We start from the raw sequence: 55910 nt of genomic DNA on the forward strand, positions 1-55910 counted from the left end.
TCCGCCAACTGTCTTCATAGGCCGAGACGGTCTTGTCGGCGCCGGTTGTGCTCATGTTGTTACTGCCCCTCTTCGGCGTCGCCCTATTCGGCGTCACCCTCTTTTACATCGCCCTCTTCGGCATCGATTGCCATCAGTACGGCGTCGCCATATTCCGATTGCCTTCGATCGATAGCTCTGAAACCGGCCTTTTCATAGGCACGGATCGCTCGTCCGTTGGATGGATCCGGGTCGATGATGACACGCGGCACCCCTTCCGCGAACAGCTGTTCCACGAACTGCCGGACAATCGCCGAGCCGTGGCCGCGTCCGATAAGCTCAGGCCTGCCGATCGACAGATCAATGCCGAGCGTACCGAACGGCTGGTCGCTGTAGGGATGGCCGTCCTCCAGATGCGGGTCGTAGCTCTGCATGTACCCGATCGGCTCGCCGTCGAGCTCGATGATCAGCGGCTCAACGGAAATGCTGTCGATGTGTTCGCGGATCTGGGCGATCTCCGTCTCGGGATCGTCCCACCACTCCGCGACATGCGGCTCGGCCAGCCATGCCGCGATCATTGGCAGGTCCGCCTCCGTCACAGGCCGAAAGTCATATCTATTTTCTTGTTTGGCCATGATCTTCTCCGAACCGAAGGTCAGCGAAGCAAAAACCGGTTTCCACTTTTCGGGATCATGGCCAGCGATCGGCTCAGCCGGCATCGAGGGTTTCGATGACAAAGTTGTTGTTGGTGTAGACGCAAATGTCGGATGCGATCTGCATCGCCTTGCGGGCGATTTCTTCGGCATCCTTGTCGGAGTCCATCAGCGCGCGCGCCGCGGCCAGCGCGTAGTTGCCGCCCGAACCGATCGCCATCACGCCATGTTCGGGTTCGAGCACGTCGCCGGTGCCGGTCAGCGCCAGTGAGACCGACTTGTCGGCAACCAGCATCATCGCTTCCAGCCGGCGCAGATAGCGGTCCGTGCGCCAGTCCTTGGCGAGTTCGACGCAGGCCCGCGTCAATTGCTCCGGATATTGTTCGAGCTTAGCCTCGAGCCGCTCCAGAAGCGTGAAGGCATCAGCGGTGGCGCCGGCGAAACCGGCAATGACATTGCCGCTTTTGCCAATGCGGCGCACCTTCTTGGCGTTGCCTTTCATGATCGTCTGGCCAAGGCTGACCTGGCCATCACCGGCGATCACCACCTTGCCGCCCCTGCGCACGGTCAAGATCGTCGTGGCGTGCATGGTCAGTTCATTCGACATATTCTGCTCCGATCAGCACCGGTCCCGAAAAGGCGATTGGCGCGTTACGAGTGACTTGATCGACCATATGTATGCATAGGTCCGATGATTGCCAACCGGCCATCCGCCAGGCTCGATATCCCTTGGCATGGCAACTGGCAATCGCCGGATCATGCTGCTAGAAGGCTCTCGTTTTCAAGCATGTGGACGCTTGGAACGCCTGAACTCTGGACAAGGATGAGGTCATGCCGCCCCGTTCCGCCAACGCCAGCCGCAAGACTGGGGAAACCGACATCTCCGTATCGGTCCAGGTCGACGGCTCGGGAAAATCCGATATTTCGACGGGCGTCGGCTTCTTCGACCACATGCTGGACCAACTGTCGCGCCATTCGCTGATCGACATGACGGTCAAGGCCAAGGGTGATCTGCACATAGACGACCACCACACGGTCGAGGACACCGGCATCGCGCTCGGCCAGGCGCTGGCCAAGGCGTTGGGCGAGCGGCGCGGCATCATGCGCTATGCCTCGGTCGATCTCGCCATGGACGAGACGCTGACGCGCGCGGCGATCGACGTCTCCGGCCGTCCTTTCCTTGTCTGGAACGTTGCGTTCTCGTCGCCGAAGATCGGCACGTTCGACACCGAACTGGTGCGCGAATTCTTCCAGGCCCTGGCGCAGAATGCCGGCATCACGCTGCATGTCACCAGCCACTACGGCGCCAACAATCACCACATCGCCGAGACCTGCTTCAAGGCGGTGGCGCGTGCGCTGCGCATCGCGCTTGAAAGCGACCCGCGCCAGCCGGACGCGGTTCCTTCCACCAAGGGATCTCTGAAGGGATAGGCGATGGCGATCTACGTCGTGATGGAACCGCCGGGCCGCGGCGAAAAGCCTGACACAACGGCCTTTGTCCGTGATGGGTTTTCCTGGCTCGGCTTCCTCGTGCCGCCGCTGTGGCTGCTCTGGCACCGGTTGTGGATCGAGGCAGCACTGGCGTTTGTCGCCATGGCTCTCCTTTCGATGCTTGCCGAAGGATTGAACCTTGGGCTCGCCGGCCCGCTGCTGTCGCTGCTTGTATCGCTCTACGTCGGTCTGGAAGGTCAGGCCTTGCGGATTGCCGCGTTGCGCCGTCGTGGCTGGCATGAATGGGGAGTTATCGCGGCCGACAGGATCGACGATGCCGATACGCGCTATGTGCTGGAAACCGAAACGCATTCGGATGAGCAAGCGCCCGCGCAACGCATCATCCCGGATCCAGCCCATGCCCGGCCAGCGCAGATGGGCATCGCGCTGGGGCTGAACCACGCTCCGGGAAGACCCTGATATGCGGGTCGCGATCATCGACTACGGCTCGGGCAACCTGCGCTCGGCCACCAAAGCCTTCGAGCGCGCCGCGCATGAAGCCGGTATAGCCGCCGCGATCGACCTGACCGCCGACGCCGAGCGTGTTAGGACCGCCGACCGCGTCGTCCTGCCCGGCGTCGGCGCCTATGCCGATTGCGCGGCCGGGCTGCGCGCTGTGGCCGGCATGTGGGAAGCGGTCGAGGAGGTCGCGACCGTCAAGGGGCGGCCGTTCCTCGGCATCTGCGTCGGCATGCAGCTGATGTCGGAGCGGGGCCTGGAAAAGACTGTTACAGAAGGTTTTGGCTGGGTCGCCGGCGACGTCAAGGAGATCACCCCGGCCGATTCGGCGCTAAAGATACCGCAGATCGGCTGGAACACGATCGAGCTCAAGCGCAAGCATCCGCTGTTTTCCGGCATTCCGACCGGCACCAAGGGATTGCACGCCTATTTCGTCCACTCCTATCATCTCGACGCCAGGAAAGCCGACGACGTGCTCGCGATTGCCGATTATGGCGGTCCGGTGACGGCCGCTGTTGTCAGCGACAATCTCGCCGGCACGCAGTTTCATCCCGAAAAGAGCCAGGCGCTTGGCCTGGCGCTGATCACCAATTTCCTGCGCTGGAGGCCCTAGGATAATGAGCAAGAAAGGCTACTGGATGGCGATGATCGATGTCCGCGATCCCGAGGGCTACAAGCAATATATCGAGGCGAACGCGGCGGCGTTTGCGAAATATGGTGCGAAGTTTCCCGTGCGTGCGGGGCGTTACGCGAACCCGGAAGGGGCGACAGGCAACCGCCACGTCCTGGTGGAGTTCGAGTCCTACGACAGGGCGATAGAATGCTACGAGTCGCCTGAATACCGGGAGGCATTGAAGTACAGGCTTGCCGCCTCGACCGGTCACTTCGTCATTGTTGAAGGCGCCTGAACGGTGATCCTGTTCCCGGCCATCGACCTCAAGGACGGCAAGTGCGTGCGCCTGAAGCACGGCGATATGGCGACCGCGACGATTTACAATGACGACCCGGCCGCCCAGGCCAGGGCTTTCGAGCAACAGGGCTTTGAATGGCTGCATGTCGTCGACCTCAACGGCGCCTTCAAGGGCCAGAGCGTCAACAGCGCGGCGGTCGGCGCCATCCTCAAAGCGACAAAAACCCCGGTGCAGCTCGGCGGCGGCATCCGCACCCTGGCGCAGGTCGAGGACTGGCTCGATCGCGGGCTGGCCCGCATCATTCTCGGCACGGTGGCGGTGCGCGATCCGGATCTGGTCAGGCAGGCCTGCAAGGCGTTCCCGGGCAGGATCGCCGTCGGCATCGACGCCAAGGGCGGCAAGGTAGCGGTCGAGGGCTGGGCCGAGGCCTCGAGCCTCGGCGTCATCGAACTGGCGAGGAAGTTCGAGGGCGCCGGCGTCGCCGCCATCATCTACACCGACATCGACCGCGACGGTGTGCTGACCGGCATAAACTGGGATGCCACCATCGATCTCGCCGAAGCGGTTTCGATCCCGGTCATAGCCTCCGGGGGGCTCGCCTCGATCGCCGACATCGTGCGCATGACCATGCCCGATGCGCAAAAACTCGAAGGCGCCATCTCCGGCCGCGCGCTATATGACGGGCGTATCGATCCGGCCGAGGCACTGGCCATCCTGGCGGCAGGATCGGAGAAGGCGAGGGCGCGATGAAACTCTCGATTATCCTCGCACCCTATGACAGCGGCCTTTACCACGCCGGCTTTGGCCAGGGCCCTGACGCCATCATTGCCGGCGGGCTTGTCGATGAACTTGCCTTGCGCGGCCATGATGTCATCGTCGAGGACATCGGCGAGGTCGGCGATGCCCAGAAGCGCGAAATCGCGACAGGTTTCGCGGTCTGTCGGGCAGTCGCCACCAAGGTCGACATGGCGCGCGACGATGAGCGTTTTCCCATCGTGCTCGCCGGAAATTGCCTGACCGCCGCCGGTGCGGTGGCTGGCGATACCGCGGATTCGATCATCTGGATCGATCAGCATGGCGATCTCAACACGCCCGAGACGTCCGCCTACGGCTTTCTCGACGGCATGGCGCTGGCGACGACGCTGGGGCTCTGCTGGCGCCCGATGACGTCAGCGATTCCCGGCTTCCAGGCGATCGACCCGTCGCGGTGCATGCTGGTCGATGCGCGCGACCTCGATCCCGATGAAAGGCGGCTTCTAGAGACGTTGCCGATTATTCGCGCCCAATGGACCGATGCACTCGGCAATGTCGGAAGGCTCAAGGCGGCCGGCGCGGCCCAAGTCCATTTGCATCTGGATCTGGATGTTCACGATCCGGATGTGCTGCAGGTGAACCGCTATGCACGGCCGGGAGGTCCAAATCCGGAGGAACTGCGGCAACTCTTTTGCGGGCTGGCCAAGTCGATCCCGATAGTCGGCGTCACCCTGTCTGCCTACGATCCTGCCTTTGACGCCAAGGGCGAGGTTCCGCCTGTCGTCGGGCAATTGCTTGGCGATTTTCTTGCCGCGCTTGGGAGGATCTGATGCTGAAAGCCCGTGTCATCCCCTGTCTCGACGTCAAGAACGGCCGCGTCGTCAAGGGCGTCAACTTCGTCGACCTGGTCGATGCCGGCGATCCGGTCGAGGCGGCCAAGGCCTATGACGCCGCCGGCGCTGACGAGCTCTGCTTCCTCGACATCACCGCCTCGTCCGAAAATCGCGAAACCATCTTCGACATCGTCGCCCGCACCGCCGAACAATGTTTTATGCCGCTGACCGTCGGCGGCGGCGTACGACAGGTCGCCGACATAAGAAAGCTGCTTTTGGCCGGCGCCGACAAGGTGTCGATCAACACGGCGGCGGTGAAGAATCCCGATTTCGTCGCCGAGGCGGCCGATAAGTTCGGCAATCAGTGCATCGTCGTCGCCATCGACGCCAAGAAAGTGTCGGCCGAAGGCGAGGCCGCCCGCTGGGAGATTTTCACCCATGGCGGCCGCGAGAAGACCGGCATCGACGCGGTCGAATTCGCTCAGCAGATGGTCGATCGCGGCGCCGGCGAGATCCTGCTGACGTCGATGGATCGCGATGGCACCAAGGCCGGCTACGACATCGCGCTCACCCGCGCGGTAGCCGACGCCGTGCGTGCGCCGGTCATCGCCTCCGGCGGCGTCGGCACGCTCGATCACATGGTCGAGGGCATTCGCGACGGCCATGCCGGCGCGGTGCTGGCGGCATCGATCTTCCATTTCGGCACCTACAGCATTGCCGAAGCCAAGGCGCATATGGCCCGCGCCGGCCTGCCGATGCGGCTGGACACCCTAGGTGATCGGCTCTAAAGCAAAGTGGGAGCCGGTTGTCGGGAAAGATCATGCTTAAACAAGCAGATAGATGGCGCTATGGTTGAGTTTTCGCTCTCCGAGCTGGAGACAATCATCAGGGAACGCGCGCATTCCGGCGATCCGGATTCGTGGACGGCAAAGCTGTTCGCGCGCGGCATCGACAAGGCGGCGCAGAAGCTCGGCGAAGAGGCGGTCGAAACGGTGATCGCGGCCGTTGGCGGTGACAGACAGGCTCTCGTTTCGGAAAGCGCCGATCTCATCTATCATTGGCTTGTCGTTCTGGGCGTCGCCGGCATTCCGCTTGCCGATGTCCTGACCGAACTCGAACGCCGCACCGGTCGTTCGGGCATCGCCGAAAAGGCGTCTCGGCAGGACCGGGGCTGATCGCTGCGGAGGGTAGGAAACTCGATGGACCAGCTCGCCCCCACCGAGAAATATTCGCCCTTTCGTTTTTTCTCAGCGGAGCAATGGTCGCAGTTCCGCGCCGACACGCCGATGACGCTCGGCGAGGACGAGGTCCGTCGCCTGCGTTCGCTCAACGACCCGGTCGACCTCGAAGAGGTCAAGCGCATCTATCTTTCGCTGTCGCGGCTTTTGTCGGCCCATGTCGAGGCGAGCCAGCTTCTGTTCAGGCAGCGCCAGGCCTTCTTCAACGCGATGGATGTCGTCAAAACGCCCTTCATCATCGGCATTGCCGGCTCTGTCGCGGTCGGCAAATCGACCACGGCTCGCGTGCTCAAGGAATTGCTGGCGCGCTGGCCGTCGAGCCCCAAGGTCGATCTGATCACCACTGACGGCTTCCTGCTTCCCAACGAAATCCTGCGCCGCAACAATCTGATGGAGCGCAAGGGCTTTCCCGACAGCTACGATGTCGGCGCATTGCTGCGTTTCCTGTCGGGCATCAAATCGGCGCAGCGCAATGTCCGCGCGCCTGTTTATTCGCACCTGACCTACGACGTCGTTCCCGGCGAGTTCCAGACTATCGACCGGCCGGATATATTGATCTTCGAAGGCATCAACGTGCTGCAGCCGGGCAAGCTGCCGAAGGACGGCAAGATCGTGCCTTTCCTGTCGGATTTCTTCGACTTCGCCATCTATATCGATGCCGAAGAGGAGCTGATCCATCAATGGTACATCGCCCGCTTCATGCGGCTGCGCGAGACCGCCTTCCGCAATCCGGACTCCTTCTTCCACCGCTATTCGCAACTTTCGCAGGCAGCGGCCCGCGCCATCGCCGAGGGCCTGTGGACCAACATCAATCTGAAGAATTTGCGCGAGAACATCCTGCCGACGCGAGCCCGCGCCGATCTCATCCTGCGCAAGGGCGCCAATCATCTGGTCGAGGAAGTGGCGCTCAGGAAGCTGTAACGAAGCGGTTAACGGCGCTTTAGGCAGTGCCCGCTATCGTTCGATTGCCAATTCCAGAGCATTTGTCGGGAGCAGCCGGTGATCAATATGCCTGCATTGCGCCGGCCTGACATTTCCGCCTGGCGCGGAACACTTGCTCCGCGCCGGCTTCTCAAATTCGCCTCGGTGGGGCTTGCGGCCACAGTGCTCTACGCGCTTTGTGCCAGCCTCTTCGCCAGTGCCGGGTCAACATACCTGCCGCCGGCCACAGCCTCCGTCGCCGCCTACGCGGTCGCGGCAATATTCTCCTATCTCGGCCATAAGTTCTTCACGTTCATGTCGGCCGGCTCGCATCAATTCGAAGCGCCGCGTTTCGCCGTGCTGACCGGTTTCGGTCTTGCCATCGCCTATCTCCTTCCGCTGCTCCTCGTCGGGCAGTTCGGCCTGCCGGTCGCAGTTCCGATACTGCTCACTTGCCTTCTCATTCCCGTGGTCAACTTTGTCGTTCTCGAACGCTGGATCTTTTCCGGCAGCGTCAGGCCTGGACCGTGACCCAGAGCGGGTGCCGGTTTTGCAAAAATCCGGTGCTTAAACAAAGAGATAGACGGCGATACGGCTCTAGCCGGGATAGGTCACCCGCCGCAGCGTCAGATTGATCCGCCCGCCATTCCTAAGCAGCGCCGAGGTCGACGGATAAATGCGGTCGACGCCGTGAAAACAGAGGCGGCCTTCGCCACCAAGCACGACGACGTCGCCGCTTTTCAGCCTGAACGATTTGGTGCCGCCTTCGCGCGTGCTCTGGCCGACCCTGAACAGGCAATCGTCGCCCAGGGAAACGGAAACGACCGGCGCGGAGAAATCGATCTCGTCGCGGTCTTGATGAAGGCCCATCTTCGCGTCGGGCGAATAGAAATTGACCAGGCAGGCCTCCGGCGGATGCGGATATGCTGACACGTCCCGCCACAGCTGCAGCAGTATGTCGGGGATCGGCGGCCAGGGCGTTCCGGTCACCGGGTGCGTCGGCTGGTAGCGATAGCCGAGCTCCTTGTCGGTGACCCAGCCGAGCGAGCCGCAATTGGTCATGCGCACACTCATCTCCTTGCCGGTGCGCGGCATCGCCGGCACGAACAGCGGCGCTTCCTGCACGACCTGCCTCACGTCCTCGACCAGCGCTTCCTGCACCGCGCGGGACAGATAGCCGGGCATGTGGCGGACGCCTTTGGGCAGGACGAGCATGGTCGCTTGATCCGTTGGTCTGGAAGAACCAGAATGCCACTGTCAAATGAAAACGGCGACCCGAAAGCCGCCATTGTCGATTGCTGTTGCCGATCTGGCCCGATCTGGTCAGGCCTGATCGAGATCCGGGATACGCAGGACCTGCCCCGGATAGATCTTGTCCGGGTGGGTCAGTATCGGCTTGTTGGCCTCGAAAATGATCGTGTTCTTCGCACCCTTGCCCTTGCCGTAGCTCTTTTCGGCGATCTTCCAGAGGTTGTCGCCTTTCTTGACCGTATAGAAGGTCGGTTCCTTGGCCGGGGCAGCGGGGGTGCCGGCCTCGGGTGCGGCGACCTGCAATTCGTCCGCCTGCACCTTGGACACGCCGAGCGTGTTGCCGACGGCGATGACGGCCTTTTCGAAGATCGACTGATCCTTGACCACGCCTTTCAGGACAGCCGTATCGCCTTTGACGTCGACTTCCACATTGTCGGTGCCGAGCGCGTGCGAATCGAGTTCTTTCTTCAGCGTATCGGCGGTCGGCTCCGGCTCATCGTCGCCGAAGCCGAGCTTCTTGCCGACGCCCTTGACGAAATCAAACATGCCCATCTGCGGTCTCCTTGCTGTGGCGATACCGAACTTGCCACCTACAACCTTGAATTGGAAGCCGCGCAATTGATGTCGCGCCTACCGATCGGTTCGAAAACCGGAATCGCTCGCACGATGGGTAGTTACAAAAATGTCAGAGCGCACTTATGACGCGCGTCGCTCTAATCGTCGTCCACCCGACCGCGCAGCTTCTTGATTGTGCCGCGTCCAGCCTTGGTCTTCAGCCGCCTTTCGACCGCGCCTTTCGACGGCCTCGTCTTTTTGCGCGGCGGTGGCGGCGGTTCGGCGGCCTTGGCGACCAGTTCCGCAAGCCGCGCCCGGGCGTCCGCCCGGTTCTGCTCTTGCGTGCGGAAGCTTCCGGCCTCGATGACGATGACGCCGTCCTTGGTGGCGCGCTGGCCAGCCAGCTTTATGGTTCGCGCGCGGACGCGCTCCGACAGGCCCGGCGCATTCGCCGCATCGAAGCGCAATTGCACCGCTGTCGCCACCTTGTTGACGTTCTGGCCGCCAGGGCCGGACGAGCGGATGAAGTCCTCGTGCAGGTCATCCGGATGGATCACCGCATCGTCGGCGATGATGATCTTGTCGTCGGCGTTCATGCTGCAGTCATGGCGCGGCGGACGAAAAAAGAAAAGGCCGTTCCCCGGGGTCGGGCCTTGAGGTGCAGATATCCAGCCGGCGATTATTCCGCGGCTTCGCGCATGCGTGGGGCGGCGCCGAGCACGATGGCGTCGACATGAGCTTCGAATTTTTCGAAATTGATGGCAAACATGCCGACCAGCCTCGCCGCCTGCAGGTCATAGGCTGAGGTATCGGCCCAGGTCGATCTCGGATCGAGAATGGCGCGGTCGACGCCCGCAACCGCCACCGGCACATCGAAACCAAAATTAGCGTCGGTGCGGAAATCGGCCCCTTTCAGCGAGCCGTCGAGCGCCGCGGCAAGCAGCGCCCGCGTCGCCTTGATCGGCATCCGCTTGCCGGTGCCATAGGCGCCGCCGGTCCAGCCGGTGTTGACCAGCCAGCAATCGACACCGTGATGGGCGATCAGCTCGCGCAGCAGATTGCCGTATTCCGACGGATGGCGCGGCATGAACGGTGCGCCGAAACAGGTCGAAAACGTCGCTTCGGGTTCGGTGACGCCCTTTTCTGTCCCAGCCACCTTGGCGGTATAGCCGGAGAGGAAATGATACATCGCCTGCGCCGGAGTCAGCCGGGCGATCGGCGGCATCACGCCGAATGCGTCGGCGGTCAGCATGATAATGTTTTTCGGGTGACCGGCGCGGCCTGTCTTGCTGGCGTTGGGGATGAAATTGAGCGGATAGGCGCAGCGCGTGTTTTCAGTGAGACTGCCGTCGTCGAAATCCGGCACGCGGCCCGCATCGAGCACCACGTTCTCCAGCACCGTGCCGAAGCGTTGGGTGGTGGCGAAGATCTCCGGCTCGGCTTCGGCCGAAAGCTTTATCGTCTTGGCATAGCAGCCGCCTTCGAAATTGAAGATGCCATGCGGACCCCAGCCGTGCTCGTCGTCGCCGACCAGCGTGCGCGACGGATCGGCCGACAGCGTCGTCTTGCCGGTTCCCGAGAGGCCGAAGAAGATCGCCGCATCTCCGCCGGTGCCTTCATTGGCCGAGCAATGCATCGGCATCACGCCCTTCGCCGGCAACAGATAGTTGAGTACGGTGAACACCGACTTCTTCATTTCGCCGGCATAGGAGGTGCCGCCGATCAGCACGATCATGCGAGAGAGATCGACGGCGATCACCGTTTCGGTGCGGGTGCCGTGGCGGACAGGATCGGCGCGGAACGACGGCAGGTCGATGATCGTCATGTTAGGCACGAAATGCTCGAGCTCGGCGGCTTCCGGGCGAATGAGCAGATTGCGGATGAACAAGGAGTGCCAGGCAAGCTCCGTGACGACCCTGGTCGTCAGCTTCAAGTCCTCGTCGGCGCCGCCGACCAGATCCTGCACGTAAAGATCCTTGTCCGCCGCATGGGCGCGAAAATCGGCGAGCAGCGTGTCGAACTGGGCTGGCGAAATCGCCTTGTTGTTGTCCCACCATACATGCGGCCCGGTGGTCTCGTCGCGCACGACGAATTTGTCCTTGGGCGAGCGGCCGGTGTGCTGCCCGGTCTCGGCGACGAGCGCGCCATGCGCCGTGAGCCGGGCCTCGCCGCGGCGGACCGCTTCCTCGTAAAGGACGGCCTCCCCGAAATTATAGCGCACCGCGCCTGTAGTCGTTAGGCCGATCCGATCGATCGCCCATGCGGGATTGCGTTTGCCGGCTTCCGACATGAGGGGTTCCTTCTTCGATTTGCAGCATCCTGGCCGGCGAATTTCCGGAGCCCCCACAAGGAGACTGTAACGGTGAGAACCAGAAAAGCCAAATGATATCAAATAATTAATCGATTTAAATATTTTGAAAGTTGTTTAAATCGTTTATATGTGCAAAAAGTCAGGTAGTTGCCCACAGGATTGGCGGTCTTTAACAGTCCAATCCATGTTGAGGTGAAATCGTGGCCGCCGGCATGCCGCTCGTGACAGCGGACGAAGCCTGTGCCACATTTTGTACCTAATTTGTCCTGCAAAAGCCCCTTCTCGACCAAAGAAGGGACAGCTCATGAGGGAGCCACTTGAAATGGCAACAATCGCGCTTGTCGACGACGACCGCAACATTCTGACGTCGGTGTCGATCGCCCTGGAATCGGAGGGATATCGCGTCGAAACCTACACGGATGGGGCGTCGGCGCTGGAAGGCCTGGCGGCGCGCCCGCCGAACCTCGCCATCCTCGACATCAAGATGCCGCGCATGGACGGCATGGAGCTTCTGCGCCGGATGCGCCAGAAATCCGACCTGCCGGTGATCTTCCTGACGTCCAAGGACGACGAGATCGATGAGCTTTTCGGCCTCAAGATGGGTGCCGACGACTTCATCCGTAAACCCTTCTCGCAGCGTCTTCTGGTCGAGCGGGTTCGCGCCGTGCTGCGCCGTGCCAGCGCCCGCGAGGCGTCGGCCAAGACGCCCAACCAGCAGGCCCGTTCGCTCGAGCGCGGCCAGCTTGTCATGGACCAGGAGCGTCACACCTGCACCTGGAAAGGCGAGCCGGTGACGCTTACCGTCACCGAATTCCTGATCCTGCATTCTCTGGCTCAGCGCCCCGGTGTGGTAAAAAGCCGTGATGCGCTGATGGATTCGGCCTATGATGAGCAGGTCTATGTCGATGACCGCACCATCGACAGTCACATCAAGCGGCTTCGCAAGAAGTTCAAGGCCGTCGATGATGACTTCGAGATGATCGAAACCCTTTACGGAGTCGGATATCGGTTCCGCGAAGCATGAATTGATGCATGTCGCCCAAAAGTGGTCCCGGTTTTGGGACAACGACATGCTCAAAACTTAATGCATGTCGCCCAAAAGTGGTCCCGGTTTTGGGACAACGACATGCTCAAAACTAAAAACTGAGCGGGGGCTGCTATTCGATGGCAGTGGACGTAGAGCGAGTGAGACGGACGGGCGCCCGGCGCCCGTCGCGGATTCTGCCGGCATTCCTGTCGAGAATCACGGTGCCGATGCGCCGCTTCCTCGGCCACCACATCTTTTCCAGCCTGACGCGACGCATTCTCTTCCTCAACCTCGCCGGCCTGGCCGTCCTGGTCACCGGCATTCTCTACCTCAACACGTTTCGCGACGGGCTGATCGATGCCCGCGTCGAAAGCCTGATGACCCAGGGCGAGATCATCGCTGGCGCGATCGCGGCATCGGCGACGGTCGAGACCGATTCGATCAGCATCGATCCGGAAAAGCTGCTGGAACTGCAGGCCGGCGAAAGCCTGGGGCCCGGCTCCGATCAGCTCGACAATCTGGATTTTCCGATCAATCCGGAGCGCGTCGCGCCGGTGCTCAGGCGGTTGATTTCGCCGACACGGACGCGCGCCCGCATCTATGACCGCGACGCCAATCTGCTGCTCGATTCCCGCCATCTCTATTCGCGCGGCCAGATCCTTCGCTACGATCTGCCGCCGACCGACAAGGAAGAGCCCGACCTTCTGGAACGTATCCAGAAATTCGTCTTCGACTTCTTCCGCAACACCGCGCTGCCGGTCTACCATGAACAGCCGGGCGGCAATGGCGCTGCATTTCCGGAGGTGGTCAAGGCGCTTACCGGCAGCCCGTCGACCATCGTGCGGATCTCCGAACAGGGCGAGCAGATTGTTTCGGTCGCCGTGCCGATCCAGCGCTTCCGCGCCGTCCTCGGCGTGCTGATGCTGTCGACGGAAGGCGGCGACATCGACAAGATCGTCGCGGCCGAGCGCAAGGCGATCCTGCGCGTCTTCGGCATCGCCGCCCTTGTCACCGCCATCCTGTCGATGCTGCTCGCCTCGACCATCGCCAACCCGCTGCGCCGGCTGTCGGCGGCGGCGGTCAGGGTGCGGCGCGGCGTCAAGAATCGCGAGGAAATCCCGGACTTCTCCGACCGGCAGGACGAGATCGGCAATCTGTCGATCGCCGTGCGCGACATGACCAATGCGCTCTACGCCCGCATCGAGGCGATCGAAAGTTTCGCGGCTGATGTCTCGCACGAATTGAAGAACCCGCTGACCTCGCTGCGCAGCGCGGTGGAGACCCTGCCGCTGGCCAAGAACGACACGTCGCGCGGCCGGCTGATGGAGATCATCCAGCACGACGTCAGGCGGCTGGACCGTCTCATCACCGACATTTCCGACGCCTCCCGTCTTGACGCCGAGCTCGCGCGGGAAGACGCAGGAACCGTGGATCTCAAGAAATTCATCACGGATCTGGTCGACGTTTCGCGCACGGCGACGCGCAACAAGAAGACGGTCGAGATCGAATTCAAGGTCGCCAAGCTGCCGCAGGGCGTCAAAGGCTACTTCGTCGCCGGTCATGATCTGAGGATCGGCCAGGTCATCACCAATCTGATCGAGAATGCCCGCTCCTTCGTTCCTGAAGAGCGCGGCCACATTGCCATATCTCTGGCGCGCGCCGGCAAGGTCAACATCATCACCGTCGACGACAATGGTCCCGGTATAAGGGCCGACAACATCGACCGCATCTTCGAACGCTTCTACACCGACCGGCCGGCCGGCGAGGCGTTCGGCCAGAATTCAGGCCTCGGCCTGTCGATCAGCAGGCAGATCGTCGAAGCCCATGGCGGCACGCTGACCGCCGAGAACATCCCGGGCACCAAACCCGGCGAGATCAAGGGCGCGCGCTTCGTCGTGACACTGCCGGCCGAAGGCTGACGCATGATCCAAAAAGTGGGTACCGGTTTTCGGAACAAGATCATGCGTAAACCAAAAAGCATGATCCCGAAAAAAAGTGGGGACCGGGTTTCGGACAAGATCATGCCTGATCCGACTGTGCAGGCTGAGAACATTCACGGCACGGCGATCCTGATCGGCGAGCGTGGTGTCCTTATCACGGGACCGTCCGGCTCGGGCAAGACGACGCTGGCTCTCGCCCTCATCGATCATTGTCGCCGGCATGGATTGTTTTCGCGGCTGATCGGTGACGACAGGCTCCTCGCCGCCGATCACGCGGGGCGGCTGGTCTGCCGGGTGCCCAGCCCCATCGCCGGCCTCGCCGAGGTGCCTGGATTCGGCCCGCGGCCATTGTTGTTCGAGCCCGGCGGCGTGATCGACCTTCGCGTCCGGCTGGTGCCAGCAAGCGAGGTGGCCCGCTTCCAGGAAGATGTCAGCGAGCCCATTGCGGGCTGTCCGGTGCCGCGCATTGATCTTGCCGAACGCAATGTTCCGGCGGCCTTGCCGGCCGTGATGGCGCGGCTGCTAATTGCGCCTTTCGTATAATCCAATTTCAAATTTTTGCTGCAATGCGTCAAAATGGCCTGCGCCGGTGCAATTTTGGGCTTGTCAACGCGCCTCGCGTCGACAAGATAGCGCTCCCGCCGCCTGCATGGCCGGCGAGCATGAAACGCCTATGAAGCGGCGATGACGGGAGCCACCAAAGAATGATCGGACTCGTGCTTGTAACGCACGGTCAACTGGCCGCCGAATTCCGCCATGCCGTGGAACATGTCGTCGGGCCACAAGACAGTTTCGAGACCGTGGCGATCGGCGCTGATGACGATATGGAGCAGCGCCGCAGCGACATCGTCGATGCCGTTGCCCGTGTCGACACCGGGGCAGGCGTCATCGTTTTGACCGATATGTTCGGCGGCACGCCCTCCAATCTCGCCATTTCGGTGATGGAATCCGGTCGTACCGAAGTCATTGCCGGCATGAACCTGCCGATGCTGATCAAGCTGTCCAGCATTCGCAAGGGCGACAATATGAGCGTAGCGCTGGACGAGGCGCAGGCGGCCGGGCGCAAATACATCAATGTCGCCAGCCAGCTGCTGAGCAGCAAATGAACGCGCTGTCGGCCAAGAAGGGTGACATCGTCCGGGAATTTCCAATCGTCAACCAGCGTGGCCTGCATGCCCGCGCCTCGGCGAAGTTCGTTCAGGTCGCCAGCGGCTTCGACGCCTCCGTCCAGGTCGAGAAGGACGGCGTCACGGTTGGCGGCACCTCGATCATGGGCCTCATGATGCTGGCGGCGAGCCCCGGCTTTTCGATCCGCGTCACCGCCAGCGGCCCGGAGGCCGAGCAGGTGATCGACGCACTGGAGCAACTGGTCGCCTCCCGCTTCGGCGAGGAGTCCTGACGCCCAGAGCACCGCGCGTCCTTTGGGCATGGTGCTTCCGAAAATCGATTCCGGTTTCGCGCCGGTGCGCCTCCGAAGACATGTACGGATAAAGATTTCTTTATATCCCATTGTCGTCCGACCGACGATCTGCTAGTCAGGCCGGCAACTCGCGCCCTTCGACACGCCTTCCGGCGCGGGCGCATCCCGAAGACAATTCACATCGGAGCACTGCCATGACGGGTAGCAATGACTGTGTGGTCGCCGACATCTCGCTTGCCGGCTGGGGCCGCAAGGAGATCGAGATCGCTGAGACCGAAATGCCGGGCCTGATGGCCTGCCGCGAAGAATTCGGCAAGGCGCAGCCGCTCAAGGGCGCGCGCATCACCGGTTCGCTGCACATGACCATCCAGACGGCGGTGCTGATCGAAACGCTGAAGGCGCTCGGCGCCGATATCCGGTGGGCCTCCTGCAACATCTTCTCGACCCAGGACCATGCGGCCGCGGCCATCGCCGAGGCCGGCATTCCGGTCTTCGCCGTCAAGGGCGAGACGCTCGAGGACTACTGGGTCTACACCGACAAGATCTTCCAGTGGGCCGATGGCGGCACCTCCAACATGATCCTCGACGATGGCGGCGACGCCACCATGTACATCCTGATCGGCGCGCGTGCCGAAGCCGGCGAGGATGTGCTCTCCAATCCGGGCAGCGAGGAGGAAGAAATCCTGTTTGCCCAGATCAAGAAGCGGATGGCGGCATCGCCCGGTTTCTTCACCAAGCAGAAGGAAGCGATCCGCGGCGTCACCGAAGAGACCACCACCGGCGTCAACCGGCTCTATCAGTTGCAGAAGAAGGGCCTGCTGCCGTTTCCGGCGATCAACGTCAACGATAGCGTGACCAAGTCGAAATTCGACAACAAATATGGCTGCAAGGAATCGCTGGTCGACGGCATTCGCCGCGGCACCGACACGATGATGGCCGGCAAGGTAGCGGTCGTCTGTGGCTATGGCGACGTCGGCAAAGGCTCTTCGGCATCGCTCAAGGGCGCCGGCGCCCGCGTCAAGGTCACCGAGGTCGATCCGATCTGCGCATTGCAGGCGGCGATGGACGGCTTCGAAGTCGTCACGCTCGAAGATGCCGCCCCGACCGCCGACATCATCATCACCACCACCGGCAACAAGGATGTCGTCACCATCGACCACATGCGGGCGATGAAGGACATGGTGATCGTCGGCAATATCGGCCACTTCGATAACGAGATCCAGGTGGCGTCGCTGCGCAACCTGAAGTGGACCAACATCAAGCCGCAGGTCGACATGATCACCTTCCCGGACGGCAAGCGGATGATCCTTTTGTCCGAAGGTCGCCTGCTCAATCTCGGCAACGCCACCGGCCACCCGAGCTTCGTCATGTCGGCGTCCTTCACCAACCAGGTGCTGGCCCAGATCGAGCTGTACACCAAGCCCGGCCAGTATCAGAACCAGGTCTATGTGCTGCCGAAGCATCTCGATGAAAAGGTCGCGCGCCTGCATCTCGACAAGCTCGGCGCCCGGCTTACCGAACTATCCGGCGAACAGGCCGCCTATATCGGCGTGACCACGCAGGGACCGTTCAAGCCGGAACACTACCGCTATTAACCACAGCGGAAATTACCACTAGATATTGATGCCGGGCGATTGACTTTTCGCCCGGCTTTATTTTTGCGCTGATTGATTCTTCACGCCGATTCGCGCAAGCGCTATGGTGCTGATTCGCGGGTCCGGGGACGAGGGCCGACACCCGCATCAGGGCGGTCTTGCATTCAGGCGGCGAAGAGGACCAGGACATGCCGGGGGATTACCCGCCTTGCGCGGGACAGGCCGTTTCCGGCGGCCGCAACGATTCGGTGACCATGGGTTCCGCTGCCAGAGGCGGAAGCCTCTTATGGCGCGCTGGCAGCCGCGTCGGAAAATTGCTTGCTTCTTCCGCGCTCGTCGGTCCGCTGCTTGGCCTTTCGGCACATGCTGGACCCGCTGCTGCGTCCAAAACCGGGCTGTCGGTCAGCACGGTCGAGGTCATGCAACTCGCGATGTTTGTCGGCGTCATGGGTGCCGCACTTGTCTCGGCCATTTTCCTGATCCGCGAACGGGCGCGCACCTCGGCGCAGAATGTCGAACTCAGAGCCCGCCTGGCCGACGTCAACGCTGCGCTGCAGCGCTCCGAGGCGCTGCTCAACCTGCGCGGCCAGCGTGTCGTCGTATGGGCCTCGGAAAACAAAAAGCCCGAGCTCGTCGGGACATTGCCCGTTGAAAGCGGCGCTCCGGAAGACCGTGCCGCCTTCCTCGCCTTCGGCCGTTGGCTGATGCCGCGCTCGGCGGCGGCGCTCGAAAATGCCGTGGCGGGGCTGCGGGAAAAGGCGAAGCCGTTCGATCTCGTCATCGAATCGCAGGCCGGTGCGCCGCTCGAAGTGCACGGGCGCAAGAGCGCAGCACACGTGGTCGTCCGCTTCGTCTCGCTTTCAGAAACGCAGCGAAGCGAGGCCAGGCTGAAAATCGAGAACCAGCGTCTCGCCGCCGACTATGACACCATGCTCGGCCTTCTCAACGCACTCAGCATGCCAGCATGGCTGCGCACGGCGAACGGGCGGCTGAAATGGGTCAACCGCGCCTATGCCAAGGCGGTCGAGGCGGAAAACGCCGAAGCTGCAGTTCGCGACGCGAAGGAATTCCTGGGTGGCCAGGCGCGCGAAGCAATCGCTGCGCAGCACAAGTCGCATCCCGTCTTCGAGCAGGCGCTTTCCACCGTGATCGAAGGCGACCGCCGCATGTTCGCCGTGACCGACTTCGCTGGCGCCGACGGCTCGGCGGGTCTTGCCTGCGACACCAGCGCCATCGAAACCATCCGTAACGAATATGAGCGGACCGTGCGGAGCCACGCCGACACGCTCGATCAGCTCAACACCGCCGTGGCGATTTTCGATACCGACGAAAAGCTGCGGTTTTTCAACCAGGCGTTCCAGAAACTATGGGGTCTCGACAGCGGCTTCCTGCACAGCGCTCCCGACAACGCCTTGTTGCTCGATCGGCTGCGCAGCGAAGGCAAGATCGCCGAGCAACCCGAATGGCGGCGCTGGAAGGAAAGCCTGCTTGGCGCCTATCGCGCGGTCGAGTCGCAGGAACATTGGTGGCATCTGCCGGACGGCAAGACCATCCGCGTCGTCGCCAATCCGCAACCCAAGGGCGGCGTGACCTGGGTATTCGAGAACCTGACCGAGAAGATGGACCTTGAAAGCCGCTATCAGACCGCGGTGCGGGTTCAGGGCGAGACGCTCGACAATCTTGCCGAAGGCGTGGCCGTGTTCGGCCCGGACGGCAGGCTCAGATTGTCGAACCCGGCATTCGCAGCACTTTGGGGGCTGGACGCTGACGCCGCCAAGCCCAACATTCACGTCTCCACGATCCGCGATCTGTGCGACCGGCGCGCCGCCGACAGCCCCTGGCGCGGGTTCGTTGCCGCCATCACCGGTTTCGACGACGAGCGCCGCGACCGCCACGGCCAGACCGAGCTGAACAACGGCACCGTGCTGCGCTACGCGATGATCCCGCTGCCAAACGGGCAGGTGATGATGACCTTCGTCGACGTCACCGACAGCGTCAATGTCGAGCGTGCGCTGAAGGACAAGAACGAGGCGCTGGAAAAATCCGACCAGCTCAAGAACGAGTTCGTGCAGCACGTCTCCTACGAATTGCGCTCGCCGCTGACCAACATCATTGGCTTCACCGAGCTTCTTTCGCTGCCGTCGACCGGGCCATTGAGCCAGAAGCAGCGCGAATATGTCGAGCATGTCGGCTCGTCTTCCGCGGTCCTGCTCACCATCGTCAATGACATCCTCGACCTGGCAACCGTGGATGCCGGGATCATGGAGCTCGACATCTCCGAAGTTCACGTCGACCGGACCATCGCCGCCGCCGCCGAACTAGTTGCCGACCGGCTGGAAGAGCATTCGATCAGGCTCAAGATCGACGCGGCCACCGCGCCAAAGACGTTCCACGGCGATGAAATCCGCATCCGCCAGATCCTCTACAATCTGCTGAGCAATGCCGCGAACTACGCTCCGGAGGCGAGCACCATCACGCTCGCCTGTCGCTCGCTTGCCGAAGGCGTGGAATTCTCCGTTCACGACGATGGTCCCGGCATGCCGCCCGACCTGCTCGATTCGGTGTTCCGGCGTTTCGAACCGCGCACCAATGGCGGCCGCCGGCGCGGCGCCGGCCTCGGTCTGTCGATCGTCAAGAGCTTTGTCGAGCTGCATGGCGGCAGCGTCCGCATTGAGACCGGCAAGGACAAGGGCACCACCGTCATTTGTGCCTTTCCGGATACACCGTCCGGCATCCGCGCGGCGGCCGAGTAGCGCGCTCGATGACAGGCGTGGTGCTGGAGCGTTTTCTCGCCGACGAGGCTGCGACCGCAAGGCTGGGCGAGGATCTGGCCATGTCGCTGCGCCCCGGCGACGTGCTGGCGCTCAAAGGCGATCTCGGCGCCGGCAAGTCGAGTTTGGCGCGGGCGCTGATCAGGGCAATGACCGACGATGCCGGTCTCGACGTGCCGAGCCCGACCTTCACGCTCGTCCAGAGCTATGAGGCGCGTGTTCCCGTCCATCATTTCGACCTCTATCGCCTGTCCTCGGCGTCCGAACTGGACGAACTGGGTTTCGACGAGGCGCTGGCGCAAGGCGCTGCCCTGGTCGAATGGCCGGAACGGGCAGAGGCCTATTTGCCAAAGACTTCGGTTCTGATCGAACTGGTCCATCAGGACGACGGACGCCTGGCGAGATTGTCGGGACAAGGCGCTGCCGTCGAGCGAGCGGCACGATCGCTGGCCATGCGCGAGTTTCTCGAAAGAGCTGGCTGGGGTGAAGCGCAAAGACGCTATTTTGTCGGCGACGCCTCGGCCCGCTCCTATGAGATCGTCTCGCTGGCCGGCCTGCCGCCGCGCGTGCTGATGAACTCGCCGCGGCTAGTGCTCGGGCCGCCGGTCCGCGACGGCAAGCCCTATGCGGTGATCGCCCGCACCGCGCAATCGGTCGCGGCCTTCGTCGCCGTCGATCGGGCATTGCGGGCCGGTGGCGTCAGCGCCCCGGAAATCCACGCGCAGGATCTGGACCAGGGCTTTCTTCTGCTGGAGCATCTTGGCTCGGATGGATTTCTCGGCCAGCATGGTCAGCCGGCGGCGGAGCGCTACGCGGCGGCTGCCGAACTGCTTGCCATGATGCACGGCAAGGCATGGCCCGATCGCATCGAGGCCGCGCCCGGTGTGTTTCACGACGTGCCGCCTTTCGACCGCGACGCCATGATGATCGAAGCCGAATTGCTGCTCGACTGGTATGTGCCGGCGATATCAGGCGCCCCGGCAAGCGATGCATTGCGCGCCGGCTATACAAAGGAATGGAATGCGGTTCTCGACCGGTTGGAGGGGCGCGAATACACGCTCATGCTGCGCGACTTTCATTCGCCCAACATCATCTGGCGCGGCGAGCGTACCGGTCACGATCGCCTCGGCATCGTCGATGTCCAGGACGCGCTGATCGGCCCGTCCGCCTACGATCTCGCCTCGCTGGCCATGGATGCGCGCGTCACGCTTTCGCCTGAGATCGAGCGGCGAACGCTCGACGCCTATATCGCCGCGCGCCATAAGGCTGGCGCCTTTAACGAAGACGAATTCGTCGAGACCTATGCGATCATGGCGGCGCAGCGCAATTCGAAGATTCTCGGCATTTTCGTCCGGCTCGAAAAGCGCGACGGCAAGCCCTATTATCTGAAACACCTGCCGCGCATTCGCGATTATCTCCGGCGGGCGCTGGCGCATCCCGGGCTGGCCAGCTTGCGGGATTTCTACACAGTCCATGGCTTGCTGGAGGAACGGCCGCTGTGACAACACGCCCCAAAACCGCAATGGTGCTTGCCGCCGGGCTGGGAAAGCGCATGCGGCCAATCACCGACACAATGCCGAAACCGCTGGTCAAGATATCAGGCAAGACATTGCTCGACTGGAGTCTGGACAGCCTGACTCGTGCCGGCGTCGACAAGGCCATGGTCAACGTCCATTATTTTCCCGAGCAGATCGTCGCCCACGTCGCCGCGCGCCGCGCGCCGCGCGTCGTCATTTCCGACGAAAGCGAAAGACTGCTCGATTCCGCCGGCGGTATCGTCCATGCTTTGCCGGAACTGGGAGGGGCTCCCTTTTACATCGTCAATGCCGACACCTTCTGGATCGATAGCGGCGTGCCCAACCTTGCCCGCCTCGCCCTTGCATGGGACGCGGCGAGAATGGATATTCTGCTGATGCTCGCGGACCCCCAGTCAGCAACCGGACACAGCGGCGGCACCGATTTCCTAATGGCGCCGGACGGCGCCTTGCGGCGTTCGAAAGGTGACCCGACAGGCCTGATCTATGCGGGCGCGGCGATCGTCCATCCCAGGCTTTTCAAGGATGCGCCGGCCGGCCCACACTCGCTCAACGCCTATTTCGATGCGGCCATCGCAGCCGGCCGCCTGTACGGCATGGTGATGCACGGCCATTGGATCACCGTCGGCACGCCCGACGCCATTCCGCTTGCGGAAGCGGCCGTTGCCACCGCTCTTGCTGAGTCGCCCGGCACTCTTACCGAGTTGACCAGCGCTCTCACCGAGTTGAAATGAGCGGCTCCCGCCGCGTTTTCTCGATCCCGCCCGGAGCGCCGTTTCTGCCGACGCTGGCCGAGGCCCTGCTGTCAGGGCGCCTCGTTTCCGGTTTCAGCTTCGACGGCGACCCGCTGGCGCTGGCCGACGCCACCATCTACGTGCCGACGCGCCGAGCCGCACGGGCGCTGCGCGGCGTATTCGTCGACCGTCTCGGCGGCCGCTCGGCGATTCTGCCGGTCATCCGCCCGCTCGGCGAGTTCGACGAGGACGAAGCTTCATTCGAGGCCGACGCGTCGGCCGCCATCGAGCTCGCACCGCCGATCGCCGCGATCGAGCGCCTGCTGCTGCTGGCGCCGCTGGTCCGCGCCTGGAAACGCCGCCTGCCGGCGCATGTCGCGGCACTTTTCGACGAAGAGATCGTCGTGCCGGCCTCCGCCGCCGACGCCATCTGGCTGGCGCGCGACCTGGCTCGGCTGATGGACGAGATCGAGACGGAAGGTACGGACTGGACCAAGCTCGCCGATCTGGTGACCGGCAACCTCGCCGGCTGGTGGCAAGTGACGCTCGATTTCCTGAGCATCGTCACCGAAAACTGGCCCAACCTCCTCGAGGAACGCAATCGCTCCAACCCGGCCGCGCATCGCAATGCGCTGATAAGGCTGGAAGCAGCACGGCTGAAGCGCAATCCGCCGGCCGGACCGGTGATCGCCGCCGGCTCCACCGGGTCTATTCCCGCCACCGCCGAACTGCTTGCGGTGATCGCCGGCCTGCCCAGCGGCGCGGTCGTGCTGCCCGGCCTCGACCTGATGCTGGATGAGCCGTCATTCCAGGCAATTGCGGCGCCCGGCGCGCGGCCGGCCTTGCTCGGCCATCCGCAATACGGCCTGGCAAAACTGATCGGCAAGATCGGCGTGCTGCGCGGCGATGTCGAGGAGATCGCCATTGCCAAAAGGCCGCTCACGCTGCGCGCCGCCCTTGTCGGCGAGGCGCTGCGGCCTGCCGAAACCACTGAGCTGTGGGCCGAGACGCGCGCCGGTTTCGCCGCCGGTGACATCATTGACGCCTTCGTCGACGTGACGCTTCTCGAAGCCGCCGGCGAACGCGACGAAGCCGTAGCGATCGCCGTCGCGCTCAAACGAGCCGTCGAACAGCCCGGCCAGCGCGCCGCACTCGTCACCGGCGACCGCGCCCTGGCGCGGCGCGTCTCAGTCGAGCTCTTGCGGTTTGGTGTCGTCGCCGACGATTCGGGTGGCACCCCGCTCATCAACACGCCTGCCGCTGGCCTGCTCAGGCTGGCGCTTCAGGCCGCGTTCCGGCCCGGCGATCCGGTCGCCCTGCTGTCGCTGCTCAAGCACCCGCTGCTTGGCCTCGGCCTGGAACGCGCAAGCGTCCGTCATGCGGCGGAGATCATCGAACTGGTGGCGCTGCGCGGCGGCACCGGCCGCCCCGACATTGCATCGCTGCCTGAGCTCTTCGAGATCCGTCTCATCAGCCTGGGCGATGCCCGCCCGCCGTTCTGGTTTTCCCGCCTGACTGTGCGAAACATCGAGGGCGCCCGCGAATTGCTCATCCGCCTTGCCGCCGCGCTGGCGCCGCTGATCGCCTTTCGCAGTCAAGCCGAAACCGATCTTGCCGAATTGACCCGGGCCAGTGTCGTCGCGCTCGAAAGTCTTGGCCGCACCGCGGATGGCAGCCTGAGCGAGCTCTATGCCGGCGACGCCGGTGAAAAGCTCGCCGAGCTCTTGCGCGGGCTGGTCGCTGCCTCGGCGTCGTTCTGCTTCGCGGCGGACGAATGGCCTGACGTGATGGAGGCGCTGATCGCGCCCGAAACCGTCAAGCCGGCACAAGGCACCGACAGGAACATCGCCATCTGGGGTGCGCTGGAAGCCCGGTTGCAGAACGTCGACACGCTGGTCATTGGCGGGCTCAACGAGGGCGTGTGGCCGCGCAAGCCGGAAAGCGACCGCTTCATGTCGCGGCTGATGAAGACCGGCATCGATCTCGAACCGCCCGAACGGCGCATCGGCTTGGCCGCCCATGATTTCCAGATGGCGATGGGCGCGAAGAAAGTGGTGCTGGCGCGCTCCGCCCGCTCGGGCGACGCGCCGGCGGTGCCGTCGCGCTGGCTGCAGCGCCTCCTGACCTTCATCGGCAAGGACCATGCGGCGGTGCTTCGCCGGCGTGGCGATGAATTCCTGTCCTGGGCCCGTGCGATCGATGCCGGCGAAAGAAGAGACTTCGCGCCGCGACCGCAGCCGAAGCCGCCGCTGACTGTGCGGCCTCAGCATTTCTCCGTCACCGAGATCGAGACGCTGCGGCGCGACCCTTACGCAGTCTATGCCAGGAGGATTCTTGGCCTGATGCCGCTCGATTCGGTCATCCGCGACCCGGGCGCCGCCGAGCGCGGCACGCTGTTTCACGCCATCCTGCATATTTTCTCGCGGACAGTGGCCGATCCGCTTGTGCCGGAGGCGCTGGACGGCCTCATCGCCGCCGGCCGCCAATGCTTTGCCGAGGCGGCCCTTCCTCCCGATGTCGAGGCGGTGTGGTGGCCACGCTTCGAAAAGCTCGCCGCCGGCATCATCAAATGGGAGCGCGGCCGCGCCTTCGCCGTGACACGGCGCCACGCCGAGGAGCGCGCCGAGAAAACCGGCGTCGGCCAGTCCGGCGTGACGCTGTCCGGCTATGCCGATCGCGTCGATCTCCTGGCTGGCGGCATGGCTGACATCCTGGACTACAAAACCGGCTCCTCGCCGTCCAAGGCGCAGGCCCATACGCTGCTTTCGCCGCAATTGGCGCTCGAGGGCGCGCTGCTCAGGCGCGGCGCCTTCAAAGGGCTTGGCGCGCGCGAGCCGTCGCAGCTGGCCTTCATCAGGCTGAAGCCGAACGGCGAGGTATTCGAGGAATCCATCCTCGAATACAACCGCAAGCCGCGAACCGCCGCCGATCTCGCCGAGGAGGCCTGGGCGCGGCTCGAAAAACTGCTGATCCATTATGCCGACCCGACGACCGGCTATTTGTCACGCGCGCTGCCGTTCCGCGAGGGCGAGACCGACGGCGATTACGACCATCTCGCCCGCGTGCTCGAATGGTCCGCCGGCGGCGACGCCGACGACGAAGGAGGGGAGGCATGAAGAAGGCCTATCCCATCCCGACCGACACCGCCGCCAGCCAGGCAAGCGCCTCCGACCCGAAAAATTCCGCCTGGGTGTCGGCCAATGCCGGATCGGGCAAGACCCATGTGCTGGCCCAGCGCGTCATCAGGCTCTTGCTGCGCGGCACCGATCCATCGAAGATCCTGTGCCTGACCTACACCCGCGCCGCCGCCGCCAATATGTCGAACCGGGTGTTTTCGACGCTGTCCGAATGGACGGCGCTTGGCGACGCCGAACTGGCAACTAAGATAGCGGCGCTGGACGGTCGCCAACCCGATCGCGAAACCATGCGCCGCGCCCGCCGGCTGTTCGCCGAGGCGCTGGAGACACCGGGCGGGCTGAAGATCCAGACCGTCCACGCTTTCTGCGAATCGGTGCTGCACCAGTTTCCGCTAGAGGCCAACATACCGGCCCATTTCGAAATGCTCGATCCGCAGATGGAGGCGTCGCTCTTCGCCGCCGCCCGCCGTGACATGATCTCGGGCACGGCCGCCGGCGATGCAGGACTGGCCGAGGCATTCGCCACCATTCTGGAGCGCGGCGGCGAACATGGGCTCGACGCGTTGCTGACCGAGATCGTGCGCAAGCGCGACGGCTTGCGCGCCTTCATCAGCGCGGCCGGCGGCGATGGTTTCCGGGCGCTCTTCGACGAGTTTAGGTTTCGTGCCGGCATTACCGCCGAAGGCCTGGCGGCGTCCGTCTGGCCGCTGCCGGGCTTCCTGCCGGACTATTTCGTCACCTTTGCCCGCGCTGCCGAAGCCGCCGATGCCCGCATCGTGCTGAACAATTTGCTGCCCTACGCCCATCTTGCCTTCGCCGAGAATGATCCGGTTCGCCGGCTGCAATTGCTGGCAAAAGCCTTCCTGCGGGCGGATGGCGAGCCTTATGAGCCGGCAAAGACGTTCAAGAAAGCGTTGCTCGACCGATTGCCGGATCTTGCCGAGCGCTATCAGGCGGCGGCCGATGCCATCCTCGAAATCTCCGATCGATTGGCCTTGTTCAGGATGGTCGAGGGCACACTTGCCGCGCTGACCATCGCCGACTGGCTGATCGCCCGCTACGAGCATTTGAAGCGCGCCCGCGGCTTCCTCGACTTCAACGACCTCATCACCCGAACGGTCAATCTTCTGGCGCGGCCCGACGCCGGCCCTTGGGTGCAATACAAGCTCGACCAAGGCATCGACCATATCCTGCTCGACGAGGCGCAGGACACCAGTCCCGACCAGTGGGAGGTGGTGAAGCGGCTGGCCGAGGAATTCTTTGCCGGGCTCGGCGCGCGCGACAATGTTCACCGCACGGTGTTTGCCGTCGGCGATGAAAAGCAGTCGATCTATTCCTTTCAAGGAGCGGCGCCCGATTCCTTCGCCGACTCAAGGCTGCTGTTTTCCGGAAGGGTGCGCGACGCCAACGCCGCCTTCGCCGATCTCAAGTTGACCTGGTCCTTCCGCTCGACCGACGACGTGCTTGCGGCGGTGGACCGTGTCTTTGCCGACCCGGTCGTGCGGCGCGGCATCAGCCACGATCCCGATCCGCTGAACCACAAGGCGATCCGTACCGATGCGCCGGGCTATGTCGAGGTCTGGCCGTCGATCGGTGCCGACGTCGTCGACGAACCCGACGACTGGACACAAGCCGTCGACCACGCCCATGCGCCGGCGGTGCGTGTCGCCGAAAACGTCGCGGCGACCATTGCCGGCTGGATCGGCGCCGGCGAGATCATCGAAGGCCGCGGCAAGAAGCTTCGGCCCGGCGATGTGCTGGTGCTGGTGCGCAAGCGCGATCGTTTCGTCCATGCGCTGACGCGCGCACTGAAGCGCCGCGACATACCGGTCGCAGGCGCCGACCGGCTCAGCCTGCCCGGCCATATCGCGGTAAAGGACCTGATCGCGCTCGGCCACTTTCTTGTCCAGCCTGAGGACGATCTGTCGCTTGCCGCCGTGCTGCGCAGCCCGATTTTCGATATTTCGGAAGAGATGCTTTTCGCGCTCGCCGGCGAGCGGCCGTCCGGCCTCTCAGTGATCGCTTCGCTCAGGCAGCAAGCCGGCGAAAGCGCCGCCTTGGCCGCAATCGTTGCCCAACTCGACACATGGTCTGATGAGGCCGCATTCAAGCCGGTGTTCGAATTCTATGCCGGGGCTCTCGCCCGCGACGGCCTGCGCAAGAAGATGATCGCGCGGCTCGGGCCGGAAGCCGGCGACATCCTCGATGAGTTCCTGAGCTTCTGCCTGGCCGAGGAACGGACCGGCCTGCCGGGACTGGAATCCTTCCTGTCGACGCTGGAAAATGCCGGCCCCGAGATCAAGCGTGAAATGGACCAGACCCGCGACGAGGTTCGCGTCATGACCGTGCATGCCGCCAAGGGCCTGGAGGCGCCTGTCGTGTTCCTGGTCGATGGTGGCTCGGCACCGTTTAGCGACCAGCATCTGCCGAGACTGATGCCGTTCGATGGCTCGGGCGACCATTGGGACGGCAAGGGCTATCTCTGGCGCTCGGCCAGCGATGTCGCCAATGGATTTTCGCGGGCCGCTTCGGTCCGCGCTCGCGAGCTGGCCGACGACGAATACCGCCGGCTGCTCTATGTCGGCATGACCCGCGCCGAGGACCGGCTGATCGTCTGCGGCTATCACGGCAAGCGGGCACCGAACGCCGGCACCTGGCATTCGATCGTCAGCCGCGCGCTGGTCGGCGCCCGCGAAAGCATCGAGCGGCAGCACCCCGCCACCGGCGAGACCGTGCATCGCTTTCACGTGACAAAATTGCCGCCCGTCGCACTGGCGGCCGCCGAAGAGGCGCGGCAGACGCTACAGTTCGAGCCGTTGCCGAAGACCCTGTTCCAGCCCTTGCCGCCGTTCGAGGATCTGCCGCGGCCGCTGTCGCCGTCCGGTGCCTCGGCATTGATCGACGAGGCCAGGGAAGCGGTAATCGACACCGGCTCGCCGGTGCTGGACACCGAGGCGGAGCCTGGCTTTGCCGTGATGCGGGGGCTGGCGCTGCACAAATTGTTGCAGATGCTGCCCGGCATTGCGGAGGCCGAACGCCGCGATGCCGCTGAGCGCTATCTCAGGTGCGCCGGGGCGCAATGGCCTGAAACCGAGCGCGACAAGGCCTTGGCCTCGGTGGCAGCGATCCTTGCCGACAGCCGTTTCGATCAGCTGTTTGCGCCGAATTCACGCGCTGAAGTCGCGGTCATGGGCAGCCTGGAGGTCAAGGGCAAGCTGCGCTCGATCTCCGGCAAGATCGACCGGCTGGCGGTCACATCAGGCAAGGTGTCGATCGTCGACTACAAGACCAACCGGCCGGCGCCTGCAATCCTGTCGGACGTTCCACCGGCCTATGTCCTGCAACTCGCGCTCTATCGCGCGCTGCTCCAGCCGCTTTATCCCCGGCATGAGGTCTCGGCGGCGCTGCTGTTCACGGAAGCGCCGCGGCTGATCGAGCTGCCGCCGGTGGTCATGGACGACGCCCTTGCCCGACTCACGGGAGCGTGACACAACAGCTGCTTGAAGAAGGGCGCGACCACCACCACATTTGGTGCGACAATAACTCTCGAAAGGATTTTCGCATGGCCACCGTCAAGGTCGACAAGAGCAATTTCCAGACCGATGTGCTTGATGCCAAGGAGCCGGTCGTGGTCGATTTCTGGGCGGAGTGGTGCGGGCCGTGCAAGATGATCGCGCCGGCGCTGGAAGACATCGCCATCGAACTCGGCAGCAAGGTCAAGATTGCCAAGCTCAATATTGACGAGAATCCCGAGCTTGCCGCGCAGTTCGGCGTGCGTTCGATCCCGACGCTGATGATCTTCAAGGGCGGCGAAATGGCCGACATGAAGGTCGGCGCCGCGCCGAAGACAGCGCTGTCGCACTGGATCAATGGCAATCTCGCTTGATCCGACCCTGAATCTCTGCATTCAAGCCCGGCCTCGCGCCGGGCTTTTTCGTGGCGTCATCTACAGCGCCGCGCGTCCTCTTGGACGCGCAAAGGACGCTGTAGGACTTGATCTTGCGCATGACCCAGAAAATCGAATCCGATTTTCTGGGTCATGCGCTGGTCCGCCCTGGCACTCGCCACTTGCCGCCTCATGCTCTTGTCTGGCTTAAAGCAGGAGAACGACATGACCGGATCCGCCAAGGCCACCGTCTTCATCGACAATGAGCGCGTCATCGTCACCGAATACCGCTTCGCCCCAGGCGACAACACCGGCTGGCACCGTCATGGCCACGATTATGTCATCGTGCCGCTGATGGACGGCAAGCTCAAGCTCCTGACCAAGGACGGCGAATCCTTCGCCGAAATGAAGAAGGGGGCGCCCTATTTCCGCAAGGAGGGCGTGGAGCATGACGTCATCAATGCTAATGAAGGCGAGTACGCCTTCATCGAGATCGAGCTGAAGTAATCCACCAAGGCCGTCTCAGGCCGCCAGGGCTGGAGGCGCGGTCACCAATCCGCGATACGATCGCCTCCGACGAACTGTGCACTTTTCTCGGTATATTCAAACAGTTCTATCTTCACGTCGTTAGGATCGCGAATCCATGCCTGGTAGGTATCATCGCACGCGTGTTTCTTTGAAGTGATATCAACGCCTTTCGACCTTACGTGGGCGATCGCGGCGTCAATGTTTTCCACTTCGAGGCAGAAGTGGTTGATCTGGTTCAAGTCGCTATAGCTGGCCTCATCTTTCTGGAACACCTCGATGTGGCTGCGGCTGCCGCAATTGAGGTAGAAACCGAAAATCTTGCCGTCGCGCAGGAAGTTGAACTGGGTGTCCATGCCGAGGACGTCCCGATAGAAGCTTCGCGTCACTTCGAGGTCATCCGCGAAGATGCAAACGTGAGCGAGCTGCTTTACCTTGATCATGACTGGCTCCTCGCGGTGATCTGACGAAATCCGGCGTCATCGTGGCCTGGTGAACCAGCGCCTCAGACCGGCGGCGTGCCGTTTTCGGCCAGCACTGCGCCGGCCAGATAGAGCGAGCCGCTGATCAGGATGCGCGGCGGCGGTCCGTCCCACGTGTCGCGCAGCAGCATCAGCGCGTTGGCGACGGAGCTCACCGGTTCGGCCGACAGGCCGGCCTCGACGGCGCGGATCGCCAGTTCGTCATTCGGCACGCTGGCCTCGCTGAGGCTCACTGGTACCGTGTAGACATGCCGCACCAGGCCCTTGAAGGCGCGGAAATAGCCGCTCTGGTCCTTGGTGTTGATCATGCCGGAAATCAGGAACAGCGGCCGCGGGTTCTTTTCCTCCTGCTCGGCCAATGCCTCGGCGACGACCACGCCGGCGCCTGGATTGTGGCCGCCGTCGAGCCAGATGTCGGCGCCCTTTGGCGCCAGTTCCGTCAGCCTGCCTTGCGGTAATTTTTGCATCCGCCCCGGCCAGGTGACTTTGGCCATCGCCTTGTCGGCGACGCGATGGCTGATCTCGAAGCCCGCCGCCTTGACTGCCGCAATAGCCGCCGCCGCATTGGCGAACTGGTGGCGCCCCGGCAGGCGCGGTGGCGACAGGTCCATCAGCCCGTCTTCGTCCTGATAAACCATCCGGCCGTTTTCCTCGAAGGCGAGGAAATCCTGGCCATAGACGAAGGCGGCACAGTCGAGCCGCTCGGCGGTTTCGATAAGCACCTGCAGCGCCGTCTCGCTTTCCTGCGCGCCGATGACCACCGGGCAACCGGCTTTGATGATGCCGGCCTTTTCGGCGGCGATCAGTTCGACACGGTCGCCGAGATAGGATTCGTGGTCGAGCGAGACCGGCATGATCACCGACACCGCCGGCTCGCTGATGACATTGGTGGCGTCGAAGCGGCCGCCGAGACCGACCTCGATGATGACGGCATCTGCCGGATGTTCGGAAAACAGCAGGAAGGTGACGGCGGTGAGGATTTCGAAGACGGTGATCTTCTGGCCTTCATTGGCTTTGGCGACGCGGGCGATGGCGTCGGCGAAGACCTTGTCTTCGACCAGCCTGCCGCCGCCATCGGCGGCCAGCCGGTAGCGCTCATGCCAGTTCACCAGATGTGGCGATGTGTGGACATGGACGCGGTGGCCGGACGCTTCGAGCAGCGCCCGCGAAAACGCGGCGCAGGAGCCCTTGCCGTTGGTGCCGGCGATATGGATGACCGGCGGCAGATGGTCCTGCGGCTTGCCAAGCCGCTCCAGCAGCCGCGAAATGCGGTCGAGCGAAAGATCGAAGCCCTTCGGATGAAGCGACATCAGGCTTTCGATTTCGCGGTCGGCGGCAAGCGTGGTCATGGGAGAATCCTAGCGCATGACCCCGAAAATCGAAAATCGATTTTCGGAAAGGATCATGCGCGAAATCAAGATGCTACAGCGCCACAGATGGCGCGCAATCGCGGTTAGCGACGACGGATGTCGCGTCAGGCTTGCGGGCGTGCTTCCGCCGGGAGCGCGATCGGCGGCAGGATTTCCGGCTCCAGCGGCTTTTCTTCTTCCGGCAGCTTGAGCAGCATTTTCAGGAGCCGCGCGATCGTCTGGCGCATCTCCAGCCGCGACACCACCATGTCGACCATGCCGTGCTCCATCAGATACTCGGAGCGCTGGAAGCCGTCGGGCAGTTTTTCCCGGATGGTCTGCTCGATGACGCGCGGCCCGGCAAAGCCGATCAGCGCGCCGGGTTCGGCGATGTGCACGTCGCCCAGCATGGCGTAAGAGGCGGTGACGCCGCCGGTGGTCGGGTTGGTCAGGACGACAATATAGGGAAGACCGGCTTCCTTCAGTCGATCGACGCCGATCGTGGTTCTCGGCAATTGCATGAGCGACAGGATGCCTTCCTGCATGCGGGCGCCGCCGGATGCCGCGAACAGGATCAGCGGCCGCTTGCGTTGCACTGCGACCTCGAAGCCACGAACGATGGCGTCGCCGGCGGCCATGCCGAGCGAGCCACCCATGAAGGCGAAGTCCTGCACGGTCACCACCACCGGCAGGCCCTCGACGGTGCCCAGCGCATTGATGATCGCGTCCTCCAGCCCGGTCTTGGCCTTGGCGTCCTTCAGCCGGTCGGTGTAGCGCTTCTCGTCGCGGAATTTCAGCGGATCCTGCACCACCTTGGGGTTTTCGAGCATCTCGTACTTGCCGTCGTCGAAGAAGAATCTCAGCCGCTCTTTGGCCGAGATCTTCATGTGGTGGCCCGAGGACGGGATGACGAACTGGTTCTGCTCCAGGTCCTTGTGGAAGACCATCTCGCCGGTCTCCGGATCCTTGATCCAGAGGTTCTCAGGCATGTCGGTGCGCCGGCCGAGCATCGAATTGATCTTCGGGCGAACGTAATTGGTGATCCAGTTCATCGCGTCGGCTCCTGTCCTGACGAAGAGTTAGACCATGATCCCGAAAAGTGGAAACCGGTTTTCACTGGAGATCATGGTCAACCAGAAGATCAAGACTATTCGGCGGCAGCAAGGCGGGCCGCGCGCACGCCTTGCGAAAGCCCGCTGACCAGCGTGGCGACCGCCTCGGCCGGGTCGGCGGTCTTTTCACCCTTCGGCCCCAGAACATTGGCGACGGCATTGACGATCGCGGTGCCGACGACGACGCCGTCGGCCGACGCTCCGATGATGCGCGCCTGCTCGGCGGTCTTGACGCCGAAGCCGACGCAGACCGGCAGGTCGGTATGGCCCTTGATGCGCCTCACCGCCGCCGCCACCTTGCCGGTGTCGGCAAGCGCCGAGCCGGTGATGCCGGTCATCGACACGTAATAGACGAAGCCGGAGGTATTTTGCAGCACCTTGGGCAGCCGCTTGTCGTCGGTGGTCGGCGTCGCCAGCCGGATGAAATTAATGCCGGCCTTCAGCGCCGGAATGCAAAGCTCCTCATCCATTTCCGGCGGCAGGTCGACGACGATCAGCCCGTCGATGCCGCTGGCCAGCGCATCCCTGAGGAAGCGGTCGACGCCGTGGATGTAGATCGGATTGTAGTAGCCCATCAAAACGATCGGGGTTTCATCGTCGGTGGCGCGGAATTCAGAAGCCATCCTCAGCGTCTTGACCAGCGTCTGGCCGCCTTTCAGCGCGCGCAGGCCGGCCGCCTGGATCGCCGGGCCGTCGGCCATCGGATCGGAAAACGGCATGCCCATTTCGATGATGTCGGCGCCTGCCGTGGGTAGCGCCTTCATGATCGACAAAGCGGTGTCATAGTCCGGGTCGCCGCTCATGAAATAGGTGACAAGCGCCGGGCGGCCTTCGGCCTTCAGCTTGGCCATGCGTCGGTCGATGCGGGTGGTCATGATCAGATCTCCATGCCCAGCATATTGGCCACCGTATGCACATCCTTGTCGCCGCGGCCGGACAGGTTGACGATGACGATCTGGTCCTTGTCCATGGCGGGTACGATTTTCACCGCATGCGCAATGGCATGGGCGGATTCGAGCGCCGGAATGATGCCTTCGACGCGCGTCGTCAGCTGGAACGCCTCCAGCGCCTCGTCGTCGAGAACAGGCACATAGTCGACGCGGCCACTGTCGCGCAGCCAGGAATGCTCCGGCCCGACGCCCGGATAATCGAGGCCGGCCGAAATCGAATGGCCGTCCATGATCTGCCCGTCGGCGTTCTGCAGGAGATAGGTGCGGTTGCCGTGCAGCACGCCGGGCGCGCCGGCGTTCATCGAGGCGCAATGTTCGATGCCGTCGAGGCCGCGGCCGCCGGCCTCGATGCCGATGATCTTTACGCTGCGGTCGTCGAGGAACGGGTGAAAAAGGCCGATGGCGTTCGAGCCGCCGCCGACGGCGGCGATGATGGTGTCCGGCAGCCGGCCTTCCTGTTCGAGGATCTGGGCGCGCGCCTCAATGCCGATCACCGACTGGAAGTCGCGCACCAGCTCCGGATAGGGGTGCGGGCCGGCGGCAGTGCCGATCAGGTAATAGGTGTCCTCGACATTGGTCACCCAATCCCGGAGAGCTTCGTTCATGGCGTCCTTGAGCGTGCCGTGACCAGCAGTGACCGGCCGCACCTCGGCGCCGAGCAGCTTCATCCGGAAGACGTTCGGGCTTTGCCGGGCGACGTCGGTGGCGCCCATATAGACGACACACGGGAAGCCGAAACGCGCCGCCACGGTGGCCGACGCCACGCCATGCTGGCCGGCGCCGGTCTCGGCGATGATACGCTTCTTGCCCATGCGCTTGGCCAGCAGGATCTGGCCGAGGCAGTTGTTGATCTTGTGCGAGCCGGTGTGGTTCAAATCCTCGCGCTTGAAATAGACCTTTGCGCCGCCCCCAAGACCCTTCGCCGAGGAAACCTCGCGAAGATGCCTGGTCAGGCCTTCGGCGAAATAAAGCTTCGACGGCCGCCCGGCATAGTGGGTTGAAAGGTCAGTCAGTTCGGCCTTGAAATCCGGATCGTCCTTGACCTCGTTCCAGTGCCGCTCGAGGTCGAGGATCAGCGGCATCAACGTTTCGGCAACGAAACGACCGCCGAAGATGCCGAACATGCCCTGCTCGTCGGGTCCGGTGCGGAAGGAATTGGGTATCGCCGGCTTGTTCATCGCCGATCTCCTACTTCTTGGTTGGAGCTTGTCCTTGTCGGAAAACCGGTTTCCTATTTTCCGAGACATGCTCCGGGTTCTATCCTTCAGGCTGCGCGGGTATCCCGCGCGGCTCTGACGGCCCGGAAAAACTGTTCGATCAGCGCCGGGTCCTTGACGCCTGGCGCGCTTTCCACGCCCGAGGAAATGTCTAGTCCGGGCGGGTTGGCAAGCCGAAAGGCATCGCCGATATTGGCGGCGTTGAGCCCACCGGAAAGCATGTAATCGACGCCTGCGTCAAGGCCGGCCAGAACGCGCCAGTCGAAGGCAATGCCGTTGCCGCCCGGCAGTTCCGAACCCTTCGGCGGCTTGGCGTCGAACAGGAAACGGTCGGCAATGCCGACGAAGGGTCTTATCCGCTCCAGGTCGGCAGCCTCGCTGACCGGCAGCGCCTTCATCACCGGCAGGCCATAGCGGGCCTTGATCTCGGCCACCCGCTCCGGCGTTTCCGAGCCATGCAGCTGCAGCATGTCCGGGCGCATTTTTTCGACGATTTCATCCAGGAACGCATCACCGGCGTGGACCGTCACGGCAACCGCCTTGGCCTTGCCGATTGCCGCTTCACGCAAGCGGCCGGCTTCCGCCGGCTCGACATAGCGCGGGCTTTTGGCAAAGAAAATAAAGCCGACATGGCTGGCGCCGCCGGCCAATGCCGCGGCCAGCGCCTTGTCGGTCTTCAATCCGCATATCTTGATGTCGAGCGCCATGCCGCGGGATTGGCACGAAACGGCAAAAGAGTCGAGAAAAAGCATCCTGTTTGCCACCAGCGCGGAACGCGCTACCTTACTTCAGATAGTACAGGCGGGAGCAAACAAGCATGGCAGACGAAACCGTCGCCCAACTCAGGCAGAAGGTCGCGCAGGCCCGCGAGGTCATTGCTCATCTGATGGACAAGGCCGCCTTCAACGGCGCCGAGGCACACCGCGCGCTCGACTATTTCAGCAATGACGCCTTCAAGAAGGACTTCCTGCCATGGCCGCGCCATACCGACGAGGGGCTGCGCCCTGAGGAGTTGAACGCGGCGAATGATGACTGACCGGCAGTGCAGAACCTATTGATGCCGGCGGGACAGCGCCCTCCTCTGTCCTGCCGGACATCTCCCCCACTTGGGGGGAGATCGGACGTCACGCCGGCTTTCGCCAATCTCCACCCGTCGCAGGAGTCAGCAAGACGCTGAAGCTGGCAATCTCCCCCCTCGTGGGGGAGATGTCCGGCAGGACAGAGGGGGCGCGAAGGATCGCTACAGTTTTTATTCCGCTCCCTACAAGCATTCTACTCGAACATGATCGCTTGCAGCGCGCCGCCATTGCGCTTGAGCCAGTCTTTGCAGCGCTCGGTGTCGGGGCAGAGCTGCTCGCACAATTTCCAGAATTTCGGGCCGTGGTTCATTTCCTTGAGATGCGCCACCTCATGCGCGACGAGATAATTTATGACCGGTCGCGGCGCCATCATGATGCGCCAGGAGAAGGACAGATTGCCGTCGGAGGTGCACGATCCCCAACGGCTCGACGTGTCCTTGAAGCGGATCGCCTTGGCGCGCTTGCCGATCGTCCCGGTGTGCTTGACCACCAACCGCTCGATCTCGCGCTTGGCCTCGCGCTTGAGGAAATCGGCGATGCGGCGCGGCAGGTGCACGCGCTCGCCATGCACGATCATGAGCGGACCGCGTTCGTCGCACGACAGCGTGACGGTACCGCGTTTCGAGGGCTCATGAACAATGCGATGTGGCACGCCGCGCACCGGTATCTTGATGCCGGGCCGCACCTGCGGCCGGTTGGGCACCTTGGCCAGCCGCTGCTCCAGCCAGTCCTGGTGGCGGTCCAGGAATTTTTCCACTTCGCCACGGCGCAGGCCCGGCGGCACGGTGATGCGCAAGCCGCGGCCGCCGGAATCGATCCGCAGCGTCAGGCGCCGCGCCCGGTCGCTCTCGACGATCTTGAGCGGCAGCGTGCGGCCGGCAACACAATGCTCTCGCTCCACGACGGGGGCGGGCCTGGGTTTGGTCAGGTTGCGGAAAAAGCCGAATGACATGGCGGGACGATACGTGATTCGAGGAAAACGAATAGAACAAAAAAGAAACGGCGCCGCTGACGCGACGCCGTGTTTGATTATTTATCGGGGCAAGTGCCTTACTCGTCCAGTAAGCCTGGCGTGGATTTGCCACCCCGTTTGCCAGTCCCCGTCGAGCCGGTCGATCCGCCGCTTGTGGGGCCGCCGGTTGTGGGCGATGTCGACTTGTTGCGGTTCGCCATGAAGCGGTCGAACTCTTCCTGGTCCTTGGCGCGACGCAATTCCCTGGCATATTCGTCGAACTCGCTCAGCATCTCGTCGAGCTTGCGGCGCTCTTCGTTGAGCCGCTCGAGTTCCTTTTCGCGCCAGTCGTCGAAAGCAACGTTGCCGGTGCGGGCGGAGCCGTGGCCCCAGCGCGCCGCTCTGTCGGAACCGCGGCGGCAGCCGGCGAAGATGCCGTCGGTCGCGCGGTTGACGTCGCGCTTGAAGCCTTCAAGCCGGTCGCCCCAGATGATGTAGGCGAGCATGGCGAGGCCGAGCGGCCAGAACACCATAAAGCCGATCACCATCAGTGCGATGGTCGCCGGCGTCCAAGCCGGACGGATCAATGCAGATGTGTTCATTTTCTCCCAATCCTTCAGTTGGAGACAGCCAATCCCGGCTGCGTGGAATCGAAATGGGAAGGGAAAAACGGCTATTCAAGACAGTCGCAGCCAAAACCGGACAAGCATTTGAAATGGTTATCGCTTTTTGACCGATTCAAGGGAAAGAACGACCAGGCCGGCAAGCAAGGTGGCCGACGGTTCTGCAGCGAAAGTCCGGCGCCGGTGCATTGACTTGATGCTTCGGATGTCCGTTTCAAAAATCCAGGGGTGCGTTATCGACGACCTCTTTCATCACGAAGAAGGTTCTCGTCTGGCGAACGCCGGGCAATGCGATCAACTGGTCTCCGTGAATTCGGTTGAAATCCGCCATGTCGCCGACCCTGATCTTCAGAAAATAGTCGAAGTCGCCCGCCACCAGATGGCAGTCGAGGATGAATTTCAGTTTCGCGACGGCCTTCTCGAAATCCGCGAAACTCTCCGGGGTCGAGCGGTCGAGGACGACGCCAACCATCACCAGCGCGCCTCTGTCGACCTTCTGCGGTATCACCACCGCCCTGACATGGCTGATGTAGCCTTCATCGAACAAGCGCTGCGTGCGGCGGTGGCACGTCGCCGGGCTGACAGCGACCGACTGCGCCAGCTCTGCATTGGTCAGTCGTCCGTTGTCCTGGAGCAGGCGCAACATTTTCAGGTCGATCCGGTCGAGCGGTGCTCGCATGGAAGATTCTTCCGATATTGGCGTTGAAAATTGAAGCTATATGACAATTCCGCGCTGTTAGGCGATGCCTCGGACATTTTAAGTCCGATCTTTGAGAGCACCTTTCAAGGCAAAGATGATAGTGTTCACCGCATCACATCGCAATGAACAGGAACAAGAGAGGGCACTCTCATGCTCGAGAAATTCGAACGCTATCCGCTCACCTTCGGGCCGACCCATATCGAGAAACTGGAGCGGCTCGGCGCTCACCTCGGCGGGAAGGTCGATCTCTACGCTAAGCGAGAGGATTGCAATTCCGGCCTCGCCTTCGGCGGCAACAAATTGCGCAAGCTCGAATACATCATCCCGGACGCGATCGCCTCAAACGCCGACACGCTGGTCTCGATCGGCGGCGTTCAATCCAACCATACGCGCATGGTGGCGGCCGTCGCGGCGAAGATCGGCATGAAATGCCGCCTCGTGCAGGAAAGCTGGGTACCCCATGAAGATGCCATCTACGATCGCGTCGGCAACATCCTTTTGAGCCGGATTATGGGCGCTGATGTCCAGATGGTCGATGAGGGCTTCGATATCGGAATTAGGGAAAGCTGGGAGCAGGCGATCGCGGATGTGAAGGCGAAGGGTGGCAAGCCTTATCCGATTCCGGCCGGGGCTTCGGTGCATAAATATGGCGGCTTGGGTTATGTCGGCTTCGCCGAGGAGGTCCGCGCGCAGGAGAAGGAACTCGGCTTTGCCTTCGACTACATCGTCGTTTGTACCGTCACCGGTTCAACTCATGCTGGCATGCTGGTCGGCTTCGCCAAGGACGGCCGCGAACGCAACGTGATCGGCATCGACGCATCCTGCACCCCGGCGCAGACCAAGGCGCAGGTACTCAACATTGCGCAGAACACCGCGACGCTGGTCGAACTCGGCAAGGAGCTCAATGAGGATGATGTCGTCCTGATCGAGGATTATGCCTACCCGGTCTACGGCGTCCCCTCTCAGGAGACGAAGGAAGCAATCCGTCTCTGCGCGCGCCTCGAAGGCATGATCACGGATCCGGTTTACGAGGGAAAATCCATGCAGGGCACGATCGATCTCGTGAAGAAGGGTTATTTTCCCAAGGGATCCAAGGTGCTCTACGCCCACCTCGGCGGTGCTCCAGCCATCAACGGATATGCTTACACATTCCGCAACGGCTGAATGCTTTTTAGTTGCAGCACGTATCCCTCTGACGATATCCGCGTCCGCCGGCAGACAGGGATTCCAGGAGGGCTGCAGCCGGCCGCGACGAATGCGCATGTCTCTTAGCCTGCCTGCAGCACCATGGCGTCGACCGCCCGCACCAGCATGTCGAGATCCTGAGGCCGCGACAGGCGGTGGTCGCCGTCGGGGATCAGCGACAGCGTGACGTCGTCGGCCGGCAGCAGGCCGACCAGTTTCAGCGCATGGCTCGGCGGCACGTCTGCATCGGCCAGCCCTTGCAATATGTGGACGGGGCAGTGGGTGTCGATCGGCCCGTTCATTGTCAGGTTGTTGCGGCCGTCCTCGATCAGCGCACGGGTGTAGATGTAAGGCTCGGCCGAATAGTCCGACGGCTCCTCGAAATAACCCTTTTTGGCAAGATCGCGCTTCTGCGCTTTGGTCAGCGCCGGCTCGACCAGCTCTGCGGTGAAATCCGGCGCCGGCGCCAGAAGCACCAGGCCGGCGATGCGGTTCTCGCCCGATTTGTGCAATTCTTGGCGCAATTCCTGGACCATGCGCAACGCGATCCATGCGCCCATCGACGAGCCCACCAGGATCTGCTTGCCTAGCGTGAAATGGTGGAAGACAGCCAGGCTTTGCGAAAGCCATTTCGAGACGGTGCCATCGGCAAAGGCGCCGCCCGATTCGCCATGACCGGAATAGTCGTGGCGCAGGAATGCCCGGCCTTGTCCGCTCGCCCATTCCGCGAGCTTCTCGGCTTTGGTGCCCAGCATGTCCGACTTGTAGCCGCCGAGCCAGACGATGCCTGGCGCGGCACCCGCAGCGCGCCTGACAGCAATGCTGGTTCCGTCGACATCGATAAAAACCGGTGCGGTCATGGCTCACTCCTCACGCAGGTCTTTTGACACAGCTGGCGGTTCAACGAAAAGTGCTCGGCAACTTTCTTCGTTTGGTACAGGCTGAAGTCAGGGAACAGGGTGATTTCCTGTGAACGCTGTGCTATTGACTCCGGCCGCGCGCTCACCACATTGGCGCGTTCGCAATCTGAATTGAAAACCCTGAACGAAACGGCTCAAGGAGACCACGACCATTCGCAGACCTTTCAAAGCAACGGCGCCCACCAAGGAGGGCCCGCGCTCCAACCGTGACATCCGGGTTCCCCGGGTCCAACTTATCGACGCCGAAGGCCACAACCATGGCGATGTCTCCATCAACGACGCATTGCTGCTCGCCGAAGAGGCTGGGCTCGATCTGGTCGAGATATCGCCCAACGCAGTGCCGCCCGTCGTAAAAATTCTCGATCTAGGCAAGCTGAAATACGCCAACCAGAAGAAGGCGGCTGAGGCGCGCAAGAACCAGAAGGTCATTGAGATCAAGGAGATCAAGATGCGCCCGAACATCGACAGCCATGATTACGAGACCAAGATGAAAGCGGTCCGGCGGTTTTTCGAGGAAGGTGACAAGGTCAAGCTGACATTGCGCTTTCGCGGCCGCGAGATGGCGCATATGGAACTCGGCATGCAGCTTCTGAACAAGGTTCGCGAGGAAGTGGCGCCGATCGCCAAGGTCGAAGCTGAGCCGAAGCTCGAAGGCCGCCAGATGATGATGGTGCTGGCGCCCCGCTAAAGCGATCCCGTCAAAAGCAAAGGCCGCTTCGGCGGCCTTTTGTTGTTTTTGTCTCCGCCATGATTTCTCCGCAAGTTGCATCGACAAGGATTCTGGTTGCCGGTCCTCGCGGCGAAAGGATTGTCCCATGGCCGCTGCGGCACGTTCTCCGATTGAAAAGTCGTTCGACGAAATGGGCCGCTATCAGCGGCGCCGGCGCGTCCTGCTGGCACTGCTGATCGGAGCTTTTTGCGCTTTGCTGATCTTCGGCGGCTCCACGCACGATGAACTGGGCCACGAACGCATAGAGGGGCAGTACGGGATCGCCCTGCTATTGATCGGGATCGGCGGGCGGCTCTGGTCGATCCTCTATATCGGCGGCCGCAAGTCGGCCGAAGTGGTTGCTACCGGCCCATATTCGGTGATGCGCAACCCGCTGTATTTTTTCTCCACCGTAGCGGCCGCCGGCATCGGCGCCCAGACCGGCAGCGTGATCGTCTCGGTGGCGTCGGCGGTTTTGTGCGCGGCCGCGTTCTACATCGTCACGCTGCGCGAGGAACGGCATTTGACGACCGTGCTCGGGGCGCCGTACAAGGACTACATCGCACGCGTGCCGCGGTTTTTTCCCAATCCCCGGCTTTATCGCGATCAGGCCGAAGTCACCTTCACACCGCGCATCTTCAATCATACGCTGCGCGACGGCTTGATGTTCGTGGCTTCCATACCGTTTTTCGAACTCATCGAGTCCGGACAGGAAAGCGGGGTAATTCCCGTCCTCTTCTGGCTGTATTGAGCCGGATGGGCAGGCAAAGGAGGCGGACATGCTACCCGCCTTCTCGCTTCTTTTCCTCGCGCGTCGTTGTCCCAAAACCGCTGCGCACCTCGGGTGAAGCCCGTGGGCAGGCTTTTGGGCGACATGCATTAAATTCGCCTGAATCATCTTGCAAGGCGTCCCGGCGATCGGCGGGGCGCCTGTTTCTTGGCCAGACGCTGCGATCGCTGGCGAAGTTCCTCGACGATCGGATTCCCGACATGCTTAATGAAGCTAAATCGGCGCCGGCCGAACAAGCGCAGGCCAAGCGTGCGCTGGGCAGATATCAGCACGCGCGCAGGATGGTGCTTGCCGCCCTCGTGGTCGTCATGTTCGCAGCGCTGCTGTTTGGCCAGTCTGCTTTTCCTCCCGAAAGCGTGCCGCACGAAACGATCGAAATGGTCGGCGTCCTGCTGATCTTTCTCGGCATTGTCGGGCGCTTGTGGTCGACGCTCTATATCGGCGGACGCAAATCCTCCCAGGTGGTTACCGGCGGACCCTATTCGATCACCCGCAATCCGCTCTATGTCTTCTCCTCGATAGCTGCCGCCGGCGTCGGCGCGCAGATGGGCTCGATCACTGCGGCGATCGGCTTCGCGATGATTTGCGCCGCCGCCTTTCATGTCGTCATCCTGCGCGAAGAGAAGTTCCTGAAGGAGGCCTTCGGAACTCCATTCCAGACCTATATGGCGCGGGTGCCGCGCTTCTTCCCGAAGCTTTCGCTGTATCAGGAAGGCGATACCGGCAGCTTCAAGCCGCGCCTGCTGCGGACGACGCTGCTGGACGGACTGGTATTCCTCGTTGCCCTGCCGTTTTTCGAATCGATCGACGGCGCCCAACTATCGGGCATACTGCCGGTGCTTTTCCGTCTCCCATAGGCAAGATCCCGAACCGAAGGTCTGCGACGGCCAAAGTGGGAACCGGTTTTGCTGCGCTGACCTCCAGTTCGGATAAGGTCATGGGAATACCTGACACTGGACAGAGCGTCGCATCCTTGCAGGTGTTGCGCGCCGGCCCGCTTTGACGTATAGCACCGCCGTTCCCAAAAACCGCCCGGCAGGGCATGCCGTGGCGGTTTCATTTGCTTTTCGGGCTTTGGTCGGCCTGAAGCGAACAAAAAGCGCGATGATGCGCACATAACGGAGTAGCAAAATGCCCAAGATGAAGACCAAGTCAGCCGCCAAGAAGCGGTTCAAGATCACAGGTACGGGTAAAGTCCTGTCGGCTGCGGCCGGCAAGCGTCACGGCATGATCAAGCGTTCCAACAAGTTCATTCGAAATGCCCGCGGCACGATGGTTCTGGCTGAACCGGATGGCAAGAAGGTCATCAAGAATTTTCTGCCGAACGGCCTCTAAGGCATTCGGGCTGGACAACGTTTTAAGGAGATCATGACATGGCACGCGTAAAAAGAGGCGTCACCTCGCACGCCAAGCACAAGAAGGTCCTGAAAGCCGCCAAGGGTTTTTATGGCCGCCGCAAGAACACCATTCGCATCGCCAAGCAGGCGGTGGAAAAGTCGCTGCAGTATGCCTACCGCGACCGCAAGAACCGCAAGCGTTCGTTCCGCGCTCTGTGGATCCAGCGCATCAATGCCGCGACCCACGAGCATGGCCTGACCTATGGCCGCTTCATCGACGGTCTCAACAAGGCCGGCATCGAGATCGATCGCAAGATCCTGTCGGACATGGCCATCCACGAGCCGCAGGCATTTGCCGCACTTGTGGCCAAGGCCAAGATAGCGCTCGAATACCTCAAGAACACCACGCCGAACGCTTTTGAAAGCGCTGTAGCCTAACCAGCGCCTTCCCAAGCACTTCGACACTTGATTTGGGAAACCCGCGCTGGCAGGGCTGGCGCGGGTTTTTCTTTGCCTCCAATCGGGCCTGAAACATGAGTGACATGGAAACTCTCGAAAATTCCCTGATGAGCGACATTGCGTCGGCCGCCGACGAGCAGGCGATCGAAGCCGTGCGTGTTTCAGCGCTCGGCAAGAAGGGCTCGATCTCCGAAATGCTGAAGACGCTCGGCTCGATGAGCGCAGAAGAGCGCCAGATAAAGGGCCCGGCTATCAATGGCCTCAAGAACCGCATCACCGAGGCGCTTACCGCGCGGCGCGCCGAACTGAAGGACGTGGCGATCGCCGCACGGCTCGCGGCGGAAAAGGTCGACGTCACATTGCCGGTGCGGCAATCGCCGGCCGAGCGCGGCCGCATCCATCCGATCAGCCAGGTCAGCGACGAGATTGCCGCGATCTTCGGCGATCTCGGCTTTGCCATCGCCGAAGGCCCCGATATCGAGACCGATTATTACAATTTCACCGCGCTGAATTTCCCGGAAGGCCATCCGGCGCGCGAGATGCACGACACCTTCTTCTTCCAGCCGGACGAGAAGGGCGAGCGCAAGCTTTTGCGCACCCACACCTCGCCGGTGCAGATCCGCACCATGGAGATGCAGAAGCCGCCGATCCGCATCGTCATTCCCGGAAAAACCTACCGCCAGGATTCCGATGCCACGCACTCGCCGATGTTTCATCAGGTCGAAGGGCTGGTGATCGACAGATCAGCCAATGTCGCCAACATGAAATGGGTGCTGGAGGAGTTCTGCAAGGCCTTCTTCGAGGTGCCGCAGGTCAAGATGCGCTTCCGGCCGAGCTTCTTCCCGTTCACCGAACCCAGCATGGAGGTCGACATCCAGTGCGATCGTTCGCGGCCGGGCGAGGTGCGCTTCGGCGAAGGCTCCGACTGGATGGAGATCCTCGGCTGCGGCATGGTCCACCCTAATGTGCTGAGATATGGCGGGCTCGATCCCGACGAATATCAGGGCTTTGCCTGGGGCATGGGCATCGATCGCATCGCCATGCTGAAATACGGCATGCCGGACCTGCGCGCCTTCTTCGACGCCGATGTGCGCTGGCTGTCGCATTACGGTTTCCGGCCGCTCGACATGCCGACGCTATTCGGGGGCTTGAGCGCATGACAGCGGCCCACACCGGCGGCTGCCGCTGCGGCGCCGTGCGGTTCGAGGCTTCGGCCGAGCCGCACCATGTCAGCTATTGCCATTGCGGCGATTGCCGGCGGGCCAGCGGCGCGCCGGTGTCGGCTTTCGTCGGCTTCCTGACCGAGCAGGTCGCCTTCACGGGCAAGGCGCTGAAGATGTTCGAGAACGGGCCGGTGACGCGCTCCTTTTGCGGTATCTGCGGCTCGCCGATCGCCTATGTCGACGAGCGGCTGGCCGACCACATCTATTTCATGCTCGGCGCCATGGACATGCCGGCCTATTTCAGGCCGACCCACCACGCCCATGTGCGCGAGCAGCTTCCCTTCCTGCACATGCCCGACGCGCTGCCGCGCCATTTGAAGACCAGCGTACCCAGACCAGACGGAACACGGTTATGAAATTCACCCTCTCCTGGCTCAAGGATCACCTCGAGACCGACGCCTCGCTGGCCGAGATCGTCGAGCGGCTGACCTCGATCGGCCTCGAAGTCGAGCATGTCGACGACAGATCGAGCCTAAAACCCTTCGTCATCGCCAAGGTGCTGACGGCGGTGCAGCACCCCGACGCCGATCGGTTGCGCGTGCTGACGGTCGATACCGGCGACGGCAAGGCCCCCGTGAAGGTTGTGTGTGGAGCGCCGAACGCCCGCGCGGGCCTGATCGGCGCCTTTGCAGCACCCGGCGTCTATATTCCCGGCATCGACGTGACGCTGACGGTCGGCAAGATCAGGGGCGTCGAAAGCCACGGCATGATGTGCTCCGAGCGCGAGCTGGAATTGTCCGACGAGCATGACGGCATCATCGATCTGCCGGAGGATGCGCCGGTCGGCACCAGCTTCGCCGCCTATGCGCATCTCGACGACCCGTTGATCGAGATCAATTTGACGCCGAACCGGCCGGATGCGACCAGTGTCTACGGCATCGCTCGCGATCTGGCGGCCAGCGGCCTCGGCCGACTCGTCGGCGGAGCAATCATGCCGCATGCCGGCAGCGGCATGTGCCCGGTCAAGGTGACGATCGAGGCGCCGGAGCTCTGCCCCGGTTTTGCGCTGCGCCTGGTGCGCGGCGTGAAAAACCGCCCGTCGCCGAAATGGCTGCAGCAAAGGCTGATCGCCATTGGGCTTCGGCCGATCAGCGCGCTGGTCGACATCACCAATTTCGTCACCTTCGATCGCGGCCGGCCCTTGCATGTGTTCGACGCGAACAAGGTCGCCGGCAACCTTACCGTGCGCCGGGCGCGCGACGGCGAAAAGGTGCTGGCGCTCGACGGCCGCGAATACACGCTGACGCCTGACATGTGCGTGATAGCAGACCAGGACGGCGTCGAATCCATCGCCGGCATCATGGGCGGCGAGCATTCCGGCTGTGACGAGAACACCACCGACGTGCTGATCGAATCCGCACTTTGGGATCCGATCACCACGGCCCGCACCGGCCGCACGCTCGGCATCATCAGCGATGCACGCTACCGCTTCGAGCGCGGCGTCGACCCTGAATTCATGGTGCCAGGCGTGGAACTGGCGACCAAGCTGGTGCTGGATTTCTGCGGCGGCACGCCGACCGAAATCGAGGTGGCCGGCTATGGCGGCCACAAACCCAAGATCGTGTCCTTCCCACTGTCGGAAGTGAAGCGGCTGACCGGCATAGAGGTGCCCAGGGACGAGAGCCTCGACATCCTTTCGCGCCTCGGCTTCAAGCCGCAAGGCGCGGGCGATGTCGTCAATGTGGCGGTGCCGTCGTGGCGGCCGGACGTCGATGGCAAGGCCGACCTGGTCGAGGAGGTGATGCGCATCCATGGCGTCGACAACATCGCTCCGCAGCCGCTTGGTTCTCACGATGCGGTCAACGCAAAAATCCTGACGACGCTGCAGGTCCGCACCCGCGCTGCCAAGCGGGCGCTGGCGGTGCGCGGCATGATGGAGGCCGTCACCTGGTCGTTCATTCCGGCAAAACATGCCGAACTGTTCGGCGGCGGCCAGACAGCACTCAAGCTCGCCAACCCGATCGCTGCCGACATGTCCGACATGCGGCCATCGCTGCTGCCGGGCCTGATCGCCGCCGCGCAGCGCAATGCCGACAAGGGCATCGGCGATGTCGCGCTGTTCGAAGTGTCCGGCACCTATGAGGGCGATGCGGCCGACCAGCAGCGGCGCGTCGCCGCCGGCGTGCGGCGCGGCACGGCCAAGCTCGACGGTTCCGGCCGTCATTGGGCCGGCAATGCCGGTTCGGTCGGGGTGTTCGACGCCAAAGCCGACGCGATCGCAGCACTTGAAGCCTGCGGCGCGCCGGTCGACCGGCTGCAGATCGAGGCCGGCGGCCCGGCCTGGTATCATCCCGGCCGTTCCGGCACGATCAAGCTCGGGCCTAAAGTCGTTCTCGGCACGTTCGGCGAATTCCACCCGAAGACGCTGGAGGAACTGGACGTCTCCGGGCCGCTCTGCGGCTTCGAGGTTTTCGTCGATGCCGTGCCCGAGCCGAAGGCCAAGCCGACGCGGACCAAGCCGAGACTGGAACTGTCCGCCTTCCAGGCGGTCAAGCGCGATTTCGCCTTCGTCGTCGACAAGGCGGTCGAAGCCGGCACACTGACCCGCGCAGCCAGTGCCGCCGACAGGAAACTGATCACCAACGTCTCGGTCTTCGATGTTTTCGAAGGTGCCGCACTCGGCGCAGCCAAGAAATCGATCGCCATTGAAGTATCGATCCAGCCGGTCGAAAAGACGCTGACCGACGAGGATTTCGAGGCGCTGGCAAAGCGCATCGTCGAGAATGTGCATAAGCAGACCGGTGGCGTGCTACGGGCGTGACGGCTGCGGGCACATGGCGATCACTGTTGTGCCGTGGTGAGCCTATCTCCGCAGAAGTTGGCAGGACAGAGGGGGTGTCTCACGCCCACGTCTTGCAATTATTTTTGCATTGCGCGGCGCTCGAAAAAGGGGCGCCGAAACGCCCCGTTTCGATTACTCCGTCGATCACCGTTCACCCATTGACCAGCGCCAGCAGCTCTTCAGTGTAGCGCTTGCCGACGACCTTCTCCGGCGACAGGGCGTCGGCAAGCGCCGCCACTTCCGCCTGGCTCAGCGCAATCTGTGCCGCTGCCGCATTTTGTTCCAGATGGCGGATTTTTCGCGCGCCGGGGATCGGCACGATGAAATCGCCCTGATGCAGCACCCAGGCGAGCGCCAGCTGCGCCGGCGTCACGCCCTTCTCCGCAGCCATTGTCTCCAGCGTCGCGATAACAGCCGCATTGGCCGCCATGGCGTCGGCCTGGAAGCGCGGTAGTCCACGCCGCCAGTCGTCGGCTCCGAGCACCTCGGGCTTGGCGATCGTGCCGGTCAGCAGGCCGCGGCCGAGCGGGCTGTAGGGGACAAAGCCGATGCCGAGCTCGCGGCAGACGGCAAACACCTCTTCTTCCGGATCGCGGCTCCACAGCGAATATTCGCTCTGCACGGCTGATATCGGATGCACCGAATGCGCCCGGCGAATGGTCGCCGCACTCGCCTCCGACAGGCCGAGCGCGCGCACCTTGCCCTCGCGCACCAGCTCGGCCATGGCGCCGACCGTATCCTCGATCGGCACATTGGGATCGACGCGATGCTGGTAGTACAGGTCGATCACCTCGGTGCCCAGCCGCTTCAGCGACGCTTCGGCGACCGCCTTGACGTGCTCGGGGCGGCTGTCGACACCCGCCATGCGCTCGACGCCGTTGCCTTCTTCGAGAATCTTGAAGCCGAATTTCGTCGCGATCGTCACTTGGTCGCGCACCGGCTTCAGCGCCTTGCCGAGCAGGATCTCGTTCTCGTAAGGGCCATAGACCTCGGCCGTGTCGAAGAAATTGACGCCGATCTCGACGGCGCGGTGCAGCGTGGCAATCGACGCCTTCTCTTCCTGGCCGCCATAGACGAAGCTCATCCCCATGCAGCCGAGGCCGACCGGATAGACTTCGAGTTCAGTTCCAAGCTTGCGGGTTTGCATCACGAGTCTCCTTGTGGTGATGCGACGGAAATAGCGTCTTGCATCGCGTTCGATAATCGGCTCTCATTTGCACGGGCTGTTCCAAGAAATAGATCAATGACGCGAACCCATCTTTCCCAGCTTGCGGTGCTGGCAACCGTCGCCCAGTGCGGCAGCTTTCGCGGCGCGGCCAGGGAACTCGCCATCGCGCCATCGGCGGTCAGCCATGCGGTGTCCAGCCTGGAGGCACGTCTCGGCGTGCGGCTCCTGGCGCGCAGCACGCGCAGTGTCGCCCCGACCGAGGAGGGCGCGCAGCTGCTCGAGCGGCTGAGACCGGCGCTGTCGGAGATCGATCTGGCCCTGGAAGCGGCGGTCGAGGCGCGCGACCGGCCGGCCGGCAATCTTCGGCTGACCGTGCCGCGCACCGCCGCGCATCTGGCGCTGACGCCGCGGCTCGGCGCCTTTGCATCGGCCTATCCGGACATCGTGCTGGAGATCGTCATCGAAGACCGCTTCACCGATGTGGTCGAAGGCGGCTTCGACGCCGGCGTCCGGCTCGGCGAGAGCCTGCAGCGCGACATGATCGCGGTGCGCGTCGGGCCAAACCTTCGCGGCGCCGTCGTCGGCGCGCCATCCTATTTCGCAACCATGCCCAGACCGCGCCATCCGCACGATCTCGCCGGTCACCGCTGCCTCCGCTTCCGCTTCTCCAGCGGCATTCTCTACCGCTGGGAATTCGAGAAGGACGGCGAGGAGATCGAGCTGGCGGTGCAAGGGCCGCTGATCCTCGACGAGGACCATCTTATCGCCAATGCGGCGATCGACGGCGCCGGCCTTGCCTTCGTATTCGAGGATTATGTTCGCGATGCCATTGCCGACGGCAAGCTCATTCGCGTGCTGGAGGACTGGTGCCCGCCCTTCGACGGTTTTTTCGTCTACTATCCGAGCCGCCGCCAGATGCGGCCGGCGCTGCGAGCCTTCGTCGATTTCTTCAAGATGAGCGGGTAAGCCACCCCCCTTGTGGGGAGGGTCGGCTCACAGTCGAAGCGAAGCGGAGGCTGCGAGACGGGGTGGGGGTAGCGCCCTACGAGATCCCGCTTCGCAAAAGCTGCTTGGCGGCATTTGCTGCGCGACCCTCCCCACAAGGGTCCCACAAGGGGGAGGGTGGAAGAAGGCGGCCCCGGCCATCGTTCACTTCCCATGCCCATATGGATCACAAACTCTGCGACCCGCTACGGCTGGGCGGCAATCGTCCTTCACTGGCTGATCGCCGCGATCTTCATCGGCCAGTTCGTGCTCGGCTTTGTTATGATGCGGGTGTCCAGCCAGCGCACCGCCTTCGAACTGATTCAGCTGCACAAATCCTTCGGCTTTCTGCTGCTCGGGCTGGTGATCCTGCGCATTGCCTGGCGGCTCGGCAATGCGGTGCCGGCGCTGCCGCGCTCGGTCGGGCCGTTAGAGCGCCGCGTGGCGCCGCTCGTCCATTTTGCGCTCTACGTGTTTCAGCTTGCGCTGCCTCTGTCCGGCTGGGCACTGGTATCAGTGTCGATGCTGGAGATACCGAGCGTGCCGTTCAACCTGTTCGTCATGCCGGACCTGCCACTCGCGGAATCGGACCCGGCGGAAAGCTTCTGGACCTCGGCGCATTGGTATCTCGCCTATGCCGGCATCGGACTTGTCGCCCTGCATTTCGCCGCGGCGCTGCGCCATCATTTCTGGCTGAAGGACGTAGTACTGACGCGCATGATCACGCCTTCGTCGGATCACAGCGCGGAATAGAGCAGGCGGCTCATTCGTTAATAGGGCGAGGGCGCTAAAAAAGGATCACGCCCATGGTTGCACGCATCTTCGGATTTGCAGCAGTCGCCAGTTGCCTTGCCATGCCTGTTTTCGCGGCGGTCGCGCTCAGCGACGCTGCCGGCAGCTACACGATCAGCCCGGCCGGTTCCAGCATCCGTTTCTCCGTCGGCAAGGCCGGCGGCGGCGGGCTCGCCGGCGCCTTCGCCCGCTTCAAGGGCTCGATCCGCATCGACAACAGCGATGTCGGACGCTCCCGTGTCAATATCACCATCTTTCCCGAAAGCGTCGGCACCGGCCAGAGCCGCGTCGACGCCTTCCTTCGCTCCGACGCGGTGTTCGACGCCGCCAACAACCCGGAAATCCAGTTCCGCTCGACCAGCGTGAGACGCATCGGCGAGACGTCAGCCCTCGTCACCGGTCGGCTGACGGCGCGCGGCAAGACTTTTTCGGAAAAGTTCACGGCCGAGCTCGCCGGTCTCAAGGCAGGCACGATAAAATTCCATGTCACCGGCAAGGTGCTGCGGTCGCGCTACGGCATGGATGTCGGCACGCCGATCTATTCGAACGTCGTCGACTTCAACATGACGCTTACAGGTAGAAGGGGTTGAGCGGTTCTTCCTCGCCCCCGCGAGAGCGGGGAGAGAAGCTATGGGGCAGCGCCGGCATCCGAACAAGCCGCAGACGATCGCCTTGCTCGCTGCCATGCTTCTCATTGGCTTTTTTGCCGATTTCAGGCAAACCTCGACGCCTGCAATCTAAAGAGGGAGAAGCCTGATGTTCCGATGGGGTGTTTTGTCGACGGCCAAGATCGGCCGCGAGCATCTTTTGCCTGCAATGGTCGAGGCGGAGAACGGTGTACTGTCGGCGATCGCCAGCCGCGACCTGTCGAAAGCCCGCGCCCTGGCCGACCGTTTCGGCGCGCCCCATGCCTTCGGTTCCTATAGCGAGCTGCTCGCATCCAGGGACATCGACGGCGTCTACATCCCGCTGCCGACCGCGCAGCATGTCGAATGGACCGCCAAGGCGATCGAGGCCGGCAAGCATGTTCTGGTCGAGAAGCCGCTGGCGCTCGATGCCAACGACATTCCGCCGCTGATCAAGCTGCGCGACGCCAAAAACGTGCTCGTCTGCGAAGCCTTCATGGTCGTCTACCACCCGCAGTGGATCAAGGTTCGCGAGCTGATCGCCAACGGCGCCATCGGCCGGCTGCGCCATGTGCAGGGCGCGTTTTCCTACTACAATGTCGATCCCAAGAACATGCGCAACCAGCTCGACCTCGGCGGAGGCGCGCTGCCCGACATCGGCGTCTACCCGACGGTGTCGACGCGCTTTTCGACGGGCAAGGAGCCGCTGCGCGTCCAGGCGACGATCGAGCGCGACAAGACGTTCGGCACCGACATCTATTCTTCGATCCGCGCCGATTTCGGCGACTTCGAATTGTCGTTCTATCTGTCGACGCAGATGGCGGCGCGGCAGGTGATGGTATTCCACGGCGAGAAGGGTTTCATCGAGGTGCTTTCGCCGTTCAACGCCGGAATCTATGACCACCATCGCGTCGAGCTGCACAACCAGAACCATAGCGAGGCGCAAGTGTTCCGCTTCCCCGGGATGCAGCAATACCGGCTGGAGGTCGAGGCGTTCGCGCGGGCGGCACAGGGCGGCACGGACCGCGTCTTCACGCTGGAGGAATCGGTGCTCAACCAGAAGGTCATCGACGCCATCTTCCGCGCCGGCGAGAAGGAAGGCTGGGAGACGGTTTAGGCTGACCATGATCCGAACCGAAGGTCCGCGCCAGCGAAAAGTGGGAACCGGTTTTCGGATAAGATCATAGTCAAACAAAATGGCTGACGATGCGGATGCGATCATTGTCGGCGCCGGCCTTGCCGGTCTCGTCGCCGCGGCCGAACTGGCCGAGGCCGGCAAGAAGACCATCATTGTCGACCAGGAGCCGGGCCAGTCGCTCGGCGGCATCTTCCTCGTCGATTCGCTCATGGTACGCGGCGCTGGAAGGCACGTTTCTCGGCGGCTGCATCTTTTCCGGGCCGCAGCGCCGGCCGCGCGGCATCACGCGGGGTGGGCTAGACCCCTTACCAGATCCACTCGCCGCGTCCCAGAACCGCTACCGCGTCGACGATCCGGGTAAAGCTCGAGCGCGCGCGGCCGACCGTATGCCGGGCTCTGAGATAACCATGCACCAGCCCCGGCTCTTCGAACCAGAAGGCGTCGCCGTCTGCCGCAACGACGCGGTCGCGATAGGCCTCGCCGTCTGACGACAGCGGGTCGCATTGCGCGGTGATCACCACGGTCGGCGGCAGATTGGCAAAATCGGCGTCGGCAAGCGGCCACAGAGTGAGGTCGCCAGTGCGGTCCTCGCCGCCGGTCCTGATATCCTTGTAGAAATTGAGGTCGCGCACCGTCAGCATCGGCGCCTCGGCATGGGTCACATAGGATCCTTGCGAGCGGTCGCCGCCGAGGCCGGGATAGATCAGCATTTGGCCGATCGGCCTTCGCGCGTGGCCGCGCGTCGCATGGCTGACGGAGGCGCAGAGATTGCCGCCGGCGCTGTCGCCGCAAAGCAGGACGGGGCATTCGTAGGTTGAGGTGGCCCATTCGAAGGCGCCCATCACGTCGTCGAAGGCGGCCGGATGCAGATGCTCGGGTGCCAGCCGATAGTCGACCGAAACCACTTCATAGCCGGTGCGAGCGCAAAGCTCGGCGCAGACATCGTCATGGCTATCGAGTCCGCCGAGGATGAAACCGCCGCCATGGACATAGAGCACCATCGCAGAGGCGTTCGGCGCCGCGCTGCGATAAATGCGGATCAGGACGTCGTGCGCGGGCGCGGCAATGACGGTGGTTTCAGCCGTCACGCCTTGGGGATAGCCGGCAAAGAACTCGCGGCACATGCGGTCGTAGATCGGACGCTGCTGGGCGATTGTGTAGTCGATCGTATCCGACGGATAGTAGGAATTGGTCCGCTCGATGAAGGCCCATGTCTCGGCGTCTATGAGTTTTTTGTAGTCGGTCATGAGCGCTGACCGGATCGCAATGAATTCGCCTGGACACCCCCCTCTGTCCTGCCGGACATCTCCCCCGCAAGGGGGGAGATTGGATGTCGCATCGGCTTTCGCCAATCTCCAGCGCGGCAGGAAGGGCGGATGGGCCGAAGCTGCCAATCTCCCCCCTTGCGGGGGAGATGGCCGGCAGGCCAGAGGGGGGTGGGAAGAAACGCCATCATCTCCGCAGTATCATTTCCCCTTCCACACCGGGTCGCGCTTTTCGGCAAAGGCGCGAAAGCCCTCGAGATTGTCCTCCGAGCCGTACAGTGCGTCAACCGTCGGCAATTGGCGCCGCGTCACCCGGTTCATCGCGTCCTGGAAGGTCAGCGATTCGGCGACCCGCGCCGTCTCCTTGATCGCGGCAAAGACCAGCGGCGGGCCGCCGGCGAGCAGCCGGGCGATCTCCCAGACGCGGTCCTCGAGCCTCTCCTTGGACAGCACCTCGTTGACCAGGCCCCAGCGATGCGCCTCTGCGACATCCATCCAGCGGCCGGTGAGCAAAAGGTCCATGGCGACATGATAGGGGATGCGCTTCGGCAGCTTGATCGTTGCCGCGTCGGCCAGCGTGCCGGCACGGATTTCCGGCAGCGCGAAGGAGGAATGATCCGACGCGTAGATGAGGTCGCAGGACAGCGCCAGCTCGAAGCCGCCGCCGACCGCCATGCCGTTGACGCAGGCGATCACCGGCTTGTTGAGGTCGCGCAATTCCTGCAGTCCGCCGAACCCGCCAACGCCATAGTCGCCGTCGACCGCATCGCCACCGGCCGCGGCCTTGAGGTCCCAGCCGGCACAGAAGAACTTGTCGCCGGCGGTCTTGACGATGGCAACTCGCAGATCCGGATCGTCGCGGAACGCCTTGAACGTCTCGCCCATCAGCCGCGACGTTTTCAGGTCGATGGCATTGGCCTTGGGCCGGTCGAGCACGACTTCGAGGATCGTGCCCTCGCGGCGGGTGGTGATGACGTCAGACATTTTTGTTCTCTCCCAGCACCAGCAGTGCGTCGGCGATCCAGGCGCCCTTGCCTTGCGCGCAGACGATCAGCGGGTTGATGTCGAGCTCCTCGATCTCGCCGGCATTTTGCTGCACGAAGGCGGCAATGCCTGATATCGCATCGATGGCCGCCGCGACATCGGCCTTGGGCCGGCCGCGATAGCCTTCAAGCAGCGGGAACAATTTGAGCCCGCGCAGCGCTGCCTCGATGTCGTCGCGGGTTGCCGGCAGCATCAGAGTGACGCTGTCGCGCAGCAGCTCGACCAGCACCCCGCCTGTGCCGAGCGTCATCACCGCGCCGAACATCGGGTCGCGGGTGAAACCGACGAGCAGCTCGGCGACGCCGTCGCGCACCATGCGCTCGACATAGAGGCCGGTGCCTAGCGCATCGAGATCATGGGCGGCGGTGCTGACGGATTCGGCATCCCTGAGGTTGAGCCGCACCGCGCCGAGCTCGGATTTGTGGGTGACGCCCAAAGCCTTCATCGCCACCGGAAAGCCGAGCGCCATCGAGGAGATGACCGCCTCGACCGCATTGCCGGCGCGTTCGCCCCTCGGCACGGGAAGCCCAGCCTCGATCAGCCGCGCTTTCGCCTCGGCCTCATCAGGCGTGACATGGTCGCCGGCCGGCGCCCCGGAAGCGGAGGTGTCGATCGGCTGCGCCTGCGGCTCGCGCCAGGCCCAGCCGATGAAGGCTGCCGCCTGGGCGGCGTCCATGGCTTCGGAAATGCCGAACAACGGCACCATGCCGCGTGCCATCAGGCCGGCGGTGTATTCCTCGGGCAGGTTCTCCGGCAGCGACGAGACGATCGCGCCTTGCGCCTTGTTGGTCTTCAGCGCCGATTCGAAGGCACGCAGCGTCGCCCACCAGTCGGTGTCCGAGCAGCGGTCGGGGCGCGGGAAATCGAGCACCAGCATGTTGAGGTCGAAACCGCCCGACACCATGGCGGTGAAGGTGGCGGTCATCGCCGGCTCGTTGTTCCAGATGAACGTGTGGTAGTCGAGCGGGTTGGCCACCGCTACCAGCGGCCCGAGCGTCGATTTGACGTGGGCGCGATGCGTATCGGTCAGCGTCGGAAAGTTCACCCTGCGGCCTTCGGCGCTGTCGGCCATCACAGACGCCTCGCCGCCCGAACAGCT

At 63.1% G+C, this 55910-nt stretch carries 58 protein-coding genes and 1 pseudogene (2 of these 59 running past the window's edge); 38 read left to right on the forward strand and 21 right to left on the reverse strand.

Annotated features, from left to right (window positions below):
• From AC0L14_RS07000 to hslV, 3 genes are all read right to left on the reverse strand, one after another.
• A protein-coding gene (locus AC0L14_RS07000; protein WP_473484481.1) for a DUF2585 domain-containing protein crosses the window boundary here: on the reverse strand, nt 1-55 show its beginning. The gene continues 545 nt to the left of window position 1, outside the view; 55 of the gene's 600 nt are visible here — the first part of the coding sequence; the start codon lies at nt 53-55; the stop codon falls past the left edge of the window.
• 28 nt (nt 56-83) lie between these two features.
• Nucleotides 84-614 carry a GNAT family N-acetyltransferase gene (locus tag AC0L14_RS07005; protein ID WP_473484479.1) on the reverse strand — a complete coding sequence of 177 codons (531 nt, stop codon included), beginning with the start codon at nt 612-614 and terminating at the stop codon, nt 84-86.
• A gap of 73 nt (nt 615-687) precedes the next feature.
• Nucleotides 688-1239, reverse strand: coding sequence for an ATP-dependent protease subunit HslV (hslV, locus tag AC0L14_RS07010; protein ID WP_192357920.1), 552 nt, complete (start codon nt 1237-1239; stop codon nt 688-690).
• Nucleotides 1240-1463: 224 nt separating this feature from the next.
• Between hslV and hisB the strand changes: the two genes are divergently transcribed.
• The 10 genes from hisB (at nt 1464) to AC0L14_RS07060 (ending at nt 7769) form a co-directional block, all read left to right on the forward strand.
• Nucleotides 1464-2063 (forward strand): imidazoleglycerol-phosphate dehydratase HisB, encoded by a 600-nt coding sequence (gene hisB, locus AC0L14_RS07015; RefSeq protein ID WP_473749009.1) that lies wholly within the window; start codon nt 1464-1466, stop codon nt 2061-2063.
• A 3-nt stretch (nt 2064-2066) separates the two neighbouring features.
• Nucleotides 2067-2543 carry a DUF2628 domain-containing protein gene (locus AC0L14_RS07020; RefSeq protein WP_473527103.1) on the forward strand — a complete coding sequence of 159 codons (477 nt, stop codon included), beginning with the start codon at nt 2067-2069 and terminating at the stop codon, nt 2541-2543.
• A gap of 1 nt (nt 2544) precedes the next feature.
• Nucleotides 2545-3195, forward strand: coding sequence for an imidazole glycerol phosphate synthase subunit HisH (hisH, locus tag AC0L14_RS07025; protein ID WP_473749010.1), 651 nt, complete (start codon nt 2545-2547; stop codon nt 3193-3195).
• 4 nt (nt 3196-3199) lie between these two features.
• Nucleotides 3200-3490, forward strand: a complete 291-nt coding sequence (locus AC0L14_RS07030; protein WP_473484473.1) for a DUF1330 domain-containing protein — start codon at nt 3200-3202, stop codon at nt 3488-3490.
• 3 nt (nt 3491-3493) lie between these two features.
• The gene (gene hisA / locus AC0L14_RS07035) at nt 3494-4243 is read left to right on the forward strand and encodes a 1-(5-phosphoribosyl)-5-[(5-phosphoribosylamino)methylideneamino]imidazole-4-carboxamide isomerase (RefSeq protein ID WP_473527105.1); all 750 of its coding nucleotides are present in this window, start codon (nt 3494-3496) and stop codon (nt 4241-4243) included.
• Nucleotides 4240-5076 carry an arginase family protein gene (locus tag AC0L14_RS07040; protein ID WP_473637275.1) on the forward strand — a complete coding sequence of 279 codons (837 nt, stop codon included), beginning with the start codon at nt 4240-4242 and terminating at the stop codon, nt 5074-5076. Before hisA ends, AC0L14_RS07040 begins: the two co-directional genes overlap by 4 nt.
• Complete coding sequence (hisF, locus tag AC0L14_RS07045; protein ID WP_473637318.1) at nt 5073-5867, forward strand: imidazole glycerol phosphate synthase subunit HisF; 795 nt, start codon at nt 5073-5075, stop codon at nt 5865-5867. Before AC0L14_RS07040 ends, hisF begins: the two co-directional genes overlap by 4 nt.
• A 60-nt stretch (nt 5868-5927) precedes the next feature.
• Nucleotides 5928-6254 carry a phosphoribosyl-ATP diphosphatase gene (locus AC0L14_RS07050; RefSeq protein WP_473484467.1) on the forward strand — a complete coding sequence of 109 codons (327 nt, stop codon included), beginning with the start codon at nt 5928-5930 and terminating at the stop codon, nt 6252-6254.
• A 24-nt stretch (nt 6255-6278) separates the two neighbouring features.
• Nucleotides 6279-7238, forward strand: a complete 960-nt coding sequence (gene coaA / locus AC0L14_RS07055) for a type I pantothenate kinase (RefSeq protein WP_258120878.1) — start codon at nt 6279-6281, stop codon at nt 7236-7238.
• A gap of 87 nt (nt 7239-7325) precedes the next feature.
• A complete protein-coding gene (locus AC0L14_RS07060; RefSeq protein ID WP_473749057.1) occupies nt 7326-7769 on the forward strand; it encodes a GtrA family protein in 444 nt (147 codons plus the stop codon).
• Nucleotides 7770-7835: 66 nt separating this feature from the next.
• Here the strand turns inward: AC0L14_RS07060 and AC0L14_RS07065 are convergent, their stop codons facing one another.
• From AC0L14_RS07065 to AC0L14_RS07080, 4 genes are all read right to left on the reverse strand, one after another.
• Nucleotides 7836-8453 (reverse strand): alpha-ketoglutarate-dependent dioxygenase AlkB, encoded by a 618-nt coding sequence (locus AC0L14_RS07065; protein WP_473749013.1) that lies wholly within the window; start codon nt 8451-8453, stop codon nt 7836-7838.
• A gap of 108 nt (nt 8454-8561) precedes the next feature.
• Nucleotides 8562-9041, reverse strand: coding sequence for a peptidoglycan-binding protein LysM (lysM, locus tag AC0L14_RS07070; protein ID WP_473484463.1), 480 nt, complete (start codon nt 9039-9041; stop codon nt 8562-8564).
• A 161-nt stretch (nt 9042-9202) separates the two neighbouring features.
• Nucleotides 9203-9640 (reverse strand): alternative ribosome rescue aminoacyl-tRNA hydrolase ArfB, encoded by a 438-nt coding sequence (gene arfB / locus AC0L14_RS07075; protein WP_473484461.1) that lies wholly within the window; start codon nt 9638-9640, stop codon nt 9203-9205.
• Nucleotides 9641-9723: 83 nt separating this feature from the next.
• Nucleotides 9724-11334, reverse strand: a complete 1611-nt coding sequence (locus AC0L14_RS07080; RefSeq protein WP_473749014.1) for a phosphoenolpyruvate carboxykinase — start codon at nt 11332-11334, stop codon at nt 9724-9726.
• A gap of 343 nt (nt 11335-11677) precedes the next feature.
• Here AC0L14_RS07080 and AC0L14_RS07085 point away from each other — a divergent pair, with 343 nt between their 5' ends.
• From AC0L14_RS07085 to AC0L14_RS07145, 13 genes are all read left to right on the forward strand, one after another.
• Nucleotides 11678-12379 (forward strand): response regulator transcription factor, encoded by a 702-nt coding sequence (locus tag AC0L14_RS07085; protein WP_023796909.1) that lies wholly within the window; start codon nt 11678-11680, stop codon nt 12377-12379.
• A 140-nt stretch (nt 12380-12519) separates the two neighbouring features.
• Nucleotides 12520-14301 (forward strand): sensor histidine kinase, encoded by a 1782-nt coding sequence (locus AC0L14_RS07090; RefSeq protein WP_095493999.1) that lies wholly within the window; start codon nt 12520-12522, stop codon nt 14299-14301.
• 102 nt (nt 14302-14403) lie between these two features.
• The gene (locus tag AC0L14_RS07095) at nt 14404-14865 is read left to right on the forward strand and encodes an HPr kinase/phosphorylase (RefSeq protein WP_473484457.1); all 462 of its coding nucleotides are present in this window, start codon (nt 14404-14406) and stop codon (nt 14863-14865) included.
• Nucleotides 14866-15026: 161 nt separating this feature from the next.
• Nucleotides 15027-15428 carry a PTS sugar transporter subunit IIA gene (locus tag AC0L14_RS07100; protein ID WP_473484455.1) on the forward strand — a complete coding sequence of 134 codons (402 nt, stop codon included), beginning with the start codon at nt 15027-15029 and terminating at the stop codon, nt 15426-15428.
• A complete protein-coding gene (locus AC0L14_RS07105) occupies nt 15425-15721 on the forward strand; it encodes an HPr family phosphocarrier protein (RefSeq protein WP_123146245.1) in 297 nt (98 codons plus the stop codon). Before AC0L14_RS07100 ends, AC0L14_RS07105 begins: the two co-directional genes overlap by 4 nt.
• 215 nt (nt 15722-15936) lie before the next feature.
• A complete protein-coding gene (gene ahcY, locus AC0L14_RS07110; protein WP_473749016.1) occupies nt 15937-17337 on the forward strand; it encodes an adenosylhomocysteinase in 1401 nt (466 codons plus the stop codon).
• A 188-nt stretch (nt 17338-17525) separates the two neighbouring features.
• Entirely contained in the window at nt 17526-20090 is a 2565-nt protein-coding gene (locus tag AC0L14_RS07115) for a sensor histidine kinase (RefSeq protein ID WP_473749018.1), read from the forward strand.
• Between the two features lie 8 nt (nt 20091-20098).
• Entirely contained in the window at nt 20099-21610 is a 1512-nt protein-coding gene (gene tsaE / locus AC0L14_RS07120) for a tRNA (adenosine(37)-N6)-threonylcarbamoyltransferase complex ATPase subunit type 1 TsaE (protein ID WP_473749019.1), read from the forward strand.
• Nucleotides 21607-22377 (forward strand): nucleotidyltransferase family protein, encoded by a 771-nt coding sequence (locus AC0L14_RS07125; RefSeq protein WP_473749020.1) that lies wholly within the window; start codon nt 21607-21609, stop codon nt 22375-22377. Before tsaE ends, AC0L14_RS07125 begins: the two co-directional genes overlap by 4 nt.
• Nucleotides 22374-25493: a double-strand break repair protein AddB gene (gene addB, locus AC0L14_RS07130; protein ID WP_473749022.1), complete on the forward strand. Its 3120-nt coding sequence runs from the start codon at nt 22374-22376 to the stop codon at nt 25491-25493. The genes AC0L14_RS07125 and addB overlap by 4 nt, the downstream gene beginning before the upstream one ends.
• A complete protein-coding gene (gene addA, locus AC0L14_RS07135) occupies nt 25490-29002 on the forward strand; it encodes a double-strand break repair helicase AddA (protein WP_473749023.1) in 3513 nt (1170 codons plus the stop codon). The genes addB and addA overlap by 4 nt, the downstream gene beginning before the upstream one ends.
• A 74-nt stretch (nt 29003-29076) precedes the next feature.
• The gene (gene trxA / locus AC0L14_RS07140; protein WP_027152031.1) at nt 29077-29400 is read left to right on the forward strand and encodes a thioredoxin; all 324 of its coding nucleotides are present in this window, start codon (nt 29077-29079) and stop codon (nt 29398-29400) included.
• 225 nt (nt 29401-29625) lie between these two features.
• A complete protein-coding gene (locus AC0L14_RS07145; protein ID WP_065011517.1) occupies nt 29626-29907 on the forward strand; it encodes a cupin domain-containing protein in 282 nt (93 codons plus the stop codon).
• 41 nt (nt 29908-29948) lie between these two features.
• Here AC0L14_RS07145 and AC0L14_RS07150 read toward each other — a convergent pair whose 3' ends face one another.
• The 6 genes from AC0L14_RS07150 to AC0L14_RS07175 form a co-directional block, all read right to left on the reverse strand.
• On the reverse strand, nt 29949-30368 hold the full coding sequence (locus AC0L14_RS07150) for a VOC family protein (RefSeq protein WP_473484442.1): 420 nt from the start codon (nt 30366-30368) through the stop codon (nt 29949-29951).
• Between the two features lie 62 nt (nt 30369-30430).
• A complete protein-coding gene (locus tag AC0L14_RS07155) occupies nt 30431-31756 on the reverse strand; it encodes a bifunctional folylpolyglutamate synthase/dihydrofolate synthase (RefSeq protein WP_473527116.1) in 1326 nt (441 codons plus the stop codon).
• 125 nt (nt 31757-31881) lie between these two features.
• Complete coding sequence (gene accD / locus AC0L14_RS07160) at nt 31882-32808, reverse strand: acetyl-CoA carboxylase, carboxyltransferase subunit beta (RefSeq protein ID WP_473527117.1); 927 nt, start codon at nt 32806-32808, stop codon at nt 31882-31884.
• Nucleotides 32809-32903: 95 nt separating this feature from the next.
• Complete coding sequence (gene trpA / locus AC0L14_RS07165) at nt 32904-33743, reverse strand: tryptophan synthase subunit alpha (RefSeq protein ID WP_473484439.1); 840 nt, start codon at nt 33741-33743, stop codon at nt 32904-32906.
• 2 nt (nt 33744-33745) lie between these two features.
• Nucleotides 33746-34996, reverse strand: coding sequence for a tryptophan synthase subunit beta (gene trpB, locus AC0L14_RS07170; protein WP_473484437.1), 1251 nt, complete (start codon nt 34994-34996; stop codon nt 33746-33748).
• Nucleotides 34997-35082: 86 nt separating this feature from the next.
• Nucleotides 35083-35742 carry a phosphoribosylanthranilate isomerase gene (locus AC0L14_RS07175; protein ID WP_473484555.1) on the reverse strand — a complete coding sequence of 220 codons (660 nt, stop codon included), beginning with the start codon at nt 35740-35742 and terminating at the stop codon, nt 35083-35085.
• 110 nt (nt 35743-35852) lie between these two features.
• On the opposite strand from AC0L14_RS07175, the gene AC0L14_RS07180 reads away from it, so the two are divergent.
• A complete protein-coding gene (locus tag AC0L14_RS07180) occupies nt 35853-36071 on the forward strand; it encodes a hypothetical protein (RefSeq protein WP_473484435.1) in 219 nt (72 codons plus the stop codon).
• 236 nt (nt 36072-36307) lie between these two features.
• Here the strand turns inward: AC0L14_RS07180 and AC0L14_RS07185 are convergent, their stop codons facing one another.
• The 3 genes from AC0L14_RS07185 to AC0L14_RS07195 form a co-directional block, all read right to left on the reverse strand.
• Complete coding sequence (locus AC0L14_RS07185; protein ID WP_473484433.1) at nt 36308-37066, reverse strand: M48 family metallopeptidase; 759 nt, start codon at nt 37064-37066, stop codon at nt 36308-36310.
• Nucleotides 37067-37164: 98 nt separating this feature from the next.
• Nucleotides 37165-37668, reverse strand: coding sequence for a DUF2852 domain-containing protein (locus AC0L14_RS07190; protein ID WP_473484431.1), 504 nt, complete (start codon nt 37666-37668; stop codon nt 37165-37167).
• Nucleotides 37669-37903: 235 nt separating this feature from the next.
• Nucleotides 37904-38368 carry an Lrp/AsnC family transcriptional regulator gene (locus AC0L14_RS07195; protein ID WP_473527118.1) on the reverse strand — a complete coding sequence of 155 codons (465 nt, stop codon included), beginning with the start codon at nt 38366-38368 and terminating at the stop codon, nt 37904-37906.
• 171 nt (nt 38369-38539) lie between these two features.
• On the opposite strand from AC0L14_RS07195, the gene AC0L14_RS07200 reads away from it, so the two are divergent.
• Nucleotides 38540-39553, forward strand: a complete 1014-nt coding sequence (locus AC0L14_RS07200; RefSeq protein WP_292179742.1) for a 1-aminocyclopropane-1-carboxylate deaminase — start codon at nt 38540-38542, stop codon at nt 39551-39553.
• Between the two features lie 104 nt (nt 39554-39657).
• Here the strand turns inward: AC0L14_RS07200 and AC0L14_RS07205 are convergent, their stop codons facing one another.
• Nucleotides 39658-40434 carry an alpha/beta hydrolase gene (locus AC0L14_RS07205; protein ID WP_473484427.1) on the reverse strand — a complete coding sequence of 259 codons (777 nt, stop codon included), beginning with the start codon at nt 40432-40434 and terminating at the stop codon, nt 39658-39660.
• Between the two features lie 211 nt (nt 40435-40645).
• On the opposite strand from AC0L14_RS07205, the gene infC reads away from it, so the two are divergent.
• From infC to pheT, 8 genes are all read left to right on the forward strand, one after another.
• Nucleotides 40646-41182: a translation initiation factor IF-3 gene (infC, locus tag AC0L14_RS07210; RefSeq protein WP_077374810.1), complete on the forward strand. Its 537-nt coding sequence runs from the start codon at nt 40646-40648 to the stop codon at nt 41180-41182.
• Between the two features lie 127 nt (nt 41183-41309).
• On the forward strand, nt 41310-41954 hold the full coding sequence (locus AC0L14_RS07215; protein ID WP_473484425.1) for a methyltransferase family protein: 645 nt from the start codon (nt 41310-41312) through the stop codon (nt 41952-41954).
• Nucleotides 41955-42193: 239 nt separating this feature from the next.
• Nucleotides 42194-42850 (forward strand): methyltransferase family protein, encoded by a 657-nt coding sequence (locus tag AC0L14_RS07220; RefSeq protein WP_473749026.1) that lies wholly within the window; start codon nt 42194-42196, stop codon nt 42848-42850.
• 274 nt (nt 42851-43124) lie between these two features.
• Nucleotides 43125-43328, forward strand: coding sequence for a 50S ribosomal protein L35 (gene rpmI, locus AC0L14_RS07225; protein WP_006201248.1), 204 nt, complete (start codon nt 43125-43127; stop codon nt 43326-43328).
• Between the two features lie 38 nt (nt 43329-43366).
• The gene (gene rplT / locus AC0L14_RS07230) at nt 43367-43768 is read left to right on the forward strand and encodes a 50S ribosomal protein L20 (protein ID WP_473484423.1); all 402 of its coding nucleotides are present in this window, start codon (nt 43367-43369) and stop codon (nt 43766-43768) included.
• A gap of 95 nt (nt 43769-43863) precedes the next feature.
• A complete protein-coding gene (pheS, locus tag AC0L14_RS07235; protein ID WP_473527120.1) occupies nt 43864-44949 on the forward strand; it encodes a phenylalanine--tRNA ligase subunit alpha in 1086 nt (361 codons plus the stop codon).
• Complete coding sequence (locus AC0L14_RS07240; protein ID WP_473527121.1) at nt 44946-45368, forward strand: GFA family protein; 423 nt, start codon at nt 44946-44948, stop codon at nt 45366-45368. Before pheS ends, AC0L14_RS07240 begins: the two co-directional genes overlap by 4 nt.
• Nucleotides 45365-47773: a phenylalanine--tRNA ligase subunit beta gene (pheT, locus tag AC0L14_RS07245; protein ID WP_473527122.1), complete on the forward strand. Its 2409-nt coding sequence runs from the start codon at nt 45365-45367 to the stop codon at nt 47771-47773. The genes AC0L14_RS07240 and pheT overlap by 4 nt, the downstream gene beginning before the upstream one ends.
• A gap of 172 nt (nt 47774-47945) precedes the next feature.
• On the opposite strand, the gene AC0L14_RS07250 is transcribed toward pheT, so the two are convergent.
• Complete coding sequence (locus AC0L14_RS07250; RefSeq protein ID WP_473749027.1) at nt 47946-48941, reverse strand: aldo/keto reductase; 996 nt, start codon at nt 48939-48941, stop codon at nt 47946-47948.
• A 96-nt stretch (nt 48942-49037) separates the two neighbouring features.
• On the opposite strand from AC0L14_RS07250, the gene AC0L14_RS07255 reads away from it, so the two are divergent.
• From AC0L14_RS07255 to AC0L14_RS07275, 5 genes and pseudogenes are all read left to right on the forward strand, one after another.
• Nucleotides 49038-49928 (forward strand): LysR family transcriptional regulator, encoded by an 891-nt coding sequence (locus AC0L14_RS07255; RefSeq protein ID WP_473484418.1) that lies wholly within the window; start codon nt 49038-49040, stop codon nt 49926-49928.
• A 192-nt stretch (nt 49929-50120) separates the two neighbouring features.
• Nucleotides 50121-50699: a cytochrome b gene (locus AC0L14_RS07260; RefSeq protein ID WP_473484416.1), complete on the forward strand. Its 579-nt coding sequence runs from the start codon at nt 50121-50123 to the stop codon at nt 50697-50699.
• A gap of 53 nt (nt 50700-50752) precedes the next feature.
• On the forward strand, nt 50753-51328 hold the full coding sequence (locus AC0L14_RS07265) for a YceI family protein (RefSeq protein ID WP_473484414.1): 576 nt from the start codon (nt 50753-50755) through the stop codon (nt 51326-51328).
• 166 nt (nt 51329-51494) lie between these two features.
• Nucleotides 51495-52481, forward strand: coding sequence for a Gfo/Idh/MocA family protein (locus AC0L14_RS07270; protein ID WP_473484412.1), 987 nt, complete (start codon nt 51495-51497; stop codon nt 52479-52481).
• Between the two features lie 79 nt (nt 52482-52560).
• Nucleotides 52561-52728: pseudogene (locus tag AC0L14_RS07275) on the forward strand (FAD-binding protein); the annotation flags it as partial.
• A gap of 79 nt (nt 52729-52807) precedes the next feature.
• Here the strand turns inward: AC0L14_RS07275 and AC0L14_RS07280 are convergent.
• The 3 genes from AC0L14_RS07280 to AC0L14_RS07290 form a co-directional block, all read right to left on the reverse strand.
• On the reverse strand, nt 52808-53749 hold the full coding sequence (locus AC0L14_RS07280; protein WP_473749030.1) for an alpha/beta hydrolase: 942 nt from the start codon (nt 53747-53749) through the stop codon (nt 52808-52810).
• Between the two features lie 219 nt (nt 53750-53968).
• Nucleotides 53969-54751, reverse strand: coding sequence for a carnitinyl-CoA dehydratase (locus tag AC0L14_RS07285; protein WP_473484408.1), 783 nt, complete (start codon nt 54749-54751; stop codon nt 53969-53971).
• Nucleotides 54744-55910, reverse strand: the 3' portion of a protein-coding gene (locus tag AC0L14_RS07290) for an acetate--CoA ligase family protein (protein ID WP_473749031.1). Its footprint extends 912 nt past the window's final position; the window shows 1167 of its 2079 coding nt (coding positions 913-2079); the start codon falls outside the window, past its right edge — the gene reads right to left on this strand; the stop codon is at nt 54744-54746. The genes AC0L14_RS07285 and AC0L14_RS07290 overlap by 8 nt, the downstream gene beginning before the upstream one ends.

It is taken from the genome of Mesorhizobium sp. WSM4841, from assembly GCF_055811515.1.

Bases quoted from the DNA above. Each gene is read 5' to 3' on its own strand.
- AC0L14_RS07090 (WP_095493999.1), top strand. From the start codon at position 12,520: ATGGCAGTGGACGTAGAGCGAGTGAGACGGACGGGCGCCCGGCGCCCG.
- AC0L14_RS07095 (WP_473484457.1), top strand. From the start codon at position 14,404: ATGCCTGATCCGACTGTGCAGGCTGAGAACATTCACGGCACGGCGATC.
- AC0L14_RS07145 (WP_065011517.1), top strand. From the start codon at position 29,626: ATGACCGGATCCGCCAAGGCCACCGTCTTCATCGACAATGAGCGCGTC.
- AC0L14_RS07065 (WP_473749013.1), bottom strand. From the start codon at position 8,453: ATGCTCGTCCTGCCCAAAGGCGTCCGCCACATGCCCGGCTATCTGTCC.
- AC0L14_RS07175 (WP_473484555.1), bottom strand. From the start codon at position 35,742: ATGGCGCTCGACATCAAGATATGCGGATTGAAGACCGACAAGGCGCTG.
- AC0L14_RS07100 (WP_473484455.1), top strand. From the start codon at position 15,027: ATGATCGGACTCGTGCTTGTAACGCACGGTCAACTGGCCGCCGAATTC.
- trxA (WP_027152031.1), top strand. From the start codon at position 29,077: ATGGCCACCGTCAAGGTCGACAAGAGCAATTTCCAGACCGATGTGCTT.
- rpmI (WP_006201248.1), top strand. From the start codon at position 43,125: ATGCCCAAGATGAAGACCAAGTCAGCCGCCAAGAAGCGGTTCAAGATC.
- AC0L14_RS07220 (WP_473749026.1), top strand. From the start codon at position 42,194: ATGCTTAATGAAGCTAAATCGGCGCCGGCCGAACAAGCGCAGGCCAAG.
- AC0L14_RS07285 (WP_473484408.1), bottom strand. From the start codon at position 54,751: ATGTCTGACGTCATCACCACCCGCCGCGAGGGCACGATCCTCGAAGTC.
- AC0L14_RS07195 (WP_473527118.1), bottom strand. From the start codon at position 38,368: ATGCGAGCACCGCTCGACCGGATCGACCTGAAAATGTTGCGCCTGCTC.
- AC0L14_RS07215 (WP_473484425.1), top strand. From the start codon at position 41,310: ATGGCCGCTGCGGCACGTTCTCCGATTGAAAAGTCGTTCGACGAAATG.
- lysM (WP_473484463.1), bottom strand. From the start codon at position 9,041: ATGGGCATGTTTGATTTCGTCAAGGGCGTCGGCAAGAAGCTCGGCTTC.
- AC0L14_RS07185 (WP_473484433.1), bottom strand. From the start codon at position 37,066: ATGTCATTCGGCTTTTTCCGCAACCTGACCAAACCCAGGCCCGCCCCC.
- AC0L14_RS07180 (WP_473484435.1), top strand. From the start codon at position 35,853: ATGGCAGACGAAACCGTCGCCCAACTCAGGCAGAAGGTCGCGCAGGCC.
- AC0L14_RS07020 (WP_473527103.1), top strand. From the start codon at position 2,067: ATGGCGATCTACGTCGTGATGGAACCGCCGGGCCGCGGCGAAAAGCCT.
- AC0L14_RS07205 (WP_473484427.1), bottom strand. From the start codon at position 40,434: ATGACCGCACCGGTTTTTATCGATGTCGACGGAACCAGCATTGCTGTC.
- AC0L14_RS07155 (WP_473527116.1), bottom strand. From the start codon at position 31,756: ATGACCACGCTTGCCGCCGACCGCGAAATCGAAAGCCTGATGTCGCTT.
- tsaE (WP_473749019.1), top strand. From the start codon at position 20,099: ATGACAGGCGTGGTGCTGGAGCGTTTTCTCGCCGACGAGGCTGCGACC.
- AC0L14_RS07250 (WP_473749027.1), bottom strand. From the start codon at position 48,941: ATGCAAACCCGCAAGCTTGGAACTGAACTCGAAGTCTATCCGGTCGGC.
- AC0L14_RS07105 (WP_123146245.1), top strand. From the start codon at position 15,425: ATGAACGCGCTGTCGGCCAAGAAGGGTGACATCGTCCGGGAATTTCCA.
- AC0L14_RS07030 (WP_473484473.1), top strand. From the start codon at position 3,200: ATGAGCAAGAAAGGCTACTGGATGGCGATGATCGATGTCCGCGATCCC.
- trpB (WP_473484437.1), bottom strand. From the start codon at position 34,996: ATGAACAAGCCGGCGATACCCAATTCCTTCCGCACCGGACCCGACGAG.
- AC0L14_RS07050 (WP_473484467.1), top strand. From the start codon at position 5,928: ATGGTTGAGTTTTCGCTCTCCGAGCTGGAGACAATCATCAGGGAACGC.
- ahcY (WP_473749016.1), top strand. From the start codon at position 15,937: ATGACGGGTAGCAATGACTGTGTGGTCGCCGACATCTCGCTTGCCGGC.
- AC0L14_RS07060 (WP_473749057.1), top strand. From the start codon at position 7,326: ATGCCTGCATTGCGCCGGCCTGACATTTCCGCCTGGCGCGGAACACTT.
- AC0L14_RS07085 (WP_023796909.1), top strand. From the start codon at position 11,678: ATGGCAACAATCGCGCTTGTCGACGACGACCGCAACATTCTGACGTCG.
- AC0L14_RS07040 (WP_473637275.1), top strand. From the start codon at position 4,240: ATGAAACTCTCGATTATCCTCGCACCCTATGACAGCGGCCTTTACCAC.
- accD (WP_473527117.1), bottom strand. From the start codon at position 32,808: ATGAACTGGATCACCAATTACGTTCGCCCGAAGATCAATTCGATGCTC.
- hisH (WP_473749010.1), top strand. From the start codon at position 2,545: ATGCGGGTCGCGATCATCGACTACGGCTCGGGCAACCTGCGCTCGGCC.
- rplT (WP_473484423.1), top strand. From the start codon at position 43,367: ATGGCACGCGTAAAAAGAGGCGTCACCTCGCACGCCAAGCACAAGAAG.
- AC0L14_RS07240 (WP_473527121.1), top strand. From the start codon at position 44,946: ATGACAGCGGCCCACACCGGCGGCTGCCGCTGCGGCGCCGTGCGGTTC.
- AC0L14_RS07005 (WP_473484479.1), bottom strand. From the start codon at position 614: ATGGCCAAACAAGAAAATAGATATGACTTTCGGCCTGTGACGGAGGCG.
- pheT (WP_473527122.1), top strand. From the start codon at position 45,365: ATGAAATTCACCCTCTCCTGGCTCAAGGATCACCTCGAGACCGACGCC.
- AC0L14_RS07150 (WP_473484442.1), bottom strand. From the start codon at position 30,368: ATGATCAAGGTAAAGCAGCTCGCTCACGTTTGCATCTTCGCGGATGAC.
- AC0L14_RS07270 (WP_473484412.1), top strand. From the start codon at position 51,495: ATGTTCCGATGGGGTGTTTTGTCGACGGCCAAGATCGGCCGCGAGCAT.
- AC0L14_RS07280 (WP_473749030.1), bottom strand. From the start codon at position 53,749: ATGACCGACTACAAAAAACTCATAGACGCCGAGACATGGGCCTTCATC.
- AC0L14_RS07115 (WP_473749018.1), top strand. From the start codon at position 17,526: ATGCCGGGGGATTACCCGCCTTGCGCGGGACAGGCCGTTTCCGGCGGC.
- hisB (WP_473749009.1), top strand. From the start codon at position 1,464: ATGCCGCCCCGTTCCGCCAACGCCAGCCGCAAGACTGGGGAAACCGAC.
- coaA (WP_258120878.1), top strand. From the start codon at position 6,279: ATGGACCAGCTCGCCCCCACCGAGAAATATTCGCCCTTTCGTTTTTTC.
- AC0L14_RS07260 (WP_473484416.1), top strand. From the start codon at position 50,121: ATGCCCATATGGATCACAAACTCTGCGACCCGCTACGGCTGGGCGGCA.
- AC0L14_RS07200 (WP_292179742.1), top strand. From the start codon at position 38,540: ATGCTCGAGAAATTCGAACGCTATCCGCTCACCTTCGGGCCGACCCAT.
- AC0L14_RS07255 (WP_473484418.1), top strand. From the start codon at position 49,038: ATGACGCGAACCCATCTTTCCCAGCTTGCGGTGCTGGCAACCGTCGCC.
- addA (WP_473749023.1), top strand. From the start codon at position 25,490: ATGAAGAAGGCCTATCCCATCCCGACCGACACCGCCGCCAGCCAGGCA.
- AC0L14_RS07265 (WP_473484414.1), top strand. From the start codon at position 50,753: ATGGTTGCACGCATCTTCGGATTTGCAGCAGTCGCCAGTTGCCTTGCC.
- pheS (WP_473527120.1), top strand. From the start codon at position 43,864: ATGAGTGACATGGAAACTCTCGAAAATTCCCTGATGAGCGACATTGCG.
- trpA (WP_473484439.1), bottom strand. From the start codon at position 33,743: ATGACCACCCGCATCGACCGACGCATGGCCAAGCTGAAGGCCGAAGGC.
- AC0L14_RS07190 (WP_473484431.1), bottom strand. From the start codon at position 37,668: ATGAACACATCTGCATTGATCCGTCCGGCTTGGACGCCGGCGACCATC.
- AC0L14_RS07080 (WP_473749014.1), bottom strand. From the start codon at position 11,334: ATGTCGGAAGCCGGCAAACGCAATCCCGCATGGGCGATCGATCGGATC.
- arfB (WP_473484461.1), bottom strand. From the start codon at position 9,640: ATGAACGCCGACGACAAGATCATCATCGCCGACGATGCGGTGATCCAT.
- hslV (WP_192357920.1), bottom strand. From the start codon at position 1,239: ATGTCGAATGAACTGACCATGCACGCCACGACGATCTTGACCGTGCGC.
- addB (WP_473749022.1), top strand. From the start codon at position 22,374: ATGAGCGGCTCCCGCCGCGTTTTCTCGATCCCGCCCGGAGCGCCGTTT.